54 protein-coding genes and 1 riboswitch (2 of these 55 only partly in view) are annotated in these 55805 nt (G+C 71.6%); of the genes, 12 read left to right on the plus strand and 42 right to left on the minus strand.

The annotated features are described in order from the left end of the window. The 3 genes from C9J87_RS13185 to C9J87_RS13195 form a co-directional block, all read right to left on the minus strand. Positions 1-686: the 5' portion of an MFS transporter gene (locus C9J87_RS13185; protein WP_107705736.1), read on the minus strand. Its footprint begins 592 nt before the window's first position; only the first 686 of its 1278 coding nucleotides appear in the window; its start codon is at positions 684-686; its stop codon lies off the left edge, out of view. Positions 687-709: 23 nt separating this feature from the next. Beyond that, a complete protein-coding gene (locus tag C9J87_RS13190; protein WP_010831693.1) occupies positions 710-1159 on the minus strand; it encodes a MarR family winged helix-turn-helix transcriptional regulator in 450 nt (149 codons plus the stop codon). A gap of 73 nt (positions 1160-1232) precedes the next feature. Continuing rightward, positions 1233-2693, minus strand: coding sequence for an NCS2 family permease (locus C9J87_RS13195; RefSeq protein ID WP_107705737.1), 1461 nt, complete (start codon positions 2691-2693; stop codon positions 1233-1235). Between the two features lie 39 nt (positions 2694-2732). On the opposite strand from C9J87_RS13195, the gene C9J87_RS13200 reads away from it, so the two are divergent. Further along, a complete protein-coding gene (locus tag C9J87_RS13200; protein WP_232820043.1) occupies positions 2733-3017 on the plus strand; it encodes a DUF2530 domain-containing protein in 285 nt (94 codons plus the stop codon). After that, on the plus strand, positions 3014-3607 hold the full coding sequence (locus C9J87_RS13205) for a class I SAM-dependent methyltransferase (RefSeq protein WP_198652348.1): 594 nt from the start codon (positions 3014-3016) through the stop codon (positions 3605-3607). Before C9J87_RS13200 ends, C9J87_RS13205 begins: the two co-directional genes overlap by 4 nt. On the opposite strand, the gene C9J87_RS13210 is transcribed toward C9J87_RS13205, so the two are convergent. Continuing rightward, entirely contained in the window at positions 3604-4380 is a 777-nt protein-coding gene (locus C9J87_RS13210; protein WP_036490055.1) for a DUF3027 domain-containing protein, read from the minus strand. The genes C9J87_RS13205 and C9J87_RS13210 overlap by 4 nt on opposite strands. 99 nt (positions 4381-4479) lie before the next feature. Between C9J87_RS13210 and C9J87_RS13215 the strand changes: the two genes are divergently transcribed. After that, a complete protein-coding gene (locus C9J87_RS13215) occupies positions 4480-5892 on the plus strand; it encodes an MFS transporter (protein ID WP_107705738.1) in 1413 nt (470 codons plus the stop codon). 9 nt (positions 5893-5901) lie between these two features. Here C9J87_RS13215 and C9J87_RS13220 read toward each other — a convergent pair whose 3' ends face one another. Together C9J87_RS13220 and C9J87_RS13225 are read right to left on the minus strand one after the other, a co-directional pair. After that, positions 5902-6297, minus strand: coding sequence for a cold-shock protein (locus tag C9J87_RS13220; protein ID WP_036490054.1), 396 nt, complete (start codon positions 6295-6297; stop codon positions 5902-5904). Between the two features lie 76 nt (positions 6298-6373). Continuing rightward, entirely contained in the window at positions 6374-7831 is a 1458-nt protein-coding gene (locus C9J87_RS13225; protein WP_036490053.1) for an HAD hydrolase-like protein, read from the minus strand. Between the two features lie 119 nt (positions 7832-7950). Between C9J87_RS13225 and C9J87_RS13230 the strand changes: the two genes are divergently transcribed. Beyond that, positions 7951-10062: a S8 family serine peptidase gene (locus tag C9J87_RS13230; RefSeq protein WP_198652349.1), complete on the plus strand. Its 2112-nt coding sequence runs from the start codon at positions 7951-7953 to the stop codon at positions 10060-10062. A gap of 5 nt (positions 10063-10067) precedes the next feature. Here C9J87_RS13230 and C9J87_RS13235 read toward each other — a convergent pair whose 3' ends face one another. Genes C9J87_RS13235 through C9J87_RS13245 form a run of 3 tightly spaced genes read right to left on the minus strand, consistent with a single transcriptional unit; the run spans position 10068 to position 13044 of the window. Then, positions 10068-11144 carry an RDD family protein gene (locus C9J87_RS13235; protein WP_107705740.1) on the minus strand — a complete coding sequence of 359 codons (1077 nt, stop codon included), beginning with the start codon at positions 11142-11144 and terminating at the stop codon, positions 10068-10070. Between the two features lie 17 nt (positions 11145-11161). Next, entirely contained in the window at positions 11162-12229 is a 1068-nt protein-coding gene (locus C9J87_RS19690; RefSeq protein ID WP_157953196.1) for an FHA domain-containing protein, read from the minus strand. After that, positions 12226-13044, minus strand: a complete 819-nt coding sequence (locus C9J87_RS13245) for a PP2C family protein-serine/threonine phosphatase (protein ID WP_107705741.1) — start codon at positions 13042-13044, stop codon at positions 12226-12228. Before C9J87_RS13245 ends, C9J87_RS19690 begins: the two co-directional genes overlap by 4 nt. Positions 13045-13107: 63 nt before the next feature. Here C9J87_RS13245 and C9J87_RS13250 point away from each other — a divergent pair, with 63 nt between their 5' ends. From C9J87_RS13250 to C9J87_RS13265, 4 genes are read left to right on the plus strand one after another with little or no spacing between them, the layout of a single operon-like run. Next, positions 13108-15393: a helicase C-terminal domain-containing protein gene (locus tag C9J87_RS13250; RefSeq protein ID WP_107705742.1), complete on the plus strand. Its 2286-nt coding sequence runs from the start codon at positions 13108-13110 to the stop codon at positions 15391-15393. Positions 15394-15402: 9 nt separating this feature from the next. After that, the gene (locus tag C9J87_RS13255) at positions 15403-15927 is read left to right on the plus strand and encodes a CGNR zinc finger domain-containing protein (protein ID WP_107705743.1); all 525 of its coding nucleotides are present in this window, start codon (positions 15403-15405) and stop codon (positions 15925-15927) included. After that, on the plus strand, positions 15924-17570 hold the full coding sequence (locus C9J87_RS13260) for a DNA repair helicase XPB (RefSeq protein WP_010831677.1): 1647 nt from the start codon (positions 15924-15926) through the stop codon (positions 17568-17570). Before C9J87_RS13255 ends, C9J87_RS13260 begins: the two co-directional genes overlap by 4 nt. After that, entirely contained in the window at positions 17542-18153 is a 612-nt protein-coding gene (locus tag C9J87_RS13265; protein ID WP_232820044.1) for an HD domain-containing protein, read from the plus strand. The genes C9J87_RS13260 and C9J87_RS13265 overlap by 29 nt, the downstream gene beginning before the upstream one ends. On the opposite strand, the gene C9J87_RS13270 is transcribed toward C9J87_RS13265, so the two are convergent. The 3 genes from C9J87_RS13270 to C9J87_RS13280 form a co-directional block, all read right to left on the minus strand. Continuing rightward, positions 18150-18872 carry a GntR family transcriptional regulator gene (locus tag C9J87_RS13270; protein ID WP_232820045.1) on the minus strand — a complete coding sequence of 241 codons (723 nt, stop codon included), beginning with the start codon at positions 18870-18872 and terminating at the stop codon, positions 18150-18152. The genes C9J87_RS13265 and C9J87_RS13270 overlap by 4 nt on opposite strands. Positions 18873-18955: 83 nt before the next feature. Continuing rightward, a complete protein-coding gene (locus C9J87_RS13275; protein ID WP_107705745.1) occupies positions 18956-21490 on the minus strand; it encodes an ABC transporter permease in 2535 nt (844 codons plus the stop codon). Continuing rightward, on the minus strand, positions 21490-22272 hold the full coding sequence (locus C9J87_RS13280; RefSeq protein ID WP_107705746.1) for an ABC transporter ATP-binding protein: 783 nt from the start codon (positions 22270-22272) through the stop codon (positions 21490-21492). The genes C9J87_RS13275 and C9J87_RS13280 overlap by 1 nt, the downstream gene beginning before the upstream one ends. Positions 22273-22372: 100 nt before the next feature. Between C9J87_RS13280 and C9J87_RS13285 the strand changes: the two genes are divergently transcribed. Beyond that, positions 22373-22996, plus strand: a complete 624-nt coding sequence (locus tag C9J87_RS13285) for an alpha-ketoglutarate-dependent dioxygenase AlkB (RefSeq protein ID WP_107705747.1) — start codon at positions 22373-22375, stop codon at positions 22994-22996. Positions 22997-23000: 4 nt separating this feature from the next. On the opposite strand, the gene C9J87_RS13290 is transcribed toward C9J87_RS13285, so the two are convergent. From C9J87_RS13290 to C9J87_RS13395, 23 genes are all read right to left on the minus strand, one after another. Next, the gene (locus C9J87_RS13290; RefSeq protein WP_010831671.1) at positions 23001-23573 is read right to left on the minus strand and encodes a LemA family protein; all 573 of its coding nucleotides are present in this window, start codon (positions 23571-23573) and stop codon (positions 23001-23003) included. Positions 23574-23619: 46 nt separating this feature from the next. After that, positions 23620-25380 (minus strand): DUF2207 domain-containing protein, encoded by a 1761-nt coding sequence (locus C9J87_RS13295; protein ID WP_107705748.1) that lies wholly within the window; start codon positions 25378-25380, stop codon positions 23620-23622. Between the two features lie 28 nt (positions 25381-25408). Next, complete coding sequence (locus C9J87_RS13300; protein ID WP_107705749.1) at positions 25409-25864, minus strand: hypothetical protein; 456 nt, start codon at positions 25862-25864, stop codon at positions 25409-25411. A gap of 78 nt (positions 25865-25942) precedes the next feature. Beyond that, positions 25943-26623: an SRPBCC family protein gene (locus C9J87_RS13305; protein WP_107705750.1), complete on the minus strand. Its 681-nt coding sequence runs from the start codon at positions 26621-26623 to the stop codon at positions 25943-25945. A gap of 4 nt (positions 26624-26627) precedes the next feature. Then, positions 26628-27482, minus strand: coding sequence for an FAD binding domain-containing protein (locus tag C9J87_RS13310; protein ID WP_010831667.1), 855 nt, complete (start codon positions 27480-27482; stop codon positions 26628-26630). After that, a complete protein-coding gene (locus C9J87_RS13315) occupies positions 27479-29950 on the minus strand; it encodes a xanthine dehydrogenase family protein molybdopterin-binding subunit (protein ID WP_107705751.1) in 2472 nt (823 codons plus the stop codon). Before C9J87_RS13315 ends, C9J87_RS13310 begins: the two co-directional genes overlap by 4 nt. Continuing rightward, entirely contained in the window at positions 29947-30411 is a 465-nt protein-coding gene (locus C9J87_RS13320) for a (2Fe-2S)-binding protein (protein WP_010831665.1), read from the minus strand. The genes C9J87_RS13315 and C9J87_RS13320 overlap by 4 nt, the downstream gene beginning before the upstream one ends. 81 nt (positions 30412-30492) lie before the next feature. Continuing rightward, complete coding sequence (locus C9J87_RS13325) at positions 30493-31722, minus strand: transcriptional regulator (protein ID WP_010831664.1); 1230 nt, start codon at positions 31720-31722, stop codon at positions 30493-30495. A 53-nt stretch (positions 31723-31775) separates the two neighbouring features. Beyond that, positions 31776-32909, minus strand: a complete 1134-nt coding sequence (locus tag C9J87_RS13330; protein ID WP_198652350.1) for an XdhC family protein — start codon at positions 32907-32909, stop codon at positions 31776-31778. Beyond that, on the minus strand, positions 32902-34014 hold the full coding sequence (locus tag C9J87_RS13335; RefSeq protein WP_107705753.1) for a vWA domain-containing protein: 1113 nt from the start codon (positions 34012-34014) through the stop codon (positions 32902-32904). The genes C9J87_RS13330 and C9J87_RS13335 overlap by 8 nt, the downstream gene beginning before the upstream one ends. Further along, positions 34011-34892: an AAA family ATPase gene (locus C9J87_RS13340; RefSeq protein ID WP_107705754.1), complete on the minus strand. Its 882-nt coding sequence runs from the start codon at positions 34890-34892 to the stop codon at positions 34011-34013. Before C9J87_RS13340 ends, C9J87_RS13335 begins: the two co-directional genes overlap by 4 nt. A gap of 54 nt (positions 34893-34946) precedes the next feature. Beyond that, on the minus strand, positions 34947-35477 hold the full coding sequence (locus tag C9J87_RS13345; RefSeq protein WP_232820046.1) for a nucleotidyltransferase family protein: 531 nt from the start codon (positions 35475-35477) through the stop codon (positions 34947-34949). Next, the gene (locus tag C9J87_RS13350; protein ID WP_107705755.1) at positions 35474-35983 is read right to left on the minus strand and encodes an SRPBCC family protein; all 510 of its coding nucleotides are present in this window, start codon (positions 35981-35983) and stop codon (positions 35474-35476) included. Before C9J87_RS13350 ends, C9J87_RS13345 begins: the two co-directional genes overlap by 4 nt. Positions 35984-36206: 223 nt before the next feature. Next, positions 36207-37844 carry a chaperonin GroEL gene (gene groL, locus C9J87_RS13355; RefSeq protein ID WP_036490046.1) on the minus strand — a complete coding sequence of 546 codons (1638 nt, stop codon included), beginning with the start codon at positions 37842-37844 and terminating at the stop codon, positions 36207-36209. 193 nt (positions 37845-38037) lie between these two features. Next, positions 38038-39195: a hypothetical protein gene (locus C9J87_RS13360; RefSeq protein WP_010831657.1), complete on the minus strand. Its 1158-nt coding sequence runs from the start codon at positions 39193-39195 to the stop codon at positions 38038-38040. Next, complete coding sequence (locus C9J87_RS13365) at positions 39192-39707, minus strand: SigE family RNA polymerase sigma factor (protein WP_107705756.1); 516 nt, start codon at positions 39705-39707, stop codon at positions 39192-39194. Before C9J87_RS13365 ends, C9J87_RS13360 begins: the two co-directional genes overlap by 4 nt. Before the next feature lie 112 nt (positions 39708-39819). Beyond that, positions 39820-40680: an ATP-grasp domain-containing protein gene (locus C9J87_RS13370; protein ID WP_010831655.1), complete on the minus strand. Its 861-nt coding sequence runs from the start codon at positions 40678-40680 to the stop codon at positions 39820-39822. Continuing rightward, entirely contained in the window at positions 40677-41498 is an 822-nt protein-coding gene (locus C9J87_RS20005; protein WP_198016936.1) for a hypothetical protein, read from the minus strand. The genes C9J87_RS13370 and C9J87_RS20005 overlap by 4 nt, the downstream gene beginning before the upstream one ends. A gap of 9 nt (positions 41499-41507) precedes the next feature. Then, the gene (locus tag C9J87_RS20010; protein WP_010831653.1) at positions 41508-42752 is read right to left on the minus strand and encodes a low temperature requirement protein A; all 1245 of its coding nucleotides are present in this window, start codon (positions 42750-42752) and stop codon (positions 41508-41510) included. 21 nt (positions 42753-42773) lie between these two features. Beyond that, positions 42774-43379, minus strand: coding sequence for a LysE/ArgO family amino acid transporter (locus C9J87_RS13380; RefSeq protein ID WP_010831652.1), 606 nt, complete (start codon positions 43377-43379; stop codon positions 42774-42776). A 42-nt stretch (positions 43380-43421) separates the two neighbouring features. Next, the gene (locus C9J87_RS13385; protein WP_198652351.1) at positions 43422-44252 is read right to left on the minus strand and encodes an SGNH/GDSL hydrolase family protein; all 831 of its coding nucleotides are present in this window, start codon (positions 44250-44252) and stop codon (positions 43422-43424) included. A 54-nt stretch (positions 44253-44306) separates the two neighbouring features. Next, on the minus strand, positions 44307-45512 hold the full coding sequence (locus C9J87_RS13390; RefSeq protein WP_232820047.1) for a fatty acid desaturase family protein: 1206 nt from the start codon (positions 45510-45512) through the stop codon (positions 44307-44309). After that, the gene (locus C9J87_RS13395) at positions 45509-46654 is read right to left on the minus strand and encodes a ferredoxin reductase (RefSeq protein WP_107705757.1); all 1146 of its coding nucleotides are present in this window, start codon (positions 46652-46654) and stop codon (positions 45509-45511) included. The genes C9J87_RS13390 and C9J87_RS13395 overlap by 4 nt, the downstream gene beginning before the upstream one ends. A 166-nt stretch (positions 46655-46820) precedes the next feature. Between C9J87_RS13395 and C9J87_RS13400 the strand changes: the two genes are divergently transcribed. Together C9J87_RS13400 and C9J87_RS13405 are read left to right on the plus strand one after the other, a co-directional pair. Next, positions 46821-48035, plus strand: coding sequence for a DUF2157 domain-containing protein (locus C9J87_RS13400; protein ID WP_157953197.1), 1215 nt, complete (start codon positions 46821-46823; stop codon positions 48033-48035). After that, entirely contained in the window at positions 48032-48502 is a 471-nt protein-coding gene (locus C9J87_RS13405; RefSeq protein ID WP_107705759.1) for a GDYXXLXY domain-containing protein, read from the plus strand. The genes C9J87_RS13400 and C9J87_RS13405 overlap by 4 nt, the downstream gene beginning before the upstream one ends. Positions 48503-48520: 18 nt before the next feature. On the opposite strand, the gene C9J87_RS13410 is transcribed toward C9J87_RS13405, so the two are convergent. The 6 genes from C9J87_RS13410 to C9J87_RS13435 form a co-directional block, all read right to left on the minus strand. Beyond that, on the minus strand, positions 48521-48796 hold the full coding sequence (locus C9J87_RS13410) for a MoaD/ThiS family protein (protein ID WP_107705760.1): 276 nt from the start codon (positions 48794-48796) through the stop codon (positions 48521-48523). A 9-nt stretch (positions 48797-48805) separates the two neighbouring features. Beyond that, the gene (gene thrC / locus C9J87_RS13415; protein WP_107705761.1) at positions 48806-50077 is read right to left on the minus strand and encodes a threonine synthase; all 1272 of its coding nucleotides are present in this window, start codon (positions 50075-50077) and stop codon (positions 48806-48808) included. 13 nt (positions 50078-50090) lie between these two features. Continuing rightward, positions 50091-50228, minus strand: a riboswitch (SAM riboswitch). 64 nt (positions 50229-50292) lie between these two features. Next, positions 50293-51198, minus strand: coding sequence for a cation diffusion facilitator family transporter (locus tag C9J87_RS13420; RefSeq protein ID WP_010831642.1), 906 nt, complete (start codon positions 51196-51198; stop codon positions 50293-50295). 3 nt (positions 51199-51201) lie between these two features. Continuing rightward, entirely contained in the window at positions 51202-52038 is an 837-nt protein-coding gene (gene otsB / locus C9J87_RS13425; protein ID WP_107705762.1) for a trehalose-phosphatase, read from the minus strand. Between the two features lie 55 nt (positions 52039-52093). Beyond that, complete coding sequence (locus C9J87_RS13430) at positions 52094-52597, minus strand: LytR C-terminal domain-containing protein (protein ID WP_107705780.1); 504 nt, start codon at positions 52595-52597, stop codon at positions 52094-52096. Positions 52598-52644: 47 nt separating this feature from the next. Further along, positions 52645-52941, minus strand: a complete 297-nt coding sequence (locus C9J87_RS13435; RefSeq protein ID WP_010831639.1) for a DUF3263 domain-containing protein — start codon at positions 52939-52941, stop codon at positions 52645-52647. A 136-nt stretch (positions 52942-53077) separates the two neighbouring features. Between C9J87_RS13435 and C9J87_RS13440 the strand changes: the two genes are divergently transcribed. After that, complete coding sequence (locus C9J87_RS13440) at positions 53078-54532, plus strand: alpha,alpha-trehalose-phosphate synthase (UDP-forming) (RefSeq protein ID WP_010831638.1); 1455 nt, start codon at positions 53078-53080, stop codon at positions 54530-54532. Positions 54533-54545: 13 nt separating this feature from the next. On the opposite strand, the gene C9J87_RS13445 is transcribed toward C9J87_RS13440, so the two are convergent. After that, positions 54546-55805: the 3' portion of an FMN-binding glutamate synthase family protein gene (locus C9J87_RS13445; RefSeq protein WP_107705763.1), read on the minus strand. 279 nt of this gene lie beyond the right edge of the window; 1260 of the gene's 1539 nt are visible here — the last part of the coding sequence; the start codon falls outside the window, past its right edge; the stop codon is at positions 54546-54548.

Here is a 55805-nt window from a genome sequence, read left to right on the forward strand (position 1 = left end):
AGCAGGAGGTCGGACCGGGCGCGGACGTAGGCGAAGCCCTCCCGGATCGCCCCGGGGCCTCGGTGGGTGAGCGCGGGCGAGTCCAGCTGGCTGGGGTCCATGCCGCGCAGCGCGAGGACCGGCGCGACGTAGGACACCGCATTGATCAGGATCACCCAGCCGGTGGCGGCCGCTCCCCCGCCGAACGCCGCGATCAGCAGCCCGGCGACGCCGGGGCCGACCAGGCGGGCGGCGTTGAAGCTCGCGGAGTTGAGGCCCACCGCGTTGGTGAGGTCGGCCGGCTCGACGATCTCGGAGACGAACGACTGGCGCGCCGGCGCGTCGAAGGCCGCTCCCAGGCCGAGGACGAAGGCCAGCACGTAGACGTGCCAGACCTGGGCCGTGCCGGTGACGGCGAGCAGCCCGAGGACCAGCGCCGGCACGGCCATCGCGACGTTGGTGATCTGCAGCAGCAGCCGCTTCGGCATGCGGTCGGCGACCAGGCCGGAGAGCGGGCCCAGCAGCAGGAACGGCAGGAACTGCAGTCCCGTCGTGATGCCCAGGGCGGCGCCGGAGTTGGCGGTCAGCTGGAGCACGAGCCAGTCCTGGGCCACTCGCTGCATCCAGGTGCCGGTGTTGGACACGACCCCGCCGGCGGCGTACAGGCGGTAGTTGGGATTGCGCAGTGAACGGAAGGTGGGACTCAAGACGGTGTTCGTGCTCCTGGGGGTCAGTCGGCCTGGGACAGGCGATCGAGGATGGGGGCCGCGCGGCGCAGGACGTCGCGCTCGTCGGCGGTCAGGTGCTTCAGCTGGACGGCGAGCCAGGCGTCGCGGCGCTTGCGGTCGGCCAGCAGCGTGGCGCGCCCCAGCGCGGTGATCTGGACGACGACCTGGCGACCGTCGGTCTCGTGCGGACGTCGGGTGACGTAGCCGCCGTCCTCCAGGCCGCTCACCGTCCGGGTCATCGACGGCGGCTGGACCTTCTCCGCCCGGGCGAGCTCGCCCACGGTCTGCGCGTCGCTGCGGTGCAGCAGCCCCAGGACGACCATCGAGCCGATGCTCAGCTCGTTGTCCGGGTGGCGCTCGACAGTGAGCCGCCGGCGCAGGCGCATGACCGACGTGCGGAGCTCGGCGGCGAGACCGGCGTCGGTGCGGGAGACGGCTTCTACAGTTGGCATGTCGTTAGCATAGCTCATTAGTCATGCTAACTATTCCGGCGTGGCAGCGGCCCCGCCGGGCCGTGCCGGGGTCTCAGCCGACCCAGGAGGAGATCGGGCTGATCGCGAAGTAGAGGACGAACATCGCGGCCACGATCCACATCAGCGGGTGCACCTCGCGGGCCTTGCCGCGCACGAGCTTGATCAGGACGAAGGCCAGGAAGCCGGCGCCGATGCCCGCGGAGATGGAGTAGGTGAACGGCATCAGGACGATGGTCAAGAAGGCCGGGATCGCGATCTCGAGGTCGTCCCAGTCGATGCCGCGGACCTGCTGCATCATCAGGAAACCGACGAGCACGAGCGCGGGGACGGCCGCCTCGTTGGGCACGATCTCGACCAGCGGGGCGAACGCCGTGGCCAGCAGGAACAGCACGCCGGTGACGACCGAGGCGAGACCGGTGCGCGCGCCCTCGCCGACGCCGGTGGCGCTCTCGATGTACGACGTGTTGCTGGAGACGCTCACAGCACCACCCGCCGCCGCGGCGATCGAGTCCACGATCAGGATCCGCTTGGTGTTCGGCGGGTTGCCGTCCTCGTCGAGGAGCCCGGCCTCGGCGCCGATCGCGGTCATCGTGCCCATGGTGTCGAAGAAGTCGGCGAGCAGCAGCGTGAAGACGAGCAGCACGACGGTGACGACACCGGCGTTCTCCCACGAGCCGAGCAGGTTGAAGTTGCCGAGGAGGGCGAAGTCGGGGACGTCGAGGACCTTGTCCGGCAGCGCGGGAACGTTGAGGTTCCAGCCGGTGGGGTTGACCCCGCCGTCGTCGGTGAAGGTCGGGCCGACCTTCGCCACCTTCTCGACGATGATCGCGATCACGGTGGTGATCGCGATGGAGATCAGGATGGCGCCCTTGACCTGACGGACGTAGAGCGCGACGACCAGGACCAGCCCGATCACGAACACGAGGACCGGCCACCCGGCGAGCTGGCCGGCGACGCCGAGCTCGACGGGGACGGGACCGACACCGGTGCGGCGGACGAACCCGGCGTCGACGAGGCCGATCAGGGCGATGAACAGGCCGATGCCCACGGAGATGGCGATCTTGAGCTGGGCGGGCACGGCGTGGAAGACCGCTTCGCGGAAGCCGGTGAGCACCAGCAGCAGGATGATCAGGCCCTCGATCACGACCAGGCCCATCGCGTCGGACCAGGTCATCTGGCTGGCGACGGAGAAGGTGACGAAGGCGTTGAGCCCGAGCCCGGTCGCGAGGGCGAGCGGGTAGTTGGCCACGACCCCCATCAGGATCGTCAGCACGCCTGCGGCCAGCGCCGTGGCGGCGGCGACCTGGGCGAAGGTGCCGATCGAGTCGCCGTTGATGTCCTTGCCGGCGAGCAGGATGATCGGGTTCAGCACGATGATGTAGGCCATCGTCAGGAACGTCACGACGCCGCCGCGGATCTCGCGCGGGACGGTCGAGCCCCGCTCGCTGATCCGGAAGAAGCCGTCGAGGCCGCCTGTGGTCGTGGGGGTCTTGGTGCTGGTCTTGTCCGTCACGCGGCTGAGTCTGGCAGACCCTCGGGGTAACGTGGCGGTGTGGAGCTGAGGGACGACCAGACGACGCAGCACGAGATCGGCAACCGCACCTACATCGTGGCCGACGTCGAGCCGCTCGACGTCGACGGTGTGCGCACGGTCGAGGTCGGGGTCGGCGTGTGGCTGGTGGCGTTCATCGCCCTGCTGCCGTTCTACGGCGCCCTGCAGGACAGCGGGCGCACCTGGTGGCTGTGGACGTGCCTGGCCGGCTTCGGTCTCGGCCTCTTCGGCCTCGAGTACTGCCGCCGTCGACGCAAGGCCCGCGCCGAGCTGGTCGACCCGTGACCCTGCCCCCGACCCGGTGGGAGCTCGCCGGCGAGGACAACCGCTTCTACGGCCTGCACTTCGACGCCCTGGTGCGCGAGGGTGCCGACGTCGCGGGTGAGGCGCGCCTGGCCGACGCACTCGTCGCTCGTCACGCCCGGATCCTCGACGTCGGCTCAGGGATGGGCCGGATCGCCGCGGCGCTGACCGCCCGCGGCCACGACGTGGTCGCGACGGAGCCCGATGCCGCCCTGCGCGCACAGTCGCAGGCGGCGTACGCCGATGTGCCGGTGCTGCCCCACGAGGCCCTCGCGATCCCGGCACTCGAGCCCTTCGACCTGATCGTCGTGGTGGGCAACGTGTTCATCTACCTCGGCGAGGGCACCGAGCGCGCCGTGCTCGCGCACCTGCGCTCGCTGCTGGCGCCGGGCGGTCGGATCCTGGCGGGCTTCCACCTGACCGGGATCAAGAGCGGCAGCCGGACCTACCCGGCTGACGAGTTCGTCGCCGACGTGTCGGCCGCCGGGCTCACCGTGGACTGGCGGTTCGGCAGCTATGAGCTGCACGCACCCAACGACGACTACGCCGTGTGGGTGCTGAGCGCCGACTAGAGCGAGACGAACTCGTCGTCGGTGAGCGTGTCGAAGACGTGGTCGGGCACCGGGACGGGCTGCTGCTTGCGGGCGAGCTTGACCTCGGAGTGGGCGCCGCAGCCGTGGTTGAAGGTCACGACCTTGCCGTCGTCGTTGGCGTTGCCGTTGGCGCAGACGCCGAACGTGTCGGAGAGCGGACCGGCGAGCCGGACCAGGAAGCCGCACGACCAGCAGGTGTCGGGCGCGCTCTTGGCCAGCAGCGACTCGGGACCGCCGTCGCCGGCGTACCAGCGCTCGGCAGCCAGGTCGCGGCCCTCGACGGACAGGGTGCGGACGCGGCCGAGGCCGAGGTCCTTGGCGACCTGGCGGACCTGGGCCTTGGCGTCGGCATCGAGCGGGTCGTCGCCGAAGGAGTAGGTGGGGACCAGGCGCACGTCCTCGTCCTCGACGGGCAGCAGGTCGCCCGGGGAGAGGTCGCCCGGCTGGAGGCGCTCCTTGTAGGGAACCCAGGACGGCGCGACGATCGCCTCGGCACCGGGCAGCAGCACGGCCTCGTTGAGCGTGGGCTTGCTGGAGTCGGCGTCGCGGGTCAGCGTCACCGACCAGTGCCAGCCGAGGTAGCCGGCTCGCTTGCAGACGAACGTGTGGGTCACCACGAGGTCGTCCTCGCGGTGGACGTCGAGGTGGTCTCCGACGTCGGAGGGGTCCGCTTGGTCGAGAAGGACGGCTCGCGCGTCCTCGACGGCCGCGGCCAAGATGGCGTCGGGCGAGGTCTCGTCGAGGTCAATCACCCGCGCATCATCGCAAACGTCGGGCCGGTCTGTCAGTTCGCCCTGCCATCCGGACGCCTGCTGCACGTCCCGGGCCCACCCACACGGCAGGATTGGCCCATGACCTCCGAGCACGAGCCGCCGTCCGACGCCACCGCATCGGGTCGGCTCGCCGGAGCGGGCCGGGGTGTCCGCGCAGCCGGTCGGGGTGTCGGTCGCGGCGTCGCCGGCGCCACCCGCGTCTCCGGGCGCGCGGGGAGATACACCGTCCAGCAGGCGCGGCGCGCGGCCCGGGCCGAGGGCGCCGGCGAGTCCGGCCTCTCGCGACTGATCGGGCTGCACGCCTTCAACGCGGCGGGCGACGCGGCCGTCGCGATCTCGCTCGCCGGCACGCTCTTCTTCCAGGTCCCGACCGGCGAGGCGCGCGGCCAGGTCGCGCTCTTCCTCGCCCTGACGATGCTGCCCTTCGCGATCGTCGCGCCCCTGATCGGGCCGTTCCTGGACCGCTTCAGCCACGGCCGCCGCTGGGCCATCGGCTCCACGATGGCGATCCGCGCCTTCCTGTGCTGGGTGCTGGCGACGGCCGTCGCGACGGACTCACGCTGGTTGTTCCCCGCCGCTCTCGGTGTCCTGGTGGCGTCCAAGGCGTACGGCGTGACGCGGGCCGCCGCCGTACCCCGCCTCGTCCCGCCGACCCTGACGCTGGTCAAGGCCAACGCGCGGGTCTCGCTGGCGGGGATCGTGGGGGCCGCCGTCTCGGCCCCGATCGCCGTCCTCGCCGCCACCGCCGGCTCGGAGTGGTCGCTGCGCTACGCCTTCGTCGTCTTCGTGATCGCCACCGTGTGGGCGATCCGGCTGCCGTCGCGGGTCGACTCCAGCGTCGGTGAGGGGACCCTGGTCCTCATGCCGGCGGCGCGGGACCGCCGACCCGAGACGCCGGGCAAGCGCCCGCGGACCCGCATCCCGGTGGCCGTCGCCTTCGCCCTGCGGGCCAACTGCGGCCCGCGGTGGCTCTCGGGCTTCTTGACGATGTTCATGGCCTTCCTGCTGCGCGACAACCCGATCGGCGACTGGAAGCCCGAGGTGCTGCTGGGGCTCGTCATCGGCGCGGCCGGCCTGGGCAACACGCTCGGCATCACCCTCGGGTCACTGCTCAAGCGCATCGACCCGGCGCTGACCGTGGTGCTGGCGCTGGTCGCCGACGCGGTGGTCGTGCTGGTGGCGGCGCTGTTCTACGGCCTGGTCCCGCTGGTCGCCCTCGGCCTCACGGCCGGGCTCGCGCAGTCGCTGGCCAAGCTCTCGCTCGACTCGACCATCCAGCGCGACGTCCCCGAGCGCATTCAGGCCAGCGCCTTCGCGCGCTCCGACACCACGCTGCAGCTGGCGTGGGTGGTCGGCGGCTTCGTCGGCATCGCGATGCCGCTGATGCCGCGACTCGGGCTCGGCATCGCGTGCGCCGTGCTGGCGGCGTGGGCGATCTTCGTGTTCGTCAGCCGCCCGAGCCGGATGGGCACGTCGCCCGGTGGCGCCTGAGCCGTCGGGTCAGAGCTCGAGCTCGTCGGCCAGCGCGCGCAGCAGCTTCGCGGTCGGCTTGGCGGTCTTGGCCTCGGGCGCGCGGCCGTGGCGGTAGGTCTCACCGACACCGTCCAGCAGCCGGATGATGTCCTCGACGATGGTGACCATCAGCTCGGGGTCCTTGCGCTGCGAGGTGCGCTTGTTGCGGCTCACCGATGCCGGCTCGTCGACGACCCGGACCTGGAGGGCCTGGTCGCCGCGTCGACCCTGGGCGATGCCGAACTCGACACGGGTGCCGTTCTTGATCGTGGTCATGCCCTCGGGCAGCGCGTCGGCGTGCAGGTAGACGTCCGGGCCGCTGTCCTGGGACAGGAACCCGAATCCCTTGTCGGCGTCGAACCACTTCACCTTGCCACTGGGCACGGTCTGACCTCTTCTACTCAAACGATCACCGCGACGGTGGTCGCGATTGCGGGCAAAGCCTAGGCGGACGTGCCGATCACTCGCCAACCGATTGGCGCAGGGCCTCGTTGAGCGAGCCCGAGCGGAAGCCACGGGGGTCGAGCTCGGCGGCATCGAAGCCGGCGGCGTGTACGGCGTCGAGCACCGTGCGGCGTACGGCATCGTCGGTGAGGGGGCCGGCGACGAGCGTCGCGTCGACCTCGAGCGAGGCCCGCTCACCCAGGTCCCGCACGCGCAGGTCGCGGGCCTCGAGGCCGGCCGCGGCCAGCGCGGACCGGACGCCCGCCTCGGCGCGCTCGACCCGGGCGAGGCGGTGGGGCGTGACCTCGATGCCATAGGCGACGCGCGAGGACAGGCAGGCGGCGGCGGGCTTGTCCCAGGTCGGGAGGCCCCAGCGGCGTGAGGCGCGGCGGACGTCGTCCTTGGTCAGGCCCGCGTCGAGGAGCGGCGTCACGGCCCCGCGCTCGGCCGCGGCGCGGATGCCCGGGCGGAAGCCGGCGACCGCGTCATCGGCGTTGGTGCCGGTGGCGACGTGGGCGATGCCGCGCCCAGCGGCGAGGGGCCCGAGGGTCTCGATCAGCTCGGCCTTGCAGAAGTAGCATCGCTCGCCGTCGTTGGCGCGGTAGCCCTCGCGGTCCATCTCGTGGGTGCGGGGGGTGAGCAGCTCGACGCCCAGTGAGGTCGCGAAGTCGCGGGCCGGGTCGCGCTCGACGGCAGGCAGCGAGTCGGAGTAGCCGGTGCCGGCCACGACGTTGTCGGGCCCCAGGGTCCGGGCGGCGGCGGCGAGCAGCAAGGCACTGTCCGCTCCCCCGCTGAAGGCGACCAGCACGGAGCCGAGCTCGCGCAGGCGCTCCTCGAGCGCGGCCAGCCGCAGGTCGAGGACGTGCTCGTCGAGCCAGGCGGGGAACTCGTCGAGGCTGTCGAGGACGACGTGGGTGCCGGCCGCGAGCAGCGCCTCGCGGGTGCTGCCGCCGGTGAGCACCGAGACGCTGATGACGCCCGCGGCCAGGGCGCCCTCGACGTCGTGGACGTGGTCACCGACGTAGACGGACGCGCCCTCCTGGCGGAGCACGTCGGCCTTGCCGACGCCCCAGACCGTCCCCTCGAGGTGGTCGATGTCGAACCCGAGGTGGTCGACGTGGCGCTGCGCATTGGGAGCGAACTTGCCCGTCACGACCACGACCCGGCCGCCGTGGCGGCGGACCGCTGCCAGGGCTTCGTGGGCGCCGGCCAGGGCGGGCACCGGGAGGATCGAGTGGTCGACGTAGAGCTCGCGGAAGCGGGTGATGGCGGGCTCGATCGCCTCCGCCGCGAGGTGCGGGGTGAGGATGAGGTCGAGCGGCGGGCCGAGGTTCTGGGTGAGCTCGACGACGGGGAACTCGACGTCGAGCTCGTGACCCAGCGCGACCAGCGTGGCTGCGAACCCGGGCACGGTGTCGATCAGGGTCATGTCCAGGTCGAAGCCCACCACGAGTGAAGGGGCGCGAGACGACATGCAGCCAGCGTAGATCCCCTGTGCACGAGGCTTTGATTCCCCACCATCCGGCTGACACCATGGAGGGTTCCGCGCCACAATGGCGTGCTCTGACCTGCACGAACGACGCAAGGACCCACGTGACACCGACCGCACCGAGTGCCGTTGCCCGCGCAGCCCGTGTGCTGTTGCCGGGCCTCGTCGCGGCCGTGACCGTCGCCGCCACCATGACGTCCGTGCCCTCCCTCGCGAGCGAGGGCGAGGTCCCGAGCCTGCAGCTCGTGACGTTGACCGGGCCGGGCACCTCCGCCTCGACGGCCGACGCCGCCGTCCTGACGGCCCGCCAGGACGCCGTGCTCGCGAGCATCGACTCCCCCGAGACGACCTACCGCTGGACGACGGCCCTCAACGGCTTCGCCGCCCGGCTGACGCCCGAACAGGTCACGGCCCTCGAGGCCCACGACGAGGTCGCGACCGTGGAGGCCAACTCCGTGCTGCCCATGGCCGGCCGGATCACCTCGACCGGTGCCGTGTCCGCGCAGGCTGAGCGCGTCAGCGGTCGAGCCGGCTCGGGCGTGGTGATCGGCTTCGTCGACTCCGGCCTCGCGCCCGACTCACCGCTGTTCACCGACGTCCCGGGCCTGGGCGCCGACCTGCCCAGCTATGCCGGGGAGTGCACGACCGGCGAGGGATGGTCCTCCTCGTCGTGCAACCGCAAGGTCGTCGGTGCCGGGTGGTGGGTGGCCGGCTTCGGCGCCGACCGCATCCGCTCGTCGGAGAGCCTGTCGGCGCTCGATGTCATCGGCCACGGCACCCAGGTCGCCTCCGTCGCGGCCGGCAACTCCGACGTCTCGGTCCGGCTGAACGGCCGCACCATGGGCAACTTCGGCGGCGTGGCTCCCCGCGCCCGGATCGCGCCCTACAAGGCGTGCTGGGCAGCGCCCGACCCTGCTGACGACGGGTGCGCGACCGCCGACGTCGTCTCCGCGATCGACCGCGCCACCGCCGACGGCGTCGACGTCCTCAACATCGCCGTGGCCGGCCCCTCCTCGATCGACACCGTCGAGCGGGCGCTGCTGGGTGCTGCCGAGGCCGACGTCGTCGTCATCGGTGCCGCCGGCAACGCCGGGCGCTCGGCGTTCGCCGGCCACACCTCCCCGTGGGTCACCACGGTCGGCGCCACCCGCGGCAGCACGCTGCGCGGCCAGGTCTCGGTCGTGCGCGGCCCCCGCCTCACCGGAGCCAGCCGCTCTCGCCGCGCCGTCGGCCCGGTGCGTCTGGTGCTCGGCGCCGACGCGGTAGCCGCAGGTGCGCGTCGCCGCGACGCACGGCAGTGCCGGCCCGGTTCGCTCGACGCCCGCCAGGTCGCCGACCGTGCCGTCCTGTGCGTGCGCGGCGGCATCGGCCGCGTCGACAAGTCCGAGGCCGTCGCACTGGCCGACGGCGTCGCGATGGTGCTGGTCAACGACCGCCCCGGCGGCGTGATCGACGACTTCCACAGTGTCCCGACGGTCCAGCTGACCCAGGGCGACGGCCAGCGGCTCACCCGCTGGGTCCGCCGGCACGACCGCACGGTGGTGCGCCTCGCCGGCGTCGCCCCCGAGCGTGCCGCTGCTCGGGCCGCCGGTTGGTCAGCCTCCGGTGACTCCCGATCCACGCTGCTCAAGCCCGACATCGTCGCCGTCGGTGAGGGGGTGCTCGGCGCCGTACCCGGCTCGTGGGCGCTGTTCTCCGGCACGTCCGCCGCGACCGCGCGCGCCAGCGGCCTCGCCGCCCTGCTGCGCTCCGAGCACGACTGGTCGGCTCCGGTCGTCCGCTCCGTGCTGACCACGACTGCCCGACCGCTCGCCGGCGCCCCGACCCTGAAGCAGGGGGCCGGACAGGTGGGGTCACTGCGCCGGGCCGGGCTCGCCCTCGACGTCCGCTCCGGCGACTACCGGCGGGCCCTCGACGGCACGTCGTGGCGTGACCTCAACGTCTCCTCCCTCGTCATCCGCCGCGGCGGCACGGCCGTTCGGCGCGTCACCAACCTCGGCTCGCGCGCCGAGTACTTCTCCGCGCAGGTCCAGGGGTTCGCCGGGCACAGCGTCCGGACGACGCCGGTCGCGCTGCGCCTCGCCCCGGGCGAGACGGCCACGGTGCGCATCACCGTCACTGGTCCGAGCGGACCGACCAGGCTCGACGACGGCTGGATCGTGTGGCGCGGCGCCCGCGGCTCCGAGACGCGCCTCCCGGTCGCGATCACCCGCTAGGGCACTCAGGCCTCGCGGCGCACCGACATCTGGCGGTCGCCGAACGAGACGACGTCACCGTCGACGAGGGTGGCGGGCTTGCCGGCCGTCAACGGCCGGGACACGCCCTGGCGCATGAGCACCGACCCGTTGGTCGAGCCACGGTCCATCACGACGAGCACGCCGTCGGGGGCCGGCCCGAACTGGGCATGGGTCTTGGAGACCGACATGTCGGCCGAGGTGAGCGGCACGAGGTGGTGGACCTGTTCACCCGAGCGCGGCTCGGGACGCCGTCCGACCAGCGCAAGGCCCTCCACCACGAAGGACTCGCCGTTGTCGAAGGTGACCCGCCAGCGCGGGCCGGCCGGTGCGACGCCCGGGATCGTCCGGACGGCCGTGCGGCCGTCGTCGCCCGGCGGGCGCTGGGCGGGCGGGCGTCGGGCAGGCGGAGCGGGCGGAGCCGGCGGCTGCTGCACCGGGACCTGGGGCGCCAGGACCTGGGGCGGGAGTGCCGTGCGGCGCGTGGAGAGCTCCGGGTTGACCCGGCGCGGGGGCGCCGGCGGCTCGACCGGCGGGGCCGGGATCAACCGCATGGCAGTCAGGTTGACCACGTGGCGCGGGCCCTCGTCCACCTCCTCGACGAAGGGATCGACCGGGCGCACGTCCACGACGACGGAGTGCGCGAGGTGGTCGTGCCAGCCGCGGCGCTGCCGGCCCCGGTCCTCGACGGCCGTCCAGGCCAGCGTCGCCAGGCCCAGGGCGAACGTCGGGACGGACGCGACCGCGAGGACGAGGGATCGCAGCAGGGCACGACCGACACCGATGGGGGTGCCGGTTCCGTGGTGGACCACCCGGAGGCCGACCATCGCCTTGCCCGGCGTGTTGCCGCTGACACCGAGGACGACGGCGCCGGCGACCCACATGAGGGCCATCACCACGGCGCCCGCTCCCACCGCCGTCCACCCGTCGTCGGCGAGCACCCACGTGCCGAGACCCGCCGCACCCACCACGACCCAGCCGATCAGCCGGTCGATGAAGAAGGCATGGAACCGTCGCTCGAGCTCGGCGATCGGATACATCTCGGCTGCCCGGTGCTCGGTCATCGTCGGTCCTGCTGCATTCACGCGTTGGTCGTCTGGATGGTGACCCCGTCACCGAGGTCGAGGATCGCGCCCGGGATGAGGGAGACGGCGATGCCGGCCTGGAGGTCCTCGGGCGGCAGGCCGGGCTGCACCAGCACGGTGCCGTTGGTCGAGCCCATGTCGGTGACCACGGCCATGCCGTGGTCGGCGCCCGCACCGGGGCGGATCTCGAGGTGGGTCGAGGAGATCTCGTGGTGGGGGCTGGGCACCGTCACGAGGTGCGGCTGGTCGCTGGATGCGAAGCGGCGAGCCTCCGGCGCCCGTCCGACCAGGATGACGCGGTCGACGTCGACGACGTCGCCGGTGGAGAAGACCAGCTTGGCGACGGGGCGAGCGACGACCGCCGGCGCCACCTCCTGACCGGGGATCCCGATCTGGGGCCGCTCGAACTCCTGGACCGGGGTGCCGATCGTCGTCTGGCCGTCATGGTCGACGGCCGGCTGCTCGCCGGTCGGGGTGGGGTCGTCGCCGCTGGGGGCACCGAAGGTGAGGGGCGCCTGCGCGGGCTCCTCGGGCTCGGGCGTCAGCTCGGGCGTCGGTTCCGGCTCGGGCTCGGGCGTCGGTTCCGGCTCGGGCTGCGTCGGCTCAACGGGCGCGCTCGCGGCGCCGGCCTCGCCGAACTGCACCGCGGAGGCGCGCGCGACACCGGCGACCAGTGCGAGGTCGGACTGCTCGCTCGTGGCGCCGACGCTGATGCGCCCCCCGGTGACGCCGTCGAGCGTGCGCTCGGTCCACAGCAGGTCGGTTTCGTGCGCGACGGCGACCTCGCCGCTGGGAGTGTGGAAGGTGGCCGTGACGTCGCCGCGGACCAGCACGCGGGTGCGGTCGCCGTGGCCGACGAGGGCGAAGCCGGACAGACCGCTCAGGCCGCCGGCCACGAGACCGTCGAGCACCGCCTCGAAGGTGGCACCACTGTCGGCGAGGTCCCACAGGCCGGCCACTCGCGCACGGGCGTCGGCGGGGATCAGGGCCGTGACCTGCTCACCCACGACGGCATACCAGTCACCGGCGGCGAAAGTCCTCGTGCGTGCGGCGTCCTCGGTCACGGTCGGGCCCCCAGCTTGTCTTCGAGACTCGCGAGCTGGCGCTCGGAGTCGTAGGAATCGTCGTGCACCAATCCCACCACATCCACGACGACGGCCGTCGCGTTGTCGCGGCCCCCGGCGTCGAGGGCGGCCTGCACCAGTGCGTCGGCGGCATCGCGTGGGTCGTGGATGCGCTCGAGGATGTCCTCGATCACCGCGTCCTCGATCATGCCGCTGATGCCGTCGCTGCACAGGAGGAGTCGTTCGGCCGCCGCGAGCGGCAGCAGGAAGAAGTCGGGGGCCACGCCCTCGGGGCTGCCGAGCGCCCGGGTGATGACGTGGCGCTCGGGGTGGACGGCCGCCTCCTCGGGGGTGATCTCCCCCGCCTCGATCAGCTCCTGGACCACCGAGTGGTCGACGCTGACCTGGTCGAGCGTGCCGTCGTTGAAGCGGTAGATCCGGGAGTCGCCGAGGTTCACCAGCATCCACAGCGTGTGCTGCTGGTCCTCGACGAGGACGGCCGCGACACAGGTCGTGCCGGCGTGCCAGCGCGGGTGCGTGCCGCGCTGCGCCTCGGCGTACTGCAGGATCCGGACCTGTGCGCGCGAGAGCGTCTCGGCGACGACCTCGGCACCGCGCTGCGGGTCGTAGCCCTCCTCGGCGAGGCGGGCGAACTCCTCGACCACGATCCGGCTGGCGACGTCGCCGCCCGAGTGTCCGCCCATCCCGTCGGCCACCACGAACACCGGCGGCGCGACGAGGAAGGAGTCCTCGTTGATCTTGCGCACGTGCCCGACCTCGGAGGCGGACCCGTGGTGCAGATCAACCGGCTTCATGCCCAGCCCTCACGCTCGTCGACGATGAGCCGCGGCAAGGGCTCGGCGAGTAGCGTAGAAGGGATGTCTACCCAGGAGCAGGCGCCCCCGCGGACGCTGGCAGACCAATTGCGCCGATGGCCCGATGAGCGGCTGGCGGCGCTGTTGCGGATGCGTCCGGATCTCGCCACTCCTGCACCTCATGATTCCGCGCAGCTCGCGTCTCGCGCCGCAACTCGCTCGTCCGTCCTCAGGGCGCTCGACAACCTCAGCCGGCTCGAGCTCTCCGTGCTTGATGCCCTCGTGGTTGCCAACCAAACCACCCAATCCGAACTTCTCCGGATCGTTCACGCCGATCCTGCCGCCACGGAGGCCGCGACCGAGCGACTGGTCGACCTCGCCCTCGTCTGGGAGTCGCCCGGAGGGCTGCGTCCGCTGAGCGGTGTCGGCGAGGCGCTGCGGGGCGACGAGTCCGCGGGCGTCAGCGGCCTGCGGCCGATGTCCGCCGAGCCCGGGACCCCCGAGGTGGTGGCGGCGCGGCTGGAGGCGATCAGTCCGCGTGCCCGCGCCCTGCTCGAGCACGTGCTCGCCAACGGCGGCGAGGGCACCACGGGCAACGCCCGGCGCACCGTGTCTGCCGCCGACGCCGCGACCCCGGTCGAGGAGCTCATCGCCCACCGGCTGCTCATCCCCCGCGACGGGGGCGTGCTGGTCCTCCCCGGGGAGGTCGGGATCGCGCTGCGCGGCGGTTACACGACGACGTCGCCCCGTGACGAGGTGCCCGAGCTGGCGACCAGCGAGCGCGACCCCGCCCTGGTCGACCGGACCGCCGGCGGTGCCGCCTTCGACGTCGTACGGCGAACGGAGCTGCTCCTCGACCACTGGGGCCTGGAGCCTCCGGCGACCTTGCGCAGCGGCGGCCTCGCCGTGCGCGACCTGAAGGCGACCGCCTCCGAGCTGCAGGTCAGCGAGCCCGAGGCCGGGCTGCTCATCGAGGTCGCGTCGGCGGCCGGGCTGCTCACTTCCGCCGCCGACCCGGACGGCAGCGAGGTCTGGCTACCGACCGACGCCTTCGACACCTGGGCCGCTGGCTCGACCGCCGAGCGGTGGGCGACGCTGGCGCTGGCCTGGCTCGACACCACCCGGCTGCCGAGCCTGATCGGCGCCAAGGACCCCGGCGGCAAGACGTGGAACGCGCTGGCTCCCGACCTGTCGAGCGTGATGGCCCCCGAGGCACGCGCCCTCGCGCTGGCCCAGCTGGCCGACCTCGCGCCGGGACTCGTCCTGGCGACCGGCACGGGCGTGCCCTCGCTCGTCGAGCGGGTGGCGTGGCTGCGGCCGCGGCGTCCCTCGGTGCACCGCGACCTCGTCGCGGCAGCCGTCCACGAGGCCGGTCTCCTCGGGCTGGTCGGGGCCGGCGGACTCTCGACGGCCGGCCGGGCCGTCCTCGCCCACGACCACGACGCGGCGCTGGCGGCGATCACCCCGCACCTGCCGCACCCCGTCGACCACGTCCTCCTGCAGGCCGACCTGACCGCGGTCGCCCCAGGACCGCTGGAGACCGAGCTCGCCCGCACGCTCCACCTCCTCGCCGACGTCGAGTCCCGCGGCGGCGCGACCGTCTACCGGTTCACCAACGGCTCGGTGCGGCGCGCCTTCGACGCCGGCTGGTCGGCGCTCGAGGTGCACGAGTTCGTCGGGTCGGTGTCGCGCACCCCGATCCCCCAACCGCTGACCTACCTCGTCGACGACGTGGCGCGGACCTTCGGCACGGTCCGGGTCGGGCACGCCGAGGCGTTCCTGCGCGCCGACGACGAGGCCGCGCTGACCGAGCTGCTGCACCACCCGAAGGCCAGCACCCTCGGGCTGCGCCGGATCGCGCCGACGGTGCTGATCTCGAGCGTGCCCGTCGACGTGCTCCTCCCGAGGCTGCGCGGGCTCGGCGCCGCACCCGTCGTGGAGGCACCCGACGGGACCGTGCGCGTCGCGCGCCGCGACCTGCTGCGTGCTCGCCGACCGCGCTCCTCGCGCACGCGCGGCGCCGCGCAGGCCCGCGCCCAGGCCACCGTCGCCTCCGTCGTCACCGCCATCCGCAGCGGCGACCGCGCGACGGCGAGCCGGCCGACGTCACCCACGATCGCCACCACCCCGTCCAGTGCGCTCGCAGCGCTGCGCGAGGCGATCGAGAGCCGCGAGACCGTCGTGATCGGCTACGTCGACAACCACGGCGCCAGCTCCGACCGCGTAGTCGACCCGCTGCGGCTCGAGGGTGGCCAGCTGATGGCGCACGACCACCGCAGCGACGACGAGCGACTCTTCGCCGTACACCGCATCACGACCGTCACGCCGCTGTCCGCACCGCAACCGTAAGGTGGTCAGGTGGACTTCATCCGGTACGCCGAGTCGGCGGCGGCGCTCCTCAACGCCGACCTGCCCGACGTCGACGCGCTGCTGGACCACCTCTCCCGGCGTGAGTGGCTGCACCCGACGGTGGTCGAGGACGACGTGACCGCGCTGCACGGCTTCCAGTCGGCACTGCGGCCGGTCTTCGAGGCCTCCGACCGCGGTGACGTCGGCTCCGTCGTGTCCACCATCAACGCGCTGCTGATCGAGCACCCCGTGACGCCGATGATCAGCGACCACGACCCGGACGACCTGCACATGCACGTCGCCAACCGTGCCGCGTCGGTCTCCGAGCTGCTGATCAGCGAGTCGCTGATGGGCTTGGCCAACCTCGTCTGTGACCTCGGCGCGACCCGCCTCGGGATCTGCCAGGCCGTGAAGTGCGATCACGTCTTCGTCGACACCTCCCCCAACCAGTCCCGCCGTTACTGCTCGGAGCGGTGTTCCTCGCGGGCCAACGTTGCGGCGTACCGCGCGCGACAGAAGGCTGCCGCCTCGTGAATGACGGACCCCTGATCGTCCAGAGCGACAAGACGCTGCTGCTGGAGATCGACCACCCGCGCGCGAGCGACGCTCGCAAGGCCATTGCGCCCTTCGCCGAGCTCGAGCGCTCTCCGGAGCACATCCACACCTATCGGCTGACACCGCTGGGGCTGTGGAACGCGCGCGCCGCGGGCCACGACGCCGAGCAGGTGGTCGACGCGCTGCTGTCGTTCAGCCGCTACGCCGTGCCCCACGCGCTGCTCGTCGACATCGCCGAGACGATGGGCCGCTACGGCCGATTGCGGCTGGAGAAGCACCCGACCCACGGCCTCGTCCTCAGCAGCACTGATCGCCCCGTGCTCGAGGAGGTGCTGCGCGCCAAGAAGATCGCGGGCATGCTCGGCAACCGCATCGACGACGACTCGGTCGTCGTGCACTCCAGTGAGCGCGGCAACCTCAAGCAGGCGCTGCTCAAGCTCGGCTGGCCGGCGGAGGACTTCGCCGGCTACGTCGACGGCGAGGCCCACCCGATCGCGCTCGACCAGGACGGCTGGGAGCTCAGGAAGTACCAGCAGGAGGCGGCCGAGTCGTTCTGGCACGGTGGCTCCGGCGTCGTCGTCCTGCCCTGTGGCGCCGGCAAGACCATCGTCGGCGCGGCCGCGATGGCCCAGGCCCAGGCGACCACACTGATCCTCGTCACCAACACCGTCAGCGCCCGGCAGTGGAAGGACGAGCTGGTCAAGCGCACGTCCCTGACCGCCGACGAGATCGGGGAGTACTCCGGATCCGTCAAGGAGGTCCGACCGGTCACCATCGCGACGTACCAGGTGCTCACCACCCGCCGCAAGGGCGTCTACACGCACCTCGAGCTGCTCGACGCCCGCGACTGGGGCCTCATCGTCTACGACGAGGTGCACCTGCTGCCGGCGCCGATCTTCCGGATGACCGCCAACCTTCAGGCCCGCCGCCGGATCGGCCTGACCGCGACGCTCGTGCGCGAGGACGGTCGCGAGGGCGAGGTCTTCTCGCTGATCGGCCCCAAGCGCTACGACGCCCCGTGGAAGGACATCGAGGCGCAGGGCTGGATCGCGCCCGCCGACTGCGTCGAGGTCCGGGTCACCCTGCCCGAGGGGCAGCGCCTCGCCTACGCCGTCGCCGAGCCGGAGGAGCGCTACCGGCTGGCGTCCTGCACGCACGCCAAGATCGATGTCGTACGGCGACTGGTGGACCAGCACGAGGGCCAGCCGACTCTCGTGATCGGCCAGTACCTCGACCAGCTCGACGAGCTCGCGGAGCTGCTCGGGGCGCCCGTGATCAAGGGCGAGACCCCCGTCAAGGAGCGGCAGCGGCTCTTCGACGCCTTCCGCTCCGGCGAGGAACCCCTGCTCGTGGTCTCCAAGGTCGCCAACTTCTCCATCGACCTGCCGTCGGCAGAGGTGGCGATCCAGGTCAGCGGATCCTTCGGCTCCCGCCAGGAAGAGGCGCAGCGCCTCGGCCGGCTGCTGCGACCGAAGGGCGAGGGCAAGTCCGCCCACTTCTACACCGTCGTCTCGCGCGACACCGTCGACGCCGACTTCGCCCAGAACCGGCAGCGGTTCCTCGCGGAGCAGGGCTACGCCTACCGGATCATCGATGCCGCCGACCTCGACACCACTCGCTGAGCGCTGGCCGCTGCGGACGATCCTCGACGTCCGCGACGACCTGCTGGTCGCGTGGGACCGCCCGGGCTACCACGACCTGCGACACCTGGTCGAGGTCCTCGACCGGCTCGAGGACCTCGACCGGGCGGGCGCCGCGTTCGACAAGGTGCCGGTCGTGCTCGCGGCGTGGTTCCACGACGCGGTCTACGACGGGCAGCCCGGGGCGGAGGAGCGCTCCGCGCTGCTCGCGTCGGCCTCCCTGCCTGACCCACCGGCGGCGGAGGTCGCCCGGCTGGTGCGGATGACCGAGCACCACCAGGCCTTCCCCGACGACCTCAACGCCGCGGCCCTGAGCGATGCCGACCTCGCGATCCTCGCGGCCGACCCGGACCGCTACGAGCGCTACGCGAGCGACGTACGCATCGAGTATGCGCACGTCCCGGACGCCGACTTCCGGGCCGGGCGGGCGGCCGTGCTGACCGACCTGCTGGCCGGTCCGTCGCTCTTCCGCACCCCGCAGGGCCGGGACCTGTGGGAGGACCGGGCGCGAGCCAACGTGCTCGCGGAGATCGAGCGGCTGACCGGCGCCTGGCCGCAGACCTAGACCAGGTCGCCGAGCTGGACGAACATCGTGAAGCGGTCGGGCCGGAAGGCGGTCCGGGAGACGTTGACGACCTTGTCGCCGCACAGCGCGCGGCGGGAGAGGTGGAGCACCGGCGCACCGGGCTGGAGCTCCAGCAACGCCGCCTCGTCGGCGGTGGCGCCGTCGGCGGAGATCGCGTCCTCGGCCCACGTCGGGCGCAGGCCACGCTCGTCGAGGGCGTCGTAGAGACTGGTGGGCATCCCGCTCTGCAGGAAGCCCGGCAGCAGGACCTCGTTGAGGTAGGCGTCCTCGATGCACACCACCTGCTGGTCCGCGCGCCGCAGCCGCTTCCAGTGGATGACGGCATCGCCCGGTGAGATGTCGAGGGCCCGGGCCACGCCGGGACCGGCCTGCTCGCGACGGGCCAACAGCGTCTGCGACTCCGGCAGCAGCCCGCGCACCTTCATGTCCTCGGTGTACGACGACAGCCGACCCACCCGGCGACGCGGGTGCGCGACGAAGGTGCCGCGACCGGGCACCCGCTCGAGGAGCCCCTCGGTGACCAGCACGTCGAGCGCCTGGCGGACCGTCATCCGGGCGACCCCGAACCGTGCGACCAGCTCGCGCTCGGAGGGAGCGGCGGAACCGGGAGTGGCCTCGGCCACCAGTGACCGGACGTATTCGCGGACCTGGACGTGCTTGAGCCCGCTCTCGGCGAGCCTCACGTCCACTGTGTCCACCGCATGAGACTAGGACGGGTGTCCGGGTCGCGCACCGGTTTTGTCGAAGCGCACAGTAAAGGGACATCCACAGTTCAGTGACATCATTCGGCACCGATGGCGCGCAGGACATCGAGCTTCGCGGCCCGTCGTGCGGGGAGCAGCGCGGCCAGGACGCCGATCACGACGGAGACCACGAGGAACACCGCCAGCTGCCCGACCGGCACCGAGATCACCTCCAGCCCCTCCTCCCGCAGCGAGTGCATGAGCGCGATCCCGAACCCGATGCCCAGCACCACACCGAGCACCGCCCCGAGCACCGCGATCACCACGGACTCCAGCGTCACCATCCGCCGCAGCTGCGCCCGGCTCACCCCGATCGCCCGCAGCAGCCCGACCTCTCGGGTGCGCTCGATGATCGACAGGGCGAGCGTGTTGACGATGCCCAGGACGGCGATCAGCAGCGCCAGCCCCAGCAGCGCGAAGATCATCAGCACGAGCTGGTCGATCGGCTCACGCTGCTCGGCGGCGAAGCCCCGCTGGTCCTTGACCGTGACCACCGGCGACTTCTCCACCACGGCGTCCAGGGCGGCCTGCACGCCGGCGCGGTCGTCGGTGTCGATGATCAGGAAGTTGTCGGAGTCCTGGTGGCCGGCGTCGACCAGGGTCTGAGGTGTCGTGACGATCGGGAAGAACAGGATGGGGTTCTCGGCATAGATCCCGACGACCTCCATCTCGTGCTCGCCGTCGGCGAGCCTGACGGTGACGTCCTCGCCGAGCGACAAGCCCTCCTCCTCGGCATGGGACTCGTCCACCACGACCGTGTCGTCGACGAGGTCGGCGAGGTCGCCCTCGACCATGTCGATGGCGAAGCCGTCGCGCATGGTCGCAGGCTCGGCCGCACCGATGCCCTGCCCCTCCCCGCCCATCTGGGAGATCGCGAACCGCTGCGCCCACACGCTCTCCACCCCGGGCACCTCGGCCATCTGCCGGCCCACCTGCGTCGAGAAGCTCTGCCCGACGAGGCTGCTGACGACGTAGTCGCCGACGAAGTTCTCCTCGATGGTCTTGTCGACGCTCGCCTTGGCCGAGTCGCCCACGATCGCCATCGTGCAGGCCAGCGACAGCCCGATCATCAGCGCCGAGGACGTCGCGGTCGTACGGCGAGGGTTGCGCAGCGAGTTCTGCCCGGCCAGCGCTCCGATCGACCCGAAGAGGCGGGAGTAGGTCCAGGCCGCGGCGGCCAGCAGCGGATGGCTGATCACCGGGCTGGCGGAGGCGACGCCGAGCAGGATCGCGAGGATGCCGCCGCCGACGAAGTAGAGCGGACGCGGGACGGACTCGGTGAGCCCGGCCGCCAGCGCAACTCCACCACCGACGATCAGCACGACCCCGACCAGCATCCTGCGCCGCAGCGAGGACTCGGGCATCGCGATGTCGTCGCGCATCGCCTGGACGGGCGCGATCTTGGAGGTGCGACGGGCCGGGAAGAACGCCGCGCCCATCGTCACGACCACGCCGACGGCGTAGGCAGCCAGCACGGTCCTCGGGGCCATGATCAGCGGCTGCCCGGAGAGGTCGAGGCCGAACTGCGCGAACAGCGTGCGGATGCCGATGGCCAGCAGGACGCCGAGCCCCAGCCCGATCGTCGAGCCCAGCAGGCCGAGGACCAGGGCCTCGAGCAGCACCGAGCGGGTGACCTGCTTCTTGCTGGCGCCGAGGGCGCGCAGCAGGGCGAGCTCGCGGCTGCGCTGGGCGACCAGGATCGAGAACGTGTTGACGATCAGGAACGCGCCGACCACCAGCGAGATGCCGGCGAAGATGAGCAGGAAGGTCGTCAGGAACCCGACCGCCTCCTGGATCGCGCTGGCCGCCTCGTCGGCCGCCTCGTCGCCGGTGACGGCCTCGACCCCGTCGGGCAGCACCTCCCCCACCGCGGCGGCGAGGTCCTCCTGGCTGGTGCCGGGCTCGGCCGTCACCCAGATGTCGCTGAACGCGTCCCTCCCGTCGAGGAAGAGGTCCTGCGCCGTACGCGTGTCGAAGGCGGTGAAGGTCGCACCGTTGAGGGAGCCGCCCTCGGGGAAGCCGATGACCCCGACCAGCTCGGCGGTCAGGCTGCCACGGTCGGTGGCGGTGACGATGGTGACCTCCTGGCCGATGACGTAGCCGCCCTCGCCCGCGGTGTTCGAGTCGAGCATCACCTCGCCGGCCTTCTCGGGCGCGCGGCCGGCGATGACGTCCATGCCCTCGAGGTCGTGGCCCGCGGGCGCCTCGGTCCAGTTGCCACCGATGCTGGGCGGGCCGCTGCCGCCGATCAGCTTGCCGTCCTGGCCGACGACGTAGACGCCGAACGATGTGACGTTGCCGTCGACCCTGGCAGCACCCTCGACGCCCTCGAGCGCGTCGACGAGCCCGGAGTCGACGGTGCGGGTGGTCGGCTCGGCCGCGGCATCGGTGTGCTCGGGTCGTACGACGACGTCGCCGACCGTGGAGGCCATCAGCGCGGTGAAGCTGCGACTGAGGGTGTCGCTGAAGACGAGGGTGCCGACGACGAACGAGACCCCGATGACGATCGCGAACGTGCTCATCAGCAGGCGCACCTTGCGCCCGAGCAGGCTCTTGAGGGCGGCGCGGAACATCAGCGCTCCGCGTCTGCCGCGAGCGGCGCGGACATGCGCGCCATCACCTCGAGCACGCCCTCGCGGTCGGGGCGGCGCAGCTCGTCGACGATCCGGCCGTCGGCGAGGAACACGACGCGGTCGGTGTAGGACGCCGCCACCGGGTCGTGCGTGACCATCACGATGGTCTGCCCGTGGTCGGCCGCGCTGCGACGGAGCAGGTCGAGCACCTCCGCCCCCGACTGGGAGTCGAGGTTGCCGGTCGGCTCGTCGGCGAAGACGATCGTGGGCCGGCCGACGAGCGCGCGGGCGATCGCGACCCGCTGCTGCTGGCCACCGGAGAGCTGGTTGGGGCGGTGGGAGAGGCGGTCGCGGATGCCGACGGTCTCGATCACGGTGTCGAACCACTCGCGGTCGGGCTTGCGGCGGGCGATCGACTGCGGGAGGACGATGTTCTCCTCGGCGCTGAGCGTCGGGACCAGGTTGAAGGACTGGAAGACGAAGCCGATCTCGTCACGGCGCAGCCGGGTCAGCTCCTTGTCCTTGAGCCTGCCCAGCTCGCGATCCCCGAGGAACACCTCGCCCGAGGTCGCGGTGTCGAGGGCCGCGCAGCAGTGCATGAGCGTCGACTTGCCCGACCCGCTGGGGCCCATGATCGCGGTGAACTCGCCGGCGACCAGGTCGAGGCTGACGCCGTCGAGCGCGCGCACCATCGCATCGCCCTTGCCGTAGGTCTTCGTCAGGTCCCGCACCCGCGCGGCCACCCTCGCGGACGTGCCCGCTCCCCCGTCAGTCGTCGTCATGCGCCCACACTCCCGCACGCGACCAAGCACCGCCACCGGGATCGACCCTGATCCGCCCCTCAGGGTTGTGTCGAACGCGTGTTCGATCTAGGCTCGCGCTGTGGACTTCCAGTCGACCCTCTTCGCCCCCGACGCCCCCGCCGGTCACGAGGTCGTCGCGCCGCTGTCCCCGGAGCGGACCACGCTGGCACACGGCGCCTGGCTCGACGTCCAGCGCAACTGGCTGGCGGGTGCCGACGACGTCTTCGCCACCATGGTCGCGCAGGTGCCGTGGCGCGCGGAGCGCCGCCAGATGTATGACCGCATCGTCGACGTACCCCGCCTCGTGCACACCTACGTCCTCGGCGAGGAGCTCCCCCACCCGGCGCTCGACGACGCGCGCGACGCCCTGAGCGCGCACTACCTCCCCGAGCTCGGTGAGCGCTTCGTGAGCGCCGGCTGCTGCTACTACCGCGACGGCCGGGACTCGGTGGCGTGGCACGGCGACACCATCGGACGCGGCAAGACGCAGGACACGATGGTCGCGATCGTGTCGCTCGGCGACCCGCGCAAGCTCGCGCTGCGACCCCGCGGCGGCGGCGACTCCATCGGCGTGACGCTGGGCCACGGCGACCTCGTCGTGATGGGTGGCTCGTGCCAGCGCACCTGGGAGCACGCGATCCCCAAGGTCGCCGCGGCCGGCCCGCGGATCAGCGTGCAGTTCCGGCCGCTGAACGTGTTCTGAGGTTTCAGAACTCGACGCGCGGTGCGGCCTCCTGGGCCTCGGGAGCGTCGTAGAACTCGCGCTTGCTGACGCCCGCGATGCCGGTGAAGAACATCCACGGGATCGTCTGGGTGAGGTTGTTGAGGGTGGCCACGGCGTCGTTGTAGTACTGCCGGGCGAAGGCCAGCTGGTTCTCGATCTCGGCGAGCTGGCGCTGGAGGTCGAGGAAGTTGGCGTTGGCCTTCAGGTCGGGGTAGGCCTCGGCCACGGCGTTCAGCTTCACCAGCGCACTGGTCAGGGCGGCATCGGCGGCGGCCTTGGCGGCGACGTCGTTGCCGTCAGCAGCGGCCTGCACCCCGGCCCGGGCCCGGGTGACCTCCTCCAGCACGCCCTTCTCGTGGGCGGCATAGCCCTTGACGGTCTCGACGAGGTTGGGCACGAGCTCCGCGCGACGGGTGAGCTGCACGTCGATGCCGCCGATGGCCTCCTGGGCGGCGATGTCGGCGCGACGCAGCTTGTTGAAGCCGGCGATCACGAAGGCGACGAGCGCCACGGCGACCGCGAGGACCACTGCGACGAGGATCAGGGCGAGGGACATGGGGCTGGCCTTTCGTTGGAGGACATGAGGAGTCTGGCGCAGAGCGTCACCACGAGCCACCACCGCCGCCGCCTCCGCCGCCACCGCCGGAGAAGCCGCCGCCGGAGAAGCCGCCGCCGCTGCCGGAGGACTGCGGACGCTGGCTGGCCTGGTAGGAGGAGATGGCGCCGTCGACCGTGCGGTCGAAGTCGTTGACCATCTGGTTGACGTGGTTGCCGGTGTGGGTGCCGGTGTAGCCGGTCGCGAAGTAGGCGGGCGCGGGCGGTTCCGTGCCGATCTCGGTGCGGTACTTGTCGGCCCACTGGTCGGCGACCCCGAAGGCGACGGCCCACGGGAGGTAGGCGGTGTAGAGCTCCTTGCGCCCGGAGAAGTCGAAGCGCAGCTGGCTCGAGGGCATGGACAGCACCCGGTGGAAGCCACCGAGCTGCGACCAGAGCTCGCGGCCGCTTGCGGTGCGCTTGGTGCCCGAGCCGGGTGCCAGCAGCCACAGTCCGCAGGCGGCGTACGCGCCGGGCACGAGCGCGAGGAGGGAGATGTCGAGCGGGTTGAGGACGACGACGAGGACGGTGACCACCGCCGCCGCGATCACCGAGACGCCGCCCAGGCTGCCGAGGCCGGCAGAGGTCATCAGGCCCTCGTTGCGGGCCCACTCCTTGATGCTCGCCGTCGACTGGGCCTTGGCCGACTGCAGCACCTTGCCGGCCTCGATGCTGTCGCGGTCGGCGGTGAAGGACCCGTCGCCCGCAACGCCCAGGCTCGTGGTCGTCGCCGTCGTCACCGCGTCGAGCGGTGTGGTGGAGGCGAGACCACGTCCCTGGATCTGCCAGCCGTTGCCGCGTCGGTCCAGGTCGATCGCACCCTTCTCGGCCGCTTCCATCAGGGTCGCGACGAAGGCGGTGTCGTGCACCTGCTCGGTCAGGACGTACTGCCCCTGGGCAGGGCCGACGCCTCGCGGCGGCGCGTAGAGCAGCGGGTAGGGCGGCTTCGGCTCGTGCGCGTTGCGAACCGCACGGAGCGCGACGAGCGCGGAGGCGAGCCCGGCACCGAGGAGGAAGAGCACGCCCAGGATGTGGGGGCCGAGGACCGCGTCCCACTTCTGCGACCACAGCCGCTGGTCGTCCGGCGTCGGTGCCGCGATCGGCAGGTCCGCCGAGACGGTGATCGGCGTCTGCGCCGGCAGGTCGGCGACGTCGACGCGGAGCGTGCGCGTGCCCTCGCCCGTCGCCTCGCACCCACCGGTCTCGCCCGTGCCGCGCGCGCACAGCACGCCGGTGGCCGCGGCCGGCAGGTGGACGAGCAGCCGGGCGCTGGCGATGTCCTGGAGCCAGCCACCGGGGACGAGGTTCCAGTAGAAGCGGGACCCGTCGCCGGCGGGCAGCAGCGCGTCCTCGATGACGTAGGAGATCTGGTAGGTGTGCGGCCCCTGGACCGTGGAGTACGCCGACCCGATCCGCGCCACGTCGAAGCGCCCGCGCTCCCGGCTCTCCAGGACGAACGGCTCCTCGCGGCCGTCGCGCAGCACGCTCACGTCCTGCGGCTCCCGGCGCAGTCGCGGCGCGTTCGCGTCGTGGCGGTCCCAGAACCGGAAGATGCCGTGGCGGTCGCCGTACAGCGGGAACTCCACCGTGATCGTCTCGATCACTTTGAGGTCGCCGTCCTCCTCCAGGGTGAAGTCGGCGAGGTAGGACGAGATGCTGGTCGGCTCGTAGGTGGCCTGCGCGGTGGCGCGGTCCCACAGGAGGGCGGGCGTGACGATGCCGAAGGCCAGCAGGCCGAGCGCGAGCAGCGTGACGACCAGTCGCTTCATGGTCGTGGAGCCTAGGGGTAGAGCCGGCTCAGCTGGTGTAGGCCTGCTGGTAGAGGTCTGCGAGCAGGTCGTCCTTCGGCCCGCTCAGCCCGCAGACGGAGACCTGTCCGTCGAGGCTGCTGACGAGGTAGGTCTCGCCCACCCGGAAGTCGACGGCGAGCAGCAGGTCCTGCAGGTCCTGGCTGGGGGCGGACACGTGGGCCACCTCGGCGTCCTGCCCCTTGAAGGTCTCGGTCACGTCGAGCGTCGCGGTTCCGTCGGACACCTCGTCGACGACGCCCTCGAAGGCCGCGTCCTGGGCGCGCAGGTTGTCGACGTTGGGCGGCATGCAGCGCCCGGTCTGGGCGGCGGGGACGGTGAGCTCGATGTTCGGAGCATCGGTCGGCGTCGTGCCGTCGCTCGCGTCCGTCGCCTCGCCGCCTCCGCAGCCGGCGAGCAGCACGGCGGTCACGACGAGGGTTGCGGCGGTGGCCGAGCGAGACATGGTGGGTCCTCCACGATCGGGTGTGGAACCAACTGTTCCACAACCGATCAGACGCCCGGCGGCGCCGGCGAGTTCCACTCAGCGCCGGATGCGTCGCCACACGAGGGCGAGGGCTGCGAGTGCGCCGAGGGCCTGCTTCCAGTAGCTCTTCGCCAGCACCGGCAGCACGGCGCTCCCGAGGTCGAGTGCCTCCGGCTCGGGCGGGCGGATCGGCGTCGGACGGGGAGGCGTCGTCCCGGGCGGTGGCTCTGCAACCGTCTCGCCGTCGGGAACGGTTGCTGGCGCACCGCCCGGTACGGCGCCCGCGGACTCAGCGGGACCGGTCAGCCGTGCCTCCAGGCAGTCGACGAACTGGCCGAGCAGCTTGTCCGAGACGTCCTGCATGACGCCGCGACCGAACTGGGCCGGCTTGCCGGTGATCGCGAGGTCGGTGTCGACCGAGACGTCGGTCGAACCACCGGCGTCGGTCATGGTGACCGTGACGTGCGCGCCGGCCGTGCCGTTGCCGCGCTTGTCCTTGCCCTTGGCGTCCACGACGAAGCGCTTGGCCGACTCGTCCTTCTCCACGAAGGTGCCGCTGCCGCTGTAGACCAGCGCGATCGGGCCGAGCTTGACCTTGACCGTGCCGGCGAAGGTGTCGCCCTCGGCCGAGGTCACCTGGGCGCCCGGGAAGCACTCGGCGACCGAGGCGATGTCCTCGAAGTGGGCCCAGGTCTCCTCGACGCCGGTCGGCACGGTGAAGCGGTGGCTCAGCTCCATGCGCTCACGCCCCCGCGGCGGCCAGCACGGCCCGCCGGGTCAGCACCTGCGCGAGGTGGCTGCGGTAGTCGGCCGCGCCGTTGAGGTCGGAGGGCGGGTTGGTGCCCTCGGTCGCGAGCGCGGCCGCCGTACGCACCGCGTCCTCGGTCGCGGGCTGGCCGACCAGCGCCTCCTCGACCGCACGGGCGCGGATCGGGGTGGAGCCCATGTTGGTCAGCCCGACCCGGGCCTCGCTGATGGTGCCGCCGTCGACCTTGACCGCGGCTGCGACGGCCACGATCGGCCACTGGTGGGCGACGCGGACGAACTTCTCGTAGTGCGCGCCCCAGCCCGTGTGCTTGGGCACCCGGATCCCGGTCAGCAGCTCGCCCTCGGCGATCGCGGTCTCGAAGAGGTCCACGAAGAAGTCGTCGGCCGCCACCGTGCGCGACCCACCGGGACCGGCGATGACGAACTCCGCGCCCAGCGCCAGCGCCGGGGCCCCGAGGTCACCCGCGGGATCTGCGTGCGCGAGCGCGCCGCCGAAGGTGCCGCGGTGCCGGATCTGCGCGTCGGCCAGCTGGTGCTCGGCGCGCACGAGGAGCAGCGCGTGCTCCTTGACCAGCGCGTCGTTGAGCACGTCGTGGTGGGTGGTCATCGCGCCGATCACGAGCGAGTCGCCGTCCTCGCGGATGCCGCGCAGCTCGGCGATGCCACCGAGGTCGATGACGACCTCCGGGGCGTTGAGGCGCATCCGCAGCACCGGCAGCAAGCTCTGGCCGCCGGCGATGACCTTGGCGTCGTCGCCGTGCTCGGCCAGGGCGGCCAGCGCCTCCTCGACGCTGGTCGGCGCCAGGTAGTCGAACTGGACGGGGATCACTGGTTCGCCCCGTCCGTGCGGTCGGTCTGCCCTTGCATCCCGGTCTCCTCCGTGAAGTGCGGCGCCGCGGCGCCTTCCGTCTCGTCGCCGCCGTCACCGCTGTGGATCGCGCGCCACACACGCTCCGGGGTGCAGGGCATCTGGATGTCGTTGACCCCGAACTGGCGTACGGCGTCGACGACCGCGTTGACGACGGCCGGGGTCGAGGCGATGGTGCCGGCCTCGCCGACGCCCTTCGTTCCGAGCGTGTTGGTCGTCGAGGCGGTCGTGGTGTGGTCGACCTCGAAGCTGATCGTGTCGGCGGAGGTGGGCAGCAGGTAGTCGACGAAGGAGCCCGAGACGAGGGTCCCGGAGTCGTCGTAGACCGCTTCCTCCCACAGCGCCTGCGCGATCCCCTGCGCCAGCCCACCGTGCACCTGGCCCTCGACGATCATCGGGTTGATGATGTTGCCGATGTCATCGACGCAGACGTACTTGCGCATCAGCACCCCGCCGGTCTCGGTGTCGACCTCCATCGCGCACAGGTGGGTGCCGTGCGGATAGTTGAAGTTGACCGGGTCGTACGTCGCGTCGCTGTCGATGCTCGGCTCGATCCCGTCGGGCAGGTTGTGGGCCGCGAAGGTCGCCATCGCGATCTCGGCCATCGCCAGCCCCTGGTCGGTGCCGCGGACGCTGAAGCGGCCCGCACTGAACTCGATGTCGTCGACGCTCGCCTCGAGGAGGTGCGCCGCGATCGGCTTGGCCTTCTCGATCACCTTGTCGGCAGCCTTGACCAGCGCCTCGCCACCGACGACGAGGGAGCGCGAGCCGTAGGTGTCCAGTCCCTTGTGGGCGATCTGGGTGTCGCCGTGCAGCACCTCGACGTCCTCGAAGGCGACGCCGAGCCGGTCGGCGACGATCTGGCTGAACGCCGTCTCGTGGCCCTGGCCGTGGGCAGAGGCGCCGGTGATGACCTCGACCTTCCCGGTCGCGAGCATCCGCACGCTCGCGTGCTCCCAGCCGCCGGCGCCGTAGTTGAGCGAGCCGAGCACGCGTGACGGCGCGAGCCCGCACATCTCGGTGAAGGTGGAGATGCCGATGCCGAGCTGGATGCGGTCACCGGACTCCCGACGCTGCTTCTGCTCGGCCCGCAGCTCGTCGTACCCGAACGCCTCCTTGGCCTTGGCGGTCGCGGCCTCGTAGTTGCCGGAGTCGTACTCCAGGCCGGCGACCGTGGTGAAGGGGAACTCCTCGTGCTTGATCCAGTTCTTCTCGCGGATCTCCAGCGGGTCGACGCCGACCTCGATCGCGAGCTCGTCCATCAGCCGCTCGATCGCATAGGTCGCCTCGGGCCGGCCGGCGCCGCGATAGGCGTCGGTCCAGGTCTTGTTGGTGAGCACCGTCTGGCAGGAGAAGTGGTAGGCCGGGAACTTGTAGATCGCGTTGAACATGAACGCGCCCAGCACCGGCACGCCGCCGCCGACGATGGCGATGTAGGCACCGAGGTCAGCCGTCAGCTCGACCTTGAGGCCGGTGACCGTGCCGTCCTTCTCCGCGCTCAGCGTCAGCTTCTGCCACTGGTCGCGACCGTGGTGGGCGGTCATCAGCGACTCGGAGCGGGTCTCGGTGTACTTCACCGGCTTGCCGAGCTTGCGGGCCACCGCGAAGGTGATCATCTCCTCCGGCGTCTGCTGCAGCTTGCCGCCGAAGCCGCCGCCGACGTCGGGGGCGATGACGCGGATCTTCGACTCGGGCACCCCGGTCGTGGCGGCGATCGCGAACCGCAGGATGTGCGGGATCTGGGTGGCGCTCCACACGGTGATCTGCTCACCGGTCGGGTCGACGACCGTCGAGCGCGGTTCCATGAAGGCCGGGATGAGGCGCTGCTGGCGATATTCGCGCTCGATCACGATGCCGTCGCCACGTGCCTTCTCGATCGCCGCGTCGGCGCTGGAGCCGGTGCCGGCCTCGGCGGAGTCGAAGACCCACAGGGCGCTCTTGTTGGTCCCGAGGTCGGGGTGCGCGAGGACGGTGTCCGCGGCCGATTCCTTGAGGTCGAGCGCGGCCGGCAGCTCGTCGTACTCCACGTCGACGAGCTCGGCGGCGTCGCGGGCCTCGGCCGCGGTGCGCGCGACGACGACCGCGACGGTCTCGCCGGCGAAGGCGACCCGGTCGGACGGCATCGGCACGTGCGGCGGAGTGACCTGGTCGGGCGTGATGGCCCAGGCGTTGATGCACGCGCCCTGCGCCTCGCCCAGGTCGGCGCCGGTGAAGACGCCGACGACGTTGGGCGACTGCTTGGCCGCCTCGGTGTCGATGCTGACGATCTTGGCGTGCGCGAACGGGCTGCGGACCATCGCGAGGTGGAGCATCCCCGGCAGCACGAGGTTGTCGGTCCAGCGGGTGCGGCCGGTGATGAGGCGCTGGTCCTCCTTGCGCCGGCGGTCGCGGCCGATCTCGAGGTCGGGCTTGTCGGCCACGGCGGTCATTTCGCACCTCCCGCCGCGTGCAGGACGGACTTCACGATGTTGTGGTAACCGGTGCAGCGGCAGAGGTTGCCCTCCATGCCCTCACGCACCTCGGCCTCGGTGGGGCTCGGGTTCTCCCCCAGCAGGTCGACGGCCTGCATGATCATCCCGGGCGTGCAGAAGCCGCACTGGAGGCCGTGGCACTCGCGGAACGCCTCCTGCACGGGGTGCAGCTGGTCGCCGTCGGCGAGCCCCTCGATCGTGGTCACCTCGCGGCCGTTGGCCTGCACGGCGAGCACGTTGCAGCTCTTCACGCTGCGGCCGTCGAGGTGCACCGTGCACGCACCGCAGTTGCTGGTGTCGCACCCGATCACGGTGCCGGTCTTGCCGAGCTTCTCGCGGAGATACTGCACCAGCAGCATCCGGGGCTCGACGTCGTCGGAGACCTTTGCTCCGTCGACGGTGAGTTCGATCCTGGCCATCGGTTCCGCCTTCGCTTTGAGTGGCGCTGTGATGGCGATCACCCTAGGAAGGCGTGGTTGGCGAAAGGTTGCGCCGCCGGCTCAGGGTCTCGCGGCGGCGAGCCGGCCCTTGAGGAGCGGCACCGCGGGGTGGCTGCGGTGCCCGAGCTCGGCCAGGCACCGCTCGATCACATAGGTGTCGTACGGCGCCAGCTCGATGTAGCGAAGCACCGCATCGGGATCGGGGTTGACGAGCAGGGCCTCGCGCACGCTGACGGCGAGGTAGTCGGCCATCTCGACGAGGGCGGGGGCCTCGGTGCCGGGCAGCAGGTCTCCGCCGTAGGCCGCGAGCGCCTCACGGACGTCCCCGACGCGCAGCCGTCGCTGCACCTCGTCGATGTCGGTGGTGACCGGCAGGGTGAGGCGGTAGGGGCGAGACGACAGCTGGCCCCGAAGAGCCGCGCGGAGGTGGGAGACCTCCGCCTTGAGCGTGGAGGTGGTCACCGAGGAGTCGCCGTAGAGCAGTGAGTGCAGCTGCTCGACCGAGAGCCCCGCGGGGTGCAGCGCCAGGAGGGCGAGAATCTCGGTCTGCCGACGGTTGAGGAGCAACCGCTCGCCGTCGAGCCACACCTGGGCGGTGCCCAGCAGGGTCAGCGTCAGCCCGGGCTCGTCGGGCGCCGCCATGCCGGTCACGGGAGAGCGACGCGAGGCCGGCAGGGCCGTCTCGATCAGCCGTGCCATCACCCGGGCCGTCGCGAGCCCGATCGGGTGGGTGCGGTCCCACGTGGTCGAGAGGTCGATGACCCCGAGCGGTCGGCCCGTGGTCGGGTCGTGCACCGGCGCCGCCCAGCACACCCAGTTGTGGACCACCTGGGCGTAGTGCTCCGCGCTGAAGACCATCGACGGCGCGTCGGTGCGCCCGGCGATGGCGAGCGCGTTGGTGCCGACGCTTGCCTCGTCCCACCGCCCGCCCGGGACGAAGTTGACCGACTCGGCCTTGCGACGCATGACGCGACCGCCGTACGTCCACAGGATGCGCGTCTCCTCGTCGGTCACCGCGATCACGAGGTCGCCGTCCTCGGCGGTGCGGCGCAGCTCGTCCTGGACCCGCGCGACCGCGGTCTGCAGCGGTGAGTCCCGCCAGAACTCGGCGGTGGTCGCCTCGTCGGCGAGCGGCGCCTGGGTCACGGTCGGGGAGACGACTCCCGAGAGCTCCCAGCTGCGCCGGATCTCCGGTCGGACGGTCGGCTCCGCGACGTCACCGAGCGTGACGAAGCTGGTCCAGGCGCGCACGGCGTCGACGCGGCGCGAGTGCAGGTCGTCGGTGGTCATCGGGGGTCTCCAGAGGGGTCGAGCCCCACCGTAGCCCCGCGGGGGCCGCTTCGTCAGCGGTCGTGGTGGATCTTCCCGGCGGTGCCGGCGAGGCGCTCACCGGTCCCGCCCCAGCGTCCGGCGATGATCTCGGCGGCGATCGAGATCGCCGTCTCCTCGGGGGTCCGCGCGCCGAGGTCGAGCCCGATCGGCGACGACAGCAGCGCGAGCTCGTCGTCGGCCAGCCCGGCCTCGCGGAGCCGGGCCATCCGGTCGTCGTGGGTGCGGCGCGAGCCCATGGCGCCGATGTAGGCAGGGCGGGCGTCGTCGGGCAGCCGCAGCGCGACCTCGAGAAGAGGGACGTCGAACTTGGGGTCGTGGGTCAGCACGGCCAGCACGGTGCGCCGGTCGAGGCGGCCGCCCTCGACCTCGGCGCGGAGGTAGCGGTGCGGCCAGTCCACGACGACCTCGTCGGCCTCGGGGAAGCGGCTGGTGGTCGCGAACACGGGCCGGGCGTCGCACACCGTCACGTGGTAACCGAGGAAGGAGCCGACCCGGGCGACGGCGGCGGCGAAGTCGATGGCGCCGAAGACCAGCATCCGCGGCTTCGGCGCGAACCCCCAGACGAACACCCGCATCCCCTCGCCGCGGCGCTCGCCGTCGGGGCCGTAGGTCAGAGTCGCGTTGCTGCCGGTCGCGAGCAGGCCGAGCGCGTCGTCATGCACCGCGTCGTCGGCGCGCGGCGACCCGATCGACCCGACGGCGTCGGTGTCCGGCCGCGCGACCATCCGGCGGCCGAGCCAGGTGGGGTCGGGGTGCTCGATGACGGTGGCGACGGCGACCGGCCGGCCCGCGCGCACGTCGGCGGCGATCTCGCCCAGCTGCGGGAAGGTCTGCTGCGACACCCTCTCGACGAAGACGTCGAGGATGCCGCCGCAGGTCAGCCCGACCGCGAAGGCGTCGTCGTCGGAGACGCCGTAGCGGCGCAGCACCGGTTCCCCGGAGCCGACGACGTCCTGGGCCTCCTCGTAGACGGCGCCCTCGACGCAGCCGCCGGAGACCGAGCCGACGGCCGTGCCGTCGGGGCCGACCAGCATCGAGGCGCCGGCCGGTCGCGGCGCCGACTGGAAGGTCGCCACGACGGTGCCCACACCAACGGTCTCGCCGGCCTCCCACCACGCCACCAGCTCGTCCAGCACCTCACGCACGCCCGACCACCTCCACCAGCTCCTCGAACGTGGCCAACGAGTGGCCTGCGACAAAGTCATCGACGTGCGGCAGCGCGGCCGCGATCCCCTGCTGCACGGGCGCGTAGCCGGGCTTCCCGCGGTGCGGGTTGACCCAGACGACGTGGTGCGCGATGCGGTGCAGCCGCGCCATCTGCTCGCCGAGCAGTGCGGCGTCGCCGCGCTCCCACCCGTCGCTGAAGACGACGACGACCGAGCCGCGGGCCATCCCGCGCTGGCCCCACCGGTCCAGGAAGACGCGCAGCGTCTCGCCGAGCCGGGTGCCCCCCGACCAGTCCGGCACGGCATCGCCCGCGGCGATGAGCGCCCGGTCGGGGTCGCGGTGCCGCAGGGCGCGGGTGACGTGGGTCAGACGGGTGCCGAGCGTGAACACCTCCGCCCTCGGCTGCGTGGCGACGAACCGGTGCGAGAGCCTCAGCAGCGCATCGGCGTACGCACTCATCGAGCCGCTCACGTCGACGAGCAGCACCACCCGGCGCGGGCGAAGCCGCCGACGCCGCCAGGCCAGCTCGCCGGGCTCCCCCATCCGGCGCAGCGAGTCGCGCATCGTGCGGGAGGCGTCGAGGCGTCCGCGGTGCCAGCGCTCGTGGCGGGCCGTGCGCCGCACCGGGGCGGTCGGCCGCAGCCCGGCGAACAACGCGGCCAGTCGCTGCCGTTCCGCCGCATCCAGGGTCGCGACGTCGCGGTGCCGGAGCACGTCGGTCGTCGTGGCGGCCGCGCGCAGCGCCTCGCCCTCCTCCCCGCCGTCGCCGCCCTCCTGCGCGTCGACGGTGGGCAGCGCGGGCGCCGCCGGCATCGGCAGGCCGGACTCGCGGCGCCGCGGCAGCTCCCCGCGCGGGTCGAACCACGCCTCGAAGACCTGGTCGTAGCGTGCGAGGTCGTCGGGACCGGCGCACAGCGTCGCCCGTCCAGCCCAGTACGTCGCCTGCTGGTCGCCCAGCCCGACGAGCGCCGTCGCCTCGACGAACCCGTGGGCGCGATCGGGTGTCACGGGCACGCCGGCCGCCTTCAGCGCCCTGGTGAACCCCAGCAGCACCGGCAGCGGATCGATGGCTGCATGAGTCATGTGGTGAGCATCCGGTCCAGCGCCTGGCGCACCCGGTCGGCGTCCTCGCGGTACTTCACCAGCGCACCGAGCGTGGCCGCCGCGGTGGCGAGGTCGAGGTGGGTGGTGCCGAGGTGGGTCAGCGCCCGAGCCCAGTCGAGCGTCTCGGCCACGCCCGGCGGCTTGAGCAGGTCGTCGCGGTCGCGCAACTGCTGGACGACGCCCACGACCTGGCGCGCCAGCGCCTCGGCCACCTCGGGTGCACGGGAGCGGACGATCGCGACCTCGCGGTCCAGGCCGGGGTGGTCGATCCAGTGGTAGAGACAGCGCCGCTTGAGCGCGTCGTGCAGCTCGCGGGTGCGGTTGGAGGTCAGCACGACGTGCGGCGGCGTCGCGGCGCTGACCGTCCCGAGCTCAGGGATCGTGACCTGCCACGTCGAGAGCACCTCCAGCAGGAACGCCTCGAACTCGTCATCGGCGCGGTCGACCTCGTCGATGAGCAGCACGGCCGGCGACTGCTGCAGTGCGGCCAGCACCGGTCGGGCGAGCAGGAACCGCTCGTCGTACAGGCTCTTCTCCGCCTCCTCCGCCGTGGCATCGGTGCCGGCGGCCTCCAGCGCACGCAGGTGCAGGATCTGGCGCGGGAAGTCCCAGTCGTAGAGGGCCTGGGTCGCGTCGATGCCCTCGTAGCACTGCAGCCGGATCAGCGGCAGGTCGAGCGACTCCGCGAGCGCCTCGGCCAGCGCGGTCTTGCCGGTGCCGGGCTCGCCCTCGAGCAGCAGCGGGCGCTGCATCCGCATCGTCAGGAACAGCACCGTCGCCAGCTCGTCGTCGGCGAGGTAGCCGGTCGCCCCGAGGCGCGCTGCGACGTCGGCGGCATCGTGCATGACCGGGTCCATGCTGGTCAGGCTACGACCAGGGACGTTGGCAGGACGTTGGCTTCCTGGTTGGTCTCAGCGCCGGTCGACGTCCGCGCCGGTCGCGAGGTCGCCGCACTCGACGATCGTCACGTCGTGCGCCCCGAGGTAGGCCCGGCCGCCCTCGTCGCCGTGCAGCGTCGCGATGAGGGGACCGACGTGGTCGCTGCCGATCAGCACCGGGTGTCCGGGCCTGCCGTCGTACGCCGCGCGCGCCAGCGTCGCTCCGGTCGCCAGCACCCGCGCCACGACGTCCGCGCCGACGTCGGGCAGGTCGACGAGGGTGATCAGCACGTCGCACTCCGGCGGGACCTGCGAGAGGCCAGCGCGCAGGCTCGCGCCCATCCCGTCGGACCAGTCCTCGGCGACGACGACCTCGACCGGCAGGTCCTCGAGCAGGGTCCGCGCCTCTCCTGCCGCGGCACCGAGCACGACGTACACCCGCTCGCAGCCGCCCTCGGTGAGCACCTGCACCGACCGGCGCAGCCAGTCGTCGACCAGCGCCTTGGGGGTGCCCATCCGCCGACCTGCCCCGGCGGCGAGGAGGAGTCCGGTCGTGCCCGTCACGAGGTGCGGTCGGTGCTCTCGAAGTCGGCCTTCATCGCGGCCAGCGTGCGCCGGATGTTGCGGCGCTGGAAGTCCGCGAAGAGCTGGCCGCCCGTGACGGTGCGGTCGAAGGCGGCGGCCGCCCAGTCGGGCCAGGTGCGCTGGTCCGTCCAGGTCTCGGTGACCCGGGTGCCGCCCTCGACCGTCTCGAAGTCGTAGGCCCAGGTGGCGATGCGGCCCTTGACGCGGGGCGTGCGCGCACCGATCTTGCGTACGTCGAAGGCGAACCGCTGCCCCGGCTCGGAGGCCGTGACCACGCACCCGGTGATCCAGCGCGCCCGGCCACGCTTGTTGGTGCCGTCGAACCGCTCGTCGACCGTGAGCGGACGACCAGCCTCGGGCGTCGTCGCCCCGGTGTTCTCCCGGCTCCACCGAGGCATCTGCGTCGGATCGGCGACCTGCGCCCAGATCGTCTCGGCATCGGCGTCGATGACGACGCTGTCGCTCACCTGCATCTCGCGGGTCATCGGTCTCCTCGTGGTCGGTGGGTCGAGACTAGGTGAGGTCGTGGGCTGCCGAGCAGGACCGTCCACGTGGACGATTCGGTACGTCGCAGCGCCGGCCCTGCGCCGTACCGCCCGTGCAGCTTCGTCCACTCGGACGATTCGGACCGCGGCGCCCGGGAAATGGAGCAGGGCCCCCGTCCGAAGACGAGGGCCCTGCCGAATGGTGCTGGTGGAACGGGGCGGATCAGAAGTCCATGCCGCCCATGCCGCCCATGCCGCCGTCGCCGCCGCCCATGGCCGCAGCCTTCTCGGGCTTGTCGGCCACGACAGCCTCGGTGGTGAGGAACAGCGCCGCGATCGAGGCAGCGTTCTGCAGGGCAGAGCGCGTGACCTTGGCCGGGTCGATGATGCCCTCGGCGATCATGTCGACGTAGTCGCCCGTGGCCGCGTTGAGCCCGTGACCGGGCGTCAGGTTGCGGACCTTCTCGGAGACGACGCCACCCTCGAGACCGGCGTTGATCGCGATCTGCTTGAGCGGGGCCTCGATCGCGACGCGCACGATGTTGGCACCCGTGGCCTCGTCACCCTCGAGGTCGAGCTTGGCGAACGCCTCGGTGCCGGCCTGGACCAGCGCGACGCCACCTCCGGCGACGATGCCCTCCTCGACGGCAGCCTTCGCGTTGCGAACGGCGTCCTCGATGCGGTGCTTGCGCTCCTTGAGCTCGACCTCGGTGGCCGCGCCGACCTTGATGACCGCAACGCCGCCGGCCAGCTTGGCCAGGCGCTCCTGCAGCTTCTCGCGGTCGTAGTCGGAGTCGGACTTCTCGATCTCGGCGCGGATCTGGTTGACCCGGCCCTCGATCTGGCCCTGGTCGCCAGCGCCCTCGACGATGGTGGTCTCGTCCTTGGTGATGACGACCTTGCGGGCCTGGCCGAGGAGCTCGATGCCGGCCGACTCGAGCTTGAGGCCGACCTCCTCGGAGATGACCTGGCCGCCCGTGAGGATGGCGATGTCCTGGAGCATGGCCTTGCGACGGTCACCGAAGCCGGGAGCCTTGACGGCGACCGACTTGAAGGTGCCCTTGATCTTGTTGACGACCAGGGTCGACAGCGCTTCGCCGTCGACGTCCTCGGCGATGATCAGCAGGGGCTTGCCGGACTGCATGACCTTCTCCAGCAGCGGGAGGAGGTCCTTGACCGTGGAGACCTTCGAGTTGGCGATCAGGATGTAGGGGTCCTCCAGGACCGCTTCCATCCGCTCGAGGTCGGTGGCGAAGTAGGCCGAGATGTAGCCCTTGTCGAAGCGCATGCCCTCGGTCAGCTCGAGGTCGATGCCGAACGTGTTCGACTCCTCGACCGTGATGACGCCTTCCTTGCCGACCTTGTCCATCGCCTCGGCGATGGCGTCACCGACGGTGGTGTCGCCACCGGCGGAGATCGTGGCCGTGGCGGCGATCTGCTCGCGCGTCTCGACCTCCTTGGCCATGGAGAGCAGCTGGTCGGACAGCGCCGAGACAGCCGCCTCGATGCCGCGCTTGAGGCTCATCGGGTTGGCACCCGCGGCGACGTTGCGCAGGCCCTCGCGGACCATCGCCTGGGCGAGCACGGTCGCGGTGGTGGTTCCGTCACCGGCGACGTCGTCGGTCTTCTTCGCGACCTCCTTGACCAGCTCGGCGCCGATGCGCTCGTAGGGGTCCTCGAGGTCGATCTCCTTGGCGATGGACACACCATCGTTGGTGATCGTGGGGGCGCCCCACTTCTTCTCCAGGACGACATTGCGGCCCTTGGGACCGAGGGTCACCTTCACCGCGTCGGCGAGGGTGTTCATTCCCCGCTCGAGTCCGCGGCGGGCTTCCTCATTGAAAGCAATCAACTTTGCCATAACTCGTGAGCTTCCTTCGTCATGAGTCGAGTCTGTGTACGGCGCTGGTGGGCTGCCCGCGACGGACGATCCCCAGCCTCCGACGGACCCTTCCCGTCAGCGCCGACGACCTCAGCGTCACCTGCCGTGTTGTCACTCTCATGCCGAGAGTGCCAGCCTCATGTTTAGCACTCGGCCTAGGAGAGTGCAAACGTCAGGAGAGGTCCGCGAGCGCGGTGAGGCTCGCCGGTCCGCGGATGTCGCTGACGAGGTGGACGGTCGGCGTACCGACGTCCCAGGCGAGGATCCGTTGGCCTTCCGTGCTCACGGACGAGAAGAGGACCGTGTCCTCGTCGATCCAGGCGCGCGGGATGCAGCAGCCCTTGACGCGGGTGCCCTCCTCGCCCGGGCCGCGGTCGAAGGCCAGCACGCTCCGCTCCCCGCGCTGGTCCACGAAGATGACCTCCGGTGCCGCGAAGCGGGTGGGGCTGACCAGGTCGAGACCGGCGAACGCCGCCTGGGCGGTGCCACCTCGTCCGAAGACGACCGGCCCCCACGGCTGGTCGTCGGGGCCCGACCAACCGCGGACCCAGTCGATCGTGGCCGTCGTCGTCACCCCGGGCCCCACCGGATGGATGGTCCCTCCAGAGTCGTCGCCCAATCGCGATGGCAGCCAGATCTGGTCCGGCATCATCCAGCGCGCCTCCTCGGCCAGCCAGTCCGGGGTGTCGATGGTGGTCCACTCCCCCGTCACGAAGTCGAGCACCTCGAGCGAGCTCTTCTGGATGAAGAACGCGCTCTGCCGGTCTGCAGACAGTGAGTAGGAGGACAGCGGATTCCGTCGATTCCCGGCCTCGTCGGTGAGCGTCTCGAGTCGGGACGTGTCGATCTCGATGACGCGCTGGCTCGCGGTGAGCGCGAATGCCCGCTCACCCCGGCCGGAGAACAGCCCGACCACGGGCTCGCCGACCGCTTCCTCCTGCGCCGCGTCGAGGTCGACAACCGGCGGAAGCTGCGCGACGGACAGCGGCGGCAGGGACGACTCGTCCGTCACCGACGGAGCCCACCACACGTCCGCGCCGGCGTACTTCCCGACCTGTTCGGCCACCGGCGGCCCCGTCACCGGCGGGGTGGGAGTCGACGTCGGCGCGTCCACAGACGGGTCCGGAGCGACCCGACCGTCGGACCCGCCGACCAGCGCCACGCCGGTGACGACGGCAACGGTCGCCGCGACCGAGCCGACCACGGCAACCCGAGCACCGACGCGGCGGCGGGTTCCGTCCCGCCAGGCGCGGTCGATGGCGGCGGGGCCGGGTCCATCCAACGAGGGAGCCGCGTCGTGGAAGAGGTCGCGGAGGGCGGAGTCGGTCATGAGGTCTCCAGGGAGAGCAGGTCGCTGAGCTCGGGCGCGAGCTCGCGCAGCCGGCGCAGGGCCAGGTGGGCGGTGCTCTTGACGGTGCCGGCGGAGACGCCGAGGACGAGCGCGATCTCGGCCTCGGAGAGGTCGTCGAAGTAGCGCAGCACCAGCACGGCCCGCTGCCGTTCGGTCAGTCGACGCAGGGCATCGAGGAGCAGGAGCCGGCGCTCGACCCCGGTGTCACCCGGCGCCGTACGACCCGGATCGGGGACGTCGGAGACGAGCTCGAGCCGGTTGCGGCGCCACCAGGAGATGTTGTCGCGCACGAGGATCTGGCGGGCGTAGGCGTCGGGACTGCCGTCGCGCAACCGCGGCCAGCGCTGCGCGACCTTGGTCAGCGCCTCCTGGACGAGGTCCTCGGCGCGGCCGCGGTCGCCGGTCAGGAAGGTCGCGGTGCGCAGCAGCCGTGGCCGACGAGTCGTCGCCCAGGCCGTGAACGACTCGCGATCGTCCGGTTGTTGTTCCATGTCCACCTCAACGCCATCGTGCAACGAAAGGTTGGAGCACCTGAGCAGGTATTTGGACGGTGGGCGCGCCGAATGCCGCGTGTTGAGCGTCCATATGGCCGCTCAAGTCGCGTCACGACAGCCGCGAGGCGATCAGGTCGGCGAACGGCTCGGCGTTGCCGGGGACGATGTCGAGGTAGAGCCCCGGCTCGATCAGCTCAAGCTCGGACACGACCCACTGGTCGCCGTACGACAAGAGGTCGACGCGGACGTAGTCGAGCTCGCGCCCGAAGCGCCCGGTCAGCCAGTCGTTGGCCGCCAGCGCGACGGCCGCGATCGTCTCGTCGATCGGCACCGGCAGCGAGCCGCCGCCGAACTGCTCGTGCACGCGCACCTCGTCGCCCACCGGCAGCTTGTCGACCTGCGAGATCACCTGTCCGGCGAGCACGAACACCGACACCTCGCCGCGGGTGCGCACCGACTCCACGAGCGGTTGCGCGATCCACGGGCCGCCGACGGGTGGGTACGTCGGGTGGCTGCGCAGCGTCTGGCCGAGCCGCCCGTCGAGGGGGTCACTGACGACGATCAGCCCGGCACCGCCGGCGCTGACGCGGGGCTTGACCACGGCCGTGCCGAACTCGGCGATCGCGGAGCCGAACTCGGCCGAGGTCGCCGCGAGGCGGGTGGGCACGGTCGGGAGGGGGCCGAGCTCCAGGAGGTAGGACTTGTCGTGGTTCCACTCGAAGACGTCGGCGCCGTTGAGCAGGCGCGACTGGTCGAGCGACCTGGCCCAGGCCAGGAACTCCCCGGCGCGCACGGCGTAGTCCCACGTGGACCGGACCACCACGAGGTCGGCCGCGGCCCAGTCGACCGACGGGTCGTCCCACACCGCCCACGCGAAGTCGACCCCGCGGGCGACCAGCGCCTTGTCGAGGGCCTCGAAGCCGGGCTCGCCCTCGGGCATGCCGGCGAAGGTCGCGATCAGGACGGTCAAGGGGTCTCCGCAGGGTCGTCGTTGCTGCCGTGGAAGGTGTGCGCCGCGGTGTCGCGGTTGCTGCCCTCGACGTTGTCACCTTTCTCGATGACGACGAGGTTGTGGTAGCAGTGAACGGCCCTCACATGCTTGTCGGTGTAGCTCGACTCGTAGTCCTCGACGAGGAGCTCCTCGTGGTTCAGCCCGTCGACGAGGCTCTTGACGAGATCCATCGAGGTGCCCGTCGCACGCGGATCGACGGCGCCACCCCAGGCCGGCCAGTAGGACGTCTGGATGTCCTCGATGCAGTAGATCGCGCCGTCGGGCAGCAACGGGAAGAGGATCGCGAAGGTGGCCCGCACGTGCTCGGGGATGTGGCTGCCGTCGTCGATCACGACGAGCGGGGCGCCCTCCTCGGCGATGATGCGCTGCAGGATCCCGGGGTCGGTCTGGTCGCCGAGGTAGGTCTGGATGTGGCCGCCGTCGAGGAACGACTTGTCCTCGATGTCCAGGCCGACGATCCGCGCCCTCGGGAAGAACCAGCGCCACATCTTCAGCGAGGCGCCACTGCGGCGCTTGCGGGTGTAGCCGCCGATGCCGATCTCAAGCAGCACGAACTTCTGCTGGCGCAGGTGCTCGAGGTGGCGCTGGTAGTGCGGGGTGTAGCGGTGCACGCCCCACTTGTCGGTGCCGAACTCGACGGCCAGCTCGGTGAGGTCGAGGCCCATCAGCCGCTGCCGGCGCTCCGCCTTCGGGTCGGCGGCAGGAGCGTCCTCCACGGTCCGGACGCGGCCCGCCACGCGGCGTACGACGGAGGAAGCGGAGTGGCGAAGAGTCACCGGGGAACCCTAGCCCGCGGCCAGGACGTCCTCCGTGCGGCGGTGGCCGATGGTCTCGTAGCCGACGACCGTGACCCACGGCGTGGCCGCGAGCACGAGCAGGCACCACTCGAGCGGGACACCGGAGCGGGCCATCAGCACGGCGGCGACCACCACGCCTGTGGTCCCGCCGAGCAGCACCACGTGGAAGGGCTCGAAGGTGCGCGTGAGCAGCGTGTAGAGGCCGAAGGTGCCCAGGACGTACGCCGCCAGCGGCACCGCCACCGTGAGGACGGTCGCGAAGCTGCCGAGCTCGCTGTGGTGCTCGACGAAGAAGGCCGCCACGTGCAGCCCGGCACCCACGGCGACGAGGGCGGCCATGATGGCGAAGTGGCTGTAGGCCCACGGCAGCGCCCGCTCGCGGTGCCGGTGGAGCAGCTCGCCGTTGGGCAGCACGAAATAGATCCACCACATGCCGAAGGTCATCGCGACGCCTGCGAAGCCCAGCACCGCGACGTCCCACGTCCAGCCCGGCCCGTCCGGCCCGACGATCGCGCTCAGCGCAGCGACCGTGCCGAGCAGTCCCTCGCCGAGCGCGATGATGACGAGCAGGCCGTAGCGCTCGGCCAGGTGGTGGGCGTGCCACGGGATGCGGTGCTGGGTCGCGAGCCGCTCCCCGAAGACCGGGCCACCGAGCTCGATCAGCAACGGCACGACCATCGCGACCAGGGTCTCGCGGATGCTCAGGTCGGCGAGCGCGATCCAGCACCAGATGAGCTGCGAGACCACGATCGTGGCGACGTAGACGAGGGGCGCGCGGGAGCGCGAGGCGTCGCCCCGGTGGGCGCGCAGCCACATCGCCACCATCGGCACGCGCATGACGACGTAGCCGAGCACCATCACCCGGTTGTCGAGGTGCTCGCCGTGCTCGAGCGAGGCGAACATCGCGGGCAGCCCGAGTGCGAGGACCAGGACGCCGAGCATCTGCACCAGCACCATCAACCGGCACAACCAGTCGTCGGTGTCGTAGGCGCTGGCGAACCACGTGTACTGGATCCAGGCCCACGTGACCGCGAACATCGCGAAGGCGAAGCCGCCCAACCCGACGGCGAGGTGGTCGGCCGCCAGTGCGTGCGCCAGCTCGTCGGCCGCGAGCCCGAAGGCGATCACGAACGTCAGGTCGTAGAGCAGCTCGAGCGGGGTCGCGGTGCGGTGGGTCTCGTGCGGGTCGCGTCCGCTCATCCGCGTCACACGGTGCGCTTCGTCCTGGGTCACAGCCGACGAGTCTAGGGGCGATCAGTCGAGGGCGAGGCTGAGCGCGATCAGGGTCATCACGACCGCGATCGACCCGTCGAGGACCCGCCACGCCATCGGCTTCGCGAACAGTGGCGCGAGCCGGCGGGCGCCGTACGCCAGGGCGAAGAACCACACGAAGCTGCCCAGCGTGGCGCCGACCGCGAACACCCAGCGGCCGTCGGCGCCGTGCTGGTTGGCGATCGAGCCGAGCAGCAGCACGGTGTCGAGGTAGACGTGCGGGTTGAGGAAGGTCAGGGCAGCGGCGGTGGTCAGCGCCGCCCTGAGCGACGCCCCGGTCGCCGTCTCCCCGGCCCGCAGCGTCTCGGGGTGTACGGCGCGGCGCAGCGCGAGCACGGCATAGCAGAGCAGGAAGGCCACCCCGCCCCACTTGACGACCTCCAGCACGACCGGCGCCTGCTCGACGAGGGTGCCGATCCCGAGCACCCCGGCCCCGATCAGCAACGCGTCGGCGAGGGCGCACAGCAGCGCGACCGCGCCGACGTGCTCGCGCCGGATGCCCTGGCGGAGCACGAACGCGTTCTGCGCGCCGATGGCGATGATCAGCGAGAGACCGCTGCCCAAGCCGGCGAGCAGGGTGGTGGGCACGACCCGAGGCTAGGGGTCGCTGCTGGCCGCGGCGGCCTGAGGTCACCCTGCCGACGGCGCGTGGTGGCCGAAGGGCAGGTCGTCGGCGTACCCCAGCGCGGCGAGGACCGACGGCAGCATCGCCTTCGCCGTGCGCTTGTAGCCGTGGGTGCTGGGGTGGAAGCGGTCGAGGCTGAACATCTCGTCGGGGTTGGTGATGAAGAACGGCCCGACGACGTGCGCCAGCGACACCGCACGCGCGCCGTGGGTCAGCGCGGCCTCGCGCTGGGCGGCGGCCAGCTGGCGTGAGGCCCGCGACCCCAGGGCCCGCAACGGCTGGGGCACCGGACGCAGCGCACCGAGGTCGGGACACGTGCCCACCACGACCTCGGCGCCGAGCTCCTGCAGGGCGCCGATCGCCTCCGTGAGGTGCCGGATCGAGTCGGCCGTCGGGATCCGGTGGGTCACGTCGTTGCCGCCGACGACGATGACGGCGACGTCCGGCCTGTACGTCGCCGGCAACCCCTCGATCTGCTCGGCCAGCACGCTCGACTCGGAGCCCACGACCGCGGCCGTCCGCAGCCGCACGGCCCGGCCGGTGCGCTTCGCGACGCGCCGCGCCAGGCCGCCGCCGAGGGTGTGCTTGGGATGGTCGGCCCCCAGACCCGCGGCGATGGAGTCACCCAGCACCACGAGCTCGACGGGGTCGCCGTAGCGCTTCTTGTAGGTCTTGTCCGCGCTCGGCGCGACGTGCCCGAGCGGGTCGCCGATCCGGCTCCGGGCGACCGCCGCCTGTCGGCTCAGCATCTCCCGGGCGCCGTACGCCGAAGCGCCGGAGATCCCGCCCAGCACTCCTGCTGCCACTCCCAGTCGTGCCCACACCTTCGCGTCCATGGGCGCTTTCAACCACACCCATCGGAACCGCGGGCCAACAGGAGGTGGCCGGAGTCAGACGGCCGAGGGGAAGGGCGCCCGCAGGGCGTCACCGCCCGACGCGTGCGCCGGCACCGGCGGCGCGACGTAGGGGCCCGGCTTGGGCCTCGGGCCACCTCCCGGCAGCGCGAGTCGCAGGATCTTGCGTGGCACCGACCACCACTGCTGGAGGAACGGCCCCGTGTTGTAGGGCAGCTCGTAGGCCTCGCAGATCTCCTTGACCCGCGGCGCGATCTCCTTGTAGCGCGAGGAGGGCATGTCGGGGAACAGGTGGTGCTCGACCTGGAAGCTGAGGTTGCCGCTCATCAGGTGGAACAGGTCGCTGCCCTCGATGTTGGCCGCTCCGATGAGCTGGCGGAGGTACCACGCACCCTGCGACTCGTCCTCGGCCTCGGACTTGGTGAAGACGTAGGCCTGGTCGGGGAAGTGACCGCAGTAGATGATCGCGTTGGTCCAGACGTTGCGCGCCACGTTGGCGGTGAGGTTGGCCGCCAGGGTGCGCTTCCAGCCGCGCCCGCTCAGCAGCGGGAAGGCGATGTAGTCCTTGAACACCTGCCGACCGGCCTTGCGGCCGATGGCACGCACCTCGTCGTGGAGCTGCTCCTTGGACTTGCGTCCCTTCTTGACCGCGGGGAAGTCGAGGTCGTAGATCGCGATGCCCCACTCGAAGAACATCGCGAGCAGCACGTTGTAGGCCGGCTGGGCGAGGTAGGCCGGCTTCCACCGCTGGCGGTGGTCGATGCGGATCGTGTCGTAGCCGACGTCGCGGTCCTTGCCCAGGACGTTGGTGTAGGTGTGGTGCACGAAGTTGTGGGAGTGCTTCCACGCGCTCGAGGGCGTGACGTTGTCCCAGTCCCAGGTCGAGGAGTGGATCTTGGGGTCGTTCATCCAGTCCCACTGGCCGTGCAGGATGTTGTGGCCCAGCTCCATGTTCTCGAGGATCTTCGCCACGGAGAGGCCCGCGGTGCCCGCGACCAGCATCGGGGTGAAGCGGGAGTTCATCAGCGCGATCCGCGACAGCGCCGCCAGGCGTCGGTGCACCTTGACGAGGCGCCGGATGTAGGCGGCGTCGGTGGCGCCCAGCTCGGCGAACACCTCGTCGTGGATGGCCTGCAGCTCGCGGCCCAGCTCCTCCACCTGCTCGGGCGTGAGCCGGTTGAGCGGATGGTTCGGGTCCTCCATCGTGCCTTGCTTGTCGGCAGCGACCGGGGTGGGATTCATCGTTGACTCCTCGCGTTGGTTCCCTTGATGACCACGTGGCCCTCGTCCAGCTCGATGGGACCTTCGGGTGCGTTGATGCAGGTGCGGATCGACTCGCCGGGGATGCCGCTCACCTCGCCGGTGCGGAGGTCGCGCACGCGACCGTGGATCAACGTGCACTTGCACGTGTGGCACACGCCCATGCGGCAGCCGTGGGGCAGCGTGCCGCCGGCCTGCTCCCCCGCCTCGAGAATGGAGGTGCGGCCGTCGCTCGTGGCCTCGAAGTCGGTCACCCGGAACCGGATGACGCCTCCCTCCCCGGCGGCCACCGTCGCGTCCCCGCCGATGACCGGCTGGAACCGCTCGAGGTGGAGCAGGTCGCGGTCGCCGTGCTCGTCCCAGTGGGCGACGAAGGTGTCGATGAGCTCGCCCGGGCCGGACAGGAACGTCGTCCGCTCGCGCCAGTCGGGGCACAGCCGATCCAGGCCGTCGGGCGCCAGGCGGTCGTGGTCGCGGCGGTAGTGGGTCACCAAGGTGTAGCCCGGCTCCCGCTCGTCCGCGGCCGTCAGGGCGCGGCCGAAGATGAAGTCGTCCTCGTCGTGGCAGCAGTGCACGTGCACCACGTCGCCCAGCCCGTCGCGCGCCGCCAGTCCCCGCAGGAGGCTCCACACCGGGGTGATCCCGCTGCCGGCGGTGATCATCAGCAGCTTGGCGGGCACCGGCTCCGGGACCGCGAAGCTCCCCTCCGCGTCACCCAGGAAGACGATCTCGCCGGGCTGGCACAGCTCGGTGAACCACGGGGACACCGCGCCCTCGTCGACGTGCTTGACGGTGATCGAGAGCAGTCCGTCGGGGTGGTCCGGGTCCGAGGTCAGTGTGTAGGCGCGCCAGTGCCGGATGCCGTCGATCTCGACGCCCACACGCAGGTACTGCCCGGCGCGGTGCCCGCGCCAGGGAGCGGAGGGCCGGATCGCGATGGTGCTGCAGCTGGGCGTCTCGGGGGTGATCGAGACGACGTGCCCGCGCAGCTCGCGCATCGACCACCGGGGGTTGAGCAGCTCGAGGTAGTCGTCGGGCACCAGCGGTGTGGTCAGCGTGCGCCCCACCTTGACGAGCGTCCTCCGCACTTGGGAGATCTGGGGTCGGGCTGCGCGTTCCACCACGGACTGAGCCTTTCCGACGGGGCCTCGCGGCCCGGGCGTTGCCCCACGCGTGAGGTGGGTCACACCCGACAACGAGGACCGGCAGGGTGGGTTACGCCGGCGTAACCATGGCGGTTGAGCGCGAATACTCACTCGCCGGGCTGCCGGACGGGTGCACGCTGTGCAGATGAACGCCTCGATCGACAGCGCAGGCCCCAGCCCCATCCCCGAGGAACGCGCCGCCTGGCTGCGCCGTGAGCTCGACGACTGGCAGCGCGCCGGGCTCGTCGATGCCGCGCAGGCGGCGGCGATCGGCTCCCGCTACCGCGGTGTCGCGGCTCATCGCCGCGTCTCGCTCGGCCGGATCCTCCTCGTCCTCGGCGCCGCGTTCGTCGGGGTCGGGCTGATCTGGCTGGTGGCCGCCAACCTGGACCAGCTGCCGCCCCTGCTGCGCTTCGCCGCTGTCGCCGCGATCTGGCTGGCCCTGATGGCGGGCGCCGAGCTGTCGCGGGCGGCAGGCGCCGTACGAGGAGCCCTGCGCCTGATGGCGTCGCTGGCCTTTGGCGCGGTGATCTTCCAGGCAGCGCAGTCCCTCCAGGTGCCCGCCTTCTCGCCCGCGCTGATCGGACTGTGGGCGGCCGGCGCTCTCGCCCACGCCTACGGGTTCCGGGCGCTGATGCCGCTCGTGGTCGGTGTCGTCACCGGGGTCGGCTGGTGGATCGCGCAGCCGCTCTGGGACGACGGCAGCGTCGCCGGTGCGGTCGTCGGGTTCGGTACGGCGGGGGTCGCCGCGATCTCACTGGCCGTCATCCACGACCGCGGGCTCACCCGCTTCGGCCAGGTGTGGCGCTCGGTCGGCGCCCTGCTCGGGATGGTCAGCCTGTTCATCGCCGCCGTGCCCTACACGAACACCGACGCCTTCGAGTGGGACGGTTGGCTGGTCGCCTCGCTGGTCGTCGCCACGGTGGCCGCCGCCGCAGCGCTGGTCGTCGCACGGGGCCGGGCCCGCCTCGAACCCGTCGTCGCCGTCGGGGTGCTCGCCGTCGCCGCCCTGATGGTCCGCTGGGACACCGGCACCGACACCTCGCAGGTCGACCTCGCCGACTGGGCCCATGCGGCCGTGGGCGTGGTCGCCTTCGTCGCCCTCGCGGTGGCACTCGTCGCGATCGGCACGCTGCGCGACAACCCCGTGCTGACCGCGCTCGCGATGGTCGGGCTGGTCGCCTTCACGACCTTCCAGAGCTTCGCGGTGTTCGCCGCGATCGTGCAGGGGGCCTGGCTGTTCCTGGTGCTCGGCCTGATCTTCCTCGCGACCGGCTTCCTCTTCGACCGCGCCAGGCGCGAGATCGCGGCCTCGCTCGAGGACCATGCGGACACCGACCAGGAAGGAGCGGGACGATGAACAGGCTCGTCACCCTCGCGGCCGTGGTGGTCGCCCAGGCAGCACTCGTGGGCGTCGCGGTGGCACCCCAGCTCTCGGCCCGGGCCACCGGTGACACCTACCAGCTGCGGGTCGCCCCGCTCGATCCGATCGACCCGTTCCGCGGGGCCTACGTCACGCTCGACTACCCCGACCTCCAGCACGACCGGCAGGGCGACTCCGACGGCGGGCCGCTCTACATCACCCTGGTCGACGACGGCGGCGTCATGGTCGCCGACGAGTTCCTGCGCGAGCGCCCCTCGGGCGAGCAGCCCTACCTCGCCTGCGACGACCGGGACTGGAGCGTCGAGTGCGGGATCGACAGCTTCTTCCTGCCGCAGGACGAGGCCGCGGCCATGGAGGACATGTTGCGCGACGGAGCGATCGCCGAGGTGAAGATCGACGGACGCGGACACGCCGCGCTCATCGACGTACGCGCTCCCAAGTGAGGCCTCAGGGGCGGCTGGTCAGCCGCCGGCGACGGCGGGGATGACCGAGATCTGGGTGCCGTCGGGCGTCGCGGTCTCCAGGTTGTCCAGGAAGCGCACGTCGTCGTTGCCGACGTAGACGTTGACGAACCGGCGCAGGTTGCCCGCCTCGTCGAGGACACGACCCTTGATGCCGGCGTAGTTGGCGTCGAGGTCGTCGAGCACGGCTGCCAGGGTCGCGCCGCTGGCGCTCACCTCGGACTCACCGTTGGTGTAGGTGCGCAGGATGGTCGGGATGCGGACCGAGACGCTCATGGAAGTTCCTTAGACGAGGTTGGCGGCAGTGAAAGCAGAGTAGGTCGGCTCGATGGTCGCCGCGGCGCCCACCCGGTCGGAGATGGCATCGAGCGTCTTGAGGCCGTGGCCGGTGTTGATGACCACCGTCTCGAGGGAGGTGTCGAGCTGGCCCGTCTCGACGAGCTTCTTCAGGACGCCGACGGTCGTGCCACCGGCGGTCTCGGTGAAGATGCCCTCGGTGCGGGCAAGCAGGACGATGCCCTCGCGGACCTCGTCGTCGGTGATGTCCTCGACGGCACCACCGGTGCGGCGGCAGACGTCGAGGACGTAGATGCCGTCGGCGGGGTTGCCGATCGCGAGGCTCTTGGCGATCGTGTCGGGCTTCACCGGGCGGATGGCGTCGGTGTTGGCCTTGTAGGCGACGCTGACCGGCGAGCAGCCGGTCGCCTGCGCGCCGAAGACCTTGTAGGGCTTGTCCTCGACGAGGCCGAGCTTGATCAGCTCCTGGAACGACTTGTCGACCTTCGTCAGCTGGGAGCCGGAGGCGACCGGGATGACGATCTGGTCGGGCAGGCGCCAGCCGAGCTGCTCGGCGATCTCGTAGCCCAGCGTCTTGGAGCCCTCGGCGTAGAACGGGCGGACGTTGACGTTGACGAACGCCCAGCCCTCCTCCTCGCCGGCGATCTCGGAGGCGAGCTTGTTGACGTCGTCGTAGTTGCCGTTCACGGCGACCAGCCGGTCGGTGAAGATGGCCGAGTTGACCTGCTTGGGCTGCTCGAGGTTGCTCGGGATGAAGACCACGGTCTTGATCCCGGCCCGAGCACCGGCCGCGGCGACCGCGTTGGCGAGGTTGCCGGTCGAGGGGCAGGCGAAGACCTTGGCGTCGAGCTCGCGGGCAGCGCTGAGCGCGCAGGCGACGACGCGGTCCTTGAAGGAGTTGGTGGGGTTGGTCGAGTCGTCCTTGACCCACAGGTTGTCGATGCCGAGCTCGCGACCCAGGTTGTGGGCCTTCAGGAGGCGGGTGAAGCCGGGCTCCATGTTGGGGCTCTGCTCGATGTCGCTGGGCACGGGCAGCAGGGCCTTGTAGCGCCAGATGTTGGCGGGGCCGGCGGCGATCTCCTCGCGCGTCACGACCGGGAAGTCGTAGGCCACCTCGAGCGGGCCGAAGCACTCCGGGCACGCGTAGTGCGGGCCGAGCTCGACCTCGTGGCTGCACTCGCGACAGACGAGCACACGGGCATGACCGAAGGCACCCTCTCGAAGCGTCTTCGCGGGCGCGTTCTCTGCAACAACAGACATGTCGAAATCCTCCTTCTCATCTACCCCGGCGCGACTTTCGCTCCGGGACGGAATTGGCACCGTTTCCGCGACTTCCCGCAGAGCGAGAAGGAGGTTCGTGGCGGTTGCCGGGACTTCGTCGGGCCGTTCCCTCAGTCCCTCGTGATGAGGGCTCTAGGTTAGACAGGCCGTCTCAGCATGTGCACATCGAGTCCACATGCTGGCACGCACCTGTCTCACCAGGACGTCTGGTCGCACGCCGAGGACGGTGACTCGACCTGGAGCGTGGCGTGCTCGACGCCGTACTCCTCCCGCAGCAGCACGCGCGCGGTCGCGAGCACCTCGCCCACCTGCCCCTCGGCGGCCAGCAGGTGTGCGGTGGCGACGTGCATGCCGGAGGTGAGGGTCCAGACGTGGAGGTCGTGGACGCCCTCGACCCCGGGCACGCCGAGGAGCGACGTCTCGAGGGCCGCGGGCGACAACCCGGCCGGCGCGTGCTGACCGAGGACGGCGAGGACCTCGCGGCCGAGCAGCAGGGCGCGTACGGCGACGAACGCCGCGATCGCCAGCGCGACGACCGTGTCCCACCAGCCGTCGCCGGTCCGTGCGACGAGCACCCCGGCCACGATGACGCCGACCGAGCCGACGGTGTCGGCGACCACCTCGAGGTAGGCGCCCTTGACGTTGAGGCTCTCGGCCGCTCCCCCGCGCAGGAGGAGCAGCGCGACCACGTTGACGACGAGGCCGAGCGCACCGACGAGCAGCATCGGGCCCGCGTCGACGTCGGGAGCGTCGCCGAGGCGACGCAGCGCCTCGAGCGTGACGTAGGCCGCGGCGGCCAGCATGAGCAGCACGGTCAGGCCGGAGGCGAAGACCTCGGCGCGGTAGGAGCCGAACGTCCGCATGCCCGTGCGGTCGGCCCGGGTGGCGATCCGGGTCGCGACCAGCGCCGAGGAGAGCGCGACGACGTCGGCTGCCATGTGGCCGGCGTCCGAGAGCAGCGCCAGCGACTGCGCCAGCCAGCCGACGACGAGCTCGACGACGAAGAACGAGCCGACCAGTGCGCACGCGACCGCGAGGCGCCAGCGGTGCCGCGCTCCCGGGTGCGAGGGCGGGTGTCCGTGTCCGTGACCGGCGCCCATGGGTCAGCCTCGTGCGTCGGCGGTGAGCTGGCGCAGCAGGTCGAGCACTCCGTCGGGGCCCGGCACGATCACGTCGGCGAGCGGCAGCAGCGCCGACTGCTCGTCCGAGGCGGCGCAGACCAGCAGCGTCGCCAGCCCCTGCTCGCGCAGCTCGGCGACCGCCTCGAAGGCCTCGATGTCACCGAGGTCGTCACCGGCGAACACGAAGCCGCCGGCGGCCTGCTCCTTCACCAGCGTCTGCACGGCATGGCCCTTGTGCTGCCCGTCGGAGCGGACCTCGATCACGTTGCGCCCGGGCTCGACGATCAGGCCATGGGCGTGCGCGAGCTCCGACATCGGCTCCAGCAGTCGCGAGAACGCCTCGTTGGCGTCCGGCAGCCGTCGGGTGTGTACGGCGACCGCCAGCCCCTTCTCCTCGACGAAGGCCTCGCTCGCGCCACTGCGCCGCAGCAACGCGGGGAGCTCGCGTTCGAAGGTGGACAGGCCGTGCGGGGGGCGCGGTGAGATGACCCGCCGCTGCGTGGACGACCAGCGCTCGTTGCCGTACTGCCCGAAGACGAACAGCTCCTTGCCGTGGTCGCCGATCGCGTCGCCGACCTCGTCCAGGCCACCGAGGGCCAGGACCTGCCGGGCGGGCCGACCGGTGACGACCGCGACGGCTCGCACCAGGTCGCTGAGGTCGATGAGCACCTGGGGCGCGTCGGCGTGGATCAGCGCCTGGGTGGGGTCCTCGACGATCGGGGAGAGGACACCGTCGAAGTCGAGTCCGACGACGACCTCATCGACGCGCGCGACGATCTCGGAGTAGCGCTGGCTGGCTCGTGCGGAGGTGAACTCCATGTGGAAAGCCAACCACGCGGACGTTATCGGTGGTTGAGGAGGCGCCCCGGCGCCGTCACGAAGCCGCGTCGGCGGTGAGGATGATCGTCAGGCGGTCCATCTTCATCGGCTCGACCGCCGGCTGGGTGCGACCGACGCCGAGGTCGAGCGCGAGCTGCTTGGCGGCGGCCTTGAGGCGCTCGGGGTAGTAGACCGTGGTGGTCGGGATGGAGCCGACCCAGTTGTCCTCGCCGACGACCTGCCAGCCGACCTGCGTGGCCTTGGCTGCGGTCGAGGCGGCCAGTCCCTGGATGCCGGAGTTGTTGAAGACCTCGACGTAGACCTCGCCGCGCTTGAGCGCGGGCTTCGGCTTGGGCTTCTTCATCGGCTCCACCGCCGTCGGCGCGACGGTCGGGGTGGAGGTCGCCGCGGCCGGGGTGACCTTGCGCTCGACGAGGTCGGCGTCGCGGGTGGCGATGAAGGCGAAGCCGGCCATCGCGACGGCGATGATGCTGAGCATCACCAGCGGGGACGGGAAGGCGACGCCGCGCTCGGAGCGCGATCGGCGGGTGCGCGACATGTTCATGGGTGCCTCACTGGGGGAAGTAGGCGCGGACAAGGCGTGGATCAGACTTCGAAGCCGAGACGGCGCGCGGAGCGCTGACGCTGGCGCGAGGCGCGCAGCCGGCGAAGGCGGCGCACGAGCAGCGGGTCGGCCTCGAGGGCCTCGGGACGGTCGATGAGGGCGTTCAGGACCTGGTAGTAGCGGGTCGAGCCCATGTCGAACTTCTCGCGGACCGCCTGCTCCTTGGCGCCGGCGAACTTCCACCAGTGGCGCTCGAACTCGAGGATGTCGCGGTCGCGCTGGCTCAGACCGGGTGTGCCGTCACCCTCGTGAGCGACGAATGCGTTCGCGGCGTCCATTTCTAACTCCTGAGTCGGCGTCCGTGTGGGCCCCACTGTAGGCGACGAACAACACCGATGTCATTCGCTTGCGGCGAGTCGCGTTGGAAGGACCACTCGCGGGCTGTACGGCGATGCGGGCCGCTAGGGTGGATCCGTGACCACACAAGGCCAGCCCGACCACCTGGCCGACCTCGTGATCGTGGCCAACCGGCTCCCCGTCGACCGGGTGACGCTGCCCGACGGCAGCGCCGGCTGGCGTCGCTCGCCGGGCGGCCTGGTGTCCGCCCTCGAGCCCGTCATGCGAGCCAACGACGGCGCGTGGATCGGCTGGCCCGGCTCGACCGACGACCTCGACCTCGAGCCCTTCGTCGAGGACGGCCTCCAGCTCGTGCCGGTCCACCTGACCGCTGACGAGGTCGAGGAGTTCTACGAGGGCTTCGCCAACGGCACCCTGTGGCCGCTCTACCACGACCTCGTGGCCAAGCCGGAGTTCCACCGTGAGTGGTGGGACTCCTACGTCCAGGTCAACCAGCGCTTCGCCGAGCGCGCCGCGGAGATCGCCGCGAAGGGCGCCACGGTGTGGGTGCAGGACTACCAGCTCCAGCTGGTGCCGCAGATGCTGCGCGAGCTGCGACCCGACCTGCGCATCGGCTTCTACCTCCACATCCCGTTCCCGCCCGCCGAGCTGTTCAGCCAGCTGCCGTGGCGCCGCCAGATCCTCGAGGGCATGCTCGGTGCCGACCTGATCGGCTTCCAGCTCGCCGGCGGCGCCGCCAACTTCGTCCGTCTGGTCCGCGGGCGGGTCGGCCACAAGACGCACCGCGACCTCGTCTACCTCCCCGACGGCCGCACCGTGAAGGCGGCCGCCTTCCCCATCTCCATCGACGCCGCCGGCTTCATCGAGCTCGCCCACACCGAGGCGGTCCAGCAGCGAGCCACCGAGATCCGCACCGCGCTCGGCAACCCGCGCAAGGTCTTCCTCGGCATCGACCGACTCGACTACACCAAGGGCATCTACGCCCGGCTGCGCGCCTTCTCCGAGCTGATCGCCGAGGGCCTCCTCGACGTCGAGGACGCCGTCTTCGTGCAGGTCGCCACGCCGTCTCGCGAGCGGGTCGAGCAATATCGCATCATCCGCGACGACATCGACCGGCTGGTCGGGCGGATCAACGGCGACCTCGGCCGCATCGGACGACCCGCCATCTCCTACCTCCACTCGTCCTACCCGCGTGAGGAGATGGCCGCCCTCTACCGCGCCGCCGACATCATGGTCGTCACGCCCTACCGCGACGGCATGAACCTCGTCGCCAAGGAGTACGTCGCCTGCCGCTACGACGACGACGGAGCGCTGGTGCTCTCCGAGTTCGCCGGAGCCGCCGACGAGCTCCGGCAGGCCTACCTCGTCAACCCCTACGACATCAACGGCATGAAGGCTGCGCTGATGGAGGCGTTCCACGCCGAGCCGAAGGAGACGACTCGCCGGATGCGGGCGATGCGCAAGCAGGTCGTCGACAACGACGTCACCGCGTGGGCCAACAACTTCCTCGCCGCGCTGGCCGACACCCGCCCCGACCACGACAAGACGGTCCGCCCCGCTCGTCGGCGCTGAGCGCCGTACGCCCTCAGCCGCCGTGGGCGGCCGTCTGCTCGGCCATGATCGCGGTGATCTCCTCGGCCAGGGCGGGCCCGACCGTGCCCCAGTGGCGGCCGTAGCCGTAGACGTCGCGCAGCGGTCGTGAGGACAGCAGCCCGTCGATCAGGTCGATGTCGTCGGCGGTGATCAGCGCGGGGTGCGCGACCCCGACGGCCTCGGAGACCTTGAGCAGGTCGCGGCGCAGGGTCTTGACGTAGTTGGCGGCGCGCGCCGACTTCAGGGTCGGGTCGAGCCCGTGCATCAGCCACGGCCGCTGGGTGGCGACGCCGGTCGGGCACTCGTCGGTGTGGCACTTCTGCGCCTGGATGCAGCCGATGGCGAGCATCGCCTCGCGACCGACGTTGACCATGTCGCAGCCGAGCGCGAAGGCGACCAGCGCGTTGTCGGGCAGGCCGAGCTTGCCGGCCCCGATGAAGGTGATGTCGTCGGTCATGCCGGCCTCGGCGAAGCGCTTGTAGACCTTCGAGAAGCCCACCCGGAACGGGAAGGCGACCGAGTCGGCGAAGACCAGCGGCGCCGCGCCGGTGCCGCCCTCGCCGCCGTCGATGTTGACGAAGTCGACCATCCGCTCGGGGGACATCGCCGCGATCAGGTCGTCCCAGAAGTCCATGTTGCCGACGGCGCTCTTGATCCCGACCGGCAGGCCGGTCGCCTGCGCGACCGTCTCGACGAAGTCGAGCAGCGAGTCCACGTCGTTGAACATCGCGTGCCGGCTCGGGGAGGCGCAGTCCACGCCGGCCTGGATGCCCCGGATCTCCGCGATCTCGTCGGTGACCTTGACGCCCGGCAGCATCCCGCCGAGACCGGGCTTGGCGCCCTGCGACAGCTTGATCTCGATCATCCGCACCGGCGCTCCGGCGCACAGCGCGACCAGGCGGTCGAGGTCGAAGACCCCGTCCTCGTCGCGACAGCCGAAGTACGACGTACCGATCTGGAAGACCAGGTCGCCGCCTTCACGGTGGTACGGCGACAGCGCGCCCTCCCCCGTGTTCTGCAGGCAGCCCGCGAGCTCGGCCCCACGGTTGAGCGCCGTGATCGCGTTGCTGCTCAGCGAGCCGTAGCTCATGCCGGAGATGTTCACGACCGACTGCGGCCGGAAGGCCTTGGCCCTCCCGCGCGCCAGGCCGACGACCTTGGCGCAGGGCAGCGGGGTCTCCTCGCCGGAGTGGGCGCTGGTCGAGGGCGCGACGTCGGCGAAGGTGCGCTGCTTGATGATCGGGTAGCCGAC

The sequence above is a fragment of the Nocardioides allogilvus genome (genome assembly GCF_003047285.1).
Taxonomy (GTDB): Bacteria; Actinomycetota; Actinomycetes; order Propionibacteriales; family Nocardioidaceae; genus Nocardioides; species Nocardioides allogilvus.

What these genes read in the sequence shown, in the direction of transcription:
- C9J87_RS13235 (WP_107705740.1), bottom strand. Translation starts at nt 11,144, where the DNA reads ATGACCGAGCACCGGGCAGCCGAGATGTATCCGATCGCCGAGCTCGAG.
- C9J87_RS13265 (WP_232820044.1), top strand. Translation starts at nt 17,542, where the DNA reads ATGCCGCCGACCTCGACACCACTCGCTGAGCGCTGGCCGCTGCGGACG.
- C9J87_RS13300 (WP_107705749.1), bottom strand. Translation starts at nt 25,864, where the DNA reads ATGTCTCGCTCGGCCACCGCCGCAACCCTCGTCGTGACCGCCGTGCTG.
- groL (WP_036490046.1), bottom strand. Translation starts at nt 37,844, where the DNA reads ATGGCAAAGTTGATTGCTTTCAATGAGGAAGCCCGCCGCGGACTCGAG.
- C9J87_RS13305 (WP_107705750.1), bottom strand. Translation starts at nt 26,623, where the DNA reads ATGGAGCTGAGCCACCGCTTCACCGTGCCGACCGGCGTCGAGGAGACC.
- C9J87_RS13360 (WP_010831657.1), bottom strand. Translation starts at nt 39,195, where the DNA reads ATGACCGACTCCGCCCTCCGCGACCTCTTCCACGACGCGGCTCCCTCG.
- C9J87_RS13190 (WP_010831693.1), bottom strand. Translation starts at nt 1,159, where the DNA reads ATGCCAACTGTAGAAGCCGTCTCCCGCACCGACGCCGGTCTCGCCGCC.
- C9J87_RS13225 (WP_036490053.1), bottom strand. Translation starts at nt 7,831, where the DNA reads ATGTCGTCTCGCGCCCCTTCACTCGTGGTGGGCTTCGACCTGGACATG.
- C9J87_RS13420 (WP_010831642.1), bottom strand. Translation starts at nt 51,198, where the DNA reads ATGGGCGCCGGTCACGGACACGGACACCCGCCCTCGCACCCGGGAGCG.
- C9J87_RS13430 (WP_107705780.1), bottom strand. Translation starts at nt 52,597, where the DNA reads ATGTCGCGCACCCGCCGATCGCGCTCCGAGCGCGGCGTCGCCTTCCCG.
- C9J87_RS13435 (WP_010831639.1), bottom strand. Translation starts at nt 52,941, where the DNA reads ATGGACGCCGCGAACGCATTCGTCGCTCACGAGGGTGACGGCACACCC.
- C9J87_RS13405 (WP_107705759.1), top strand. Translation starts at nt 48,032, where the DNA reads ATGAACAGGCTCGTCACCCTCGCGGCCGTGGTGGTCGCCCAGGCAGCA.
- C9J87_RS13250 (WP_107705742.1), top strand. Translation starts at nt 13,108, where the DNA reads ATGTCTACCCAGGAGCAGGCGCCCCCGCGGACGCTGGCAGACCAATTG.
- C9J87_RS13325 (WP_010831664.1), bottom strand. Translation starts at nt 31,722, where the DNA reads ATGACCACCGACGACCTGCACTCGCGCCGCGTCGACGCCGTGCGCGCC.
- C9J87_RS13385 (WP_198652351.1), bottom strand. Translation starts at nt 44,252, where the DNA reads ATGGACGCGAAGGTGTGGGCACGACTGGGAGTGGCAGCAGGAGTGCTG.
- C9J87_RS13280 (WP_107705746.1), bottom strand. Translation starts at nt 22,272, where the DNA reads ATGACGACGACTGACGGGGGAGCGGGCACGTCCGCGAGGGTGGCCGCG.
- C9J87_RS13295 (WP_107705748.1), bottom strand. Translation starts at nt 25,380, where the DNA reads ATGAAGCGACTGGTCGTCACGCTGCTCGCGCTCGGCCTGCTGGCCTTC.
- otsB (WP_107705762.1), bottom strand. Translation starts at nt 52,038, where the DNA reads ATGGAGTTCACCTCCGCACGAGCCAGCCAGCGCTACTCCGAGATCGTC.
- C9J87_RS13410 (WP_107705760.1), bottom strand. Translation starts at nt 48,796, where the DNA reads ATGAGCGTCTCGGTCCGCATCCCGACCATCCTGCGCACCTACACCAAC.
- C9J87_RS13215 (WP_107705738.1), top strand. Translation starts at nt 4,480, where the DNA reads ATGACCTCCGAGCACGAGCCGCCGTCCGACGCCACCGCATCGGGTCGG.
- C9J87_RS13340 (WP_107705754.1), bottom strand. Translation starts at nt 34,892, where the DNA reads ATGGACCCGGTCATGCACGATGCCGCCGACGTCGCAGCGCGCCTCGGG.
- C9J87_RS13320 (WP_010831665.1), bottom strand. Translation starts at nt 30,411, where the DNA reads ATGGCCAGGATCGAACTCACCGTCGACGGAGCAAAGGTCTCCGACGAC.
- thrC (WP_107705761.1), bottom strand. Translation starts at nt 50,077, where the DNA reads ATGTCTGTTGTTGCAGAGAACGCGCCCGCGAAGACGCTTCGAGAGGGT.
- C9J87_RS13315 (WP_107705751.1), bottom strand. Translation starts at nt 29,950, where the DNA reads ATGACCGCCGTGGCCGACAAGCCCGACCTCGAGATCGGCCGCGACCGC.
- C9J87_RS13400 (WP_157953197.1), top strand. Translation starts at nt 46,821, where the DNA reads ATGAACGCCTCGATCGACAGCGCAGGCCCCAGCCCCATCCCCGAGGAA.
- C9J87_RS13335 (WP_107705753.1), bottom strand. Translation starts at nt 34,014, where the DNA reads ATGACTCATGCAGCCATCGATCCGCTGCCGGTGCTGCTGGGGTTCACC.
- C9J87_RS13245 (WP_107705741.1), bottom strand. Translation starts at nt 13,044, where the DNA reads ATGAAGCCGGTTGATCTGCACCACGGGTCCGCCTCCGAGGTCGGGCAC.
- C9J87_RS13350 (WP_107705755.1), bottom strand. Translation starts at nt 35,983, where the DNA reads ATGACCCGCGAGATGCAGGTGAGCGACAGCGTCGTCATCGACGCCGAT.
- C9J87_RS13365 (WP_107705756.1), bottom strand. Translation starts at nt 39,707, where the DNA reads ATGGAACAACAACCGGACGATCGCGAGTCGTTCACGGCCTGGGCGACG.
- C9J87_RS13390 (WP_232820047.1), bottom strand. Translation starts at nt 45,512, where the DNA reads ATGAATCCCACCCCGGTCGCTGCCGACAAGCAAGGCACGATGGAGGAC.
- C9J87_RS13275 (WP_107705745.1), bottom strand. Translation starts at nt 21,490, where the DNA reads ATGTTCCGCGCCGCCCTCAAGAGCCTGCTCGGGCGCAAGGTGCGCCTG.
- C9J87_RS13290 (WP_010831671.1), bottom strand. Translation starts at nt 23,573, where the DNA reads ATGTCCCTCGCCCTGATCCTCGTCGCAGTGGTCCTCGCGGTCGCCGTG.